Here is a 55546-nt window from a genome sequence, read left to right as displayed (position 1 = left end):
GCCGGCCCCTCGGACAGGGCCTCCTCCACCAGCGCGGTGCCCTCCGCGATCGAATCCTGGTCCCAGCGGGCGCGGTCCTGCTCGTCGAGCGGAATCAGCTCGCCGTGCGGGCCGGTGCGCGCCGCGCTGCGGGCGTCGGTGAGCAGCATCAGCGCCAGCAGCCCGGCCACCGCACCCTCCTTCGGCAGCAGCCGGCGTACGGCCCGGGTCAGCCGGATCGCTTCGCCGGCGAGGTCGGCACGGTGCAGATCGCTGCCGGAAGTGGCCGTATAGCCCTCGTTGAAGATCAGGTAGAGCACCTGGAGCACCACGGCGAGCCGCCGATCGCGGTCCGCGGGCCCCGGCTGGCGAAAAGGCACGCCCTTGATCTTCTGCTTGGCCCTGCTGATCCGCTGCGCCATCGTCGCCTCGGGCACCAGATGCGCGCGGGCGATCTCGGCGGTGGTGAGACCGCCGACGGCCCGCAGGGTGAGCGCGACCTGCGCGGCCGGGGTGAGTTCGGGGTGGCAGCACAGAAAGAGCAGGGTGAGGGTGTCGTCCTCGGAGGGGGCGCGGCTCTCACCGGGCGCAGGCGCCGTGAACGCGTCCCGGGGGGTCAGCGCCGCGACCGTCTCCTCGCGTCTGCGCCGGGCCTCCTCGCTGCGCAGCTGCTCCGTGAGACGACGGGACGCGACCTTGATCAGCCAGCCGCGGGGATTGTCGGGCAGACCCTGCTCAGGCCACTGCTGCGCGGCGGCGAGCAGCGCCTCCTGTACGGAGTCCTCGGCCGCGCCGAAGTGCCCGTACCGCCGTACCAGCGCACCGAGGACCTGCGGCGCGTGCAGGCGCAGCAGGTCCTCGACCTCTGTCGTACGTCTAACAGCCATCGCCTCCGCCGTCCAGGATGGGCCGGATGACCACGGGGTAGTCGGGGGCCCCCTCGGGAATCGGGCACTGCGCGACGCGGGCGGCGATCTCGGTGACCCGCTCCAGGCTCTCGCAGTCGAGCACCCAGTACCCGGCGAGCAGCTCCTTGGTCTCTCCGTACGGACCGTCGGTGATCACGGGCCGTCCGTCCTTGTCCACGGTGACGTAACGCGTCAGGGCCGGCTCGGCCAGCCCCTGCCCGTCCACGAGCTCGCCGGACTCGGAGAGGTCGTTGTTGACCTCTCCCATGAAGGCGAACATCGCCTGCAGGTCCTTCTCGCTCCAGGCCGGGCTCTGGGCGGACGCCGTGCCGCGCATCGCTTCGTAGTCGGCCTGAGAGCCCTGGACCATCACCAGATACTTCATGACGTCGCTCCTTCGGATGCGTAGCCACCCCTTGTGGGCAACTCTCACAGGGGACGTCGCAGCCGATGACGGATTCTCGACAGTGCGCGGAGAATTTTTTGAACCACTCGTCGGAACCACGGAGAGCGGGGAGCGGGGAGGGGGGAGCGGCAGGGGCAGGCTCCGGCCCACGCGGCGCCCCCGACCGGTGAAGTCCCGTCGGGACGCCGCGTATCAGCTCCGCGGGCGTCACCTCAGCCCTGCTCTTCCTCAGCCCTGCTGCTCCTCCTCAGCCTCCATGAGCCGGATTCCTTGATGTGTCAGCGTGACCATCGAGGGCGTATTGCCCGTCGCCCAGTCGACCGCGATCAGCCCCTCGCCCACCAGATACGTGCAGGCCGCGGCCAGGTCCTCCTCATGGACACCGAGGTCGTCGCGCAACCGCGCCCCGGTGACACCCAGAAGGCGGTTGCCCTCGGTGGCTTCGTACAGGGCCTTCATGACCTGGTTCCGGTAAGTCTTCCGCTCGCGCAGTGTTGCCATGACTGCCTGCCGTCCTCTCGTGCTCGGCATGGGTGCAGGAGTCCTGCTGCGTCAGGCGTCGTCCGTCTGCGCAGGGTCGTCGCCCGCTGACCGGCTGGCCGCAAGCCACGACCGCGCGGGCTCGGCGGCATGCGTGGTGTCCACGGTGAGGTGGAGTCTGGTTCCACCCTCACGGCCGGCGGGGTAACTGCGCTGTTCGGTGGCTGCGAAGCAGCGCCGGAGAACCTCTGCGACCTGACGGGCCGCCCCGGGGGACGCGGCGAGGATACGGACTTCGGCGCGCCCGTCGGCAGGCACTCGTTCCGCGGAGGTCATCCGCGGCCTCCGTCGTGCTGGTCGCGGTGGGTGCCGGCCTCGGGCGTTCCGGCGGGCCCGGTGGCCCGTCGGCGGCGCCTCGGCCTCCGGCGGCCCAGCCCCGGGATGGCTTCGCCAAAACGGAACGAGGCGATCCGTTCCTCGTGCTGGGCATTCAACTGGTGGATCAGCAAGGCTCCCATGGCGATCATTGCGAGAATCACTGCCACGGTGATGACGGTCTCCACAGTTCTCACATCCCTTGGGCGCAGCACTGGAGGCCGCTCGGGATCCCGAGCTGTGAGACCCCGGCCCCGCCGTCGGTCTCCCATTCCTCTTCCCGGCTGCGGGAATCAGTCGCGCTGCGAGCAGTGGCCTCGTCGGCCATCAGACGGCCGGCGGTGCACAGACTTCCAGGGGTGGCCGCGGCGGCCATGAGCCGCGCTGCGGAAGCCGCGTCGGTTTCCGGCGGAATCACCAACAGGTCCCAGCGGCCGACGGTGTAGGAAAGCAGGATCACTTTGTGCGGGTCCTGCTCGTCCCTGAACCACCCCACGTGCAGCATGCGCCCGGCGACCGGCACCTTGCGCGGGACCACGGGCCAATGGGTCGGATTCACCGTGACACGCGTGATCCTGCCCCAGAGTCCGTCCAGCGCGTCCGTCAGTGCGGGGAGTTCGCGGGAGAGGTCGCGGGAGCGAGGCCACCAGGCGCCGTCCAGCAGACCCGGAACCGAGCCCGCCGACGTCAGGGACAAGCGGGCCCCTGGCGAGGGAACCCGCCCGGGGGTTGTCGTACGGTCGATGGTCACGGTCATGGTGCGGACCCGCCCCCGGGCCGTCAATCAGACGGCCCGGTGTTGCTGCTCGCCGAGAACGGCACCCGCAGGGGAGCAGGTACACGAAATGCCCCCGGTCTCTTCACTGTACTCCGGTCCAGGGGCCACAAACATGCGCGCGACCAGGCATTTTCTCCTGATCCCGAGCACCGCGCCGACTCCGGGCTCGGGCTCCGGGCTTGGCTCGGGCTCGGGCTCGGGCTCGGGTCAGAGGTTGCCGCCGGCCCAGGGGTACGGTTGAGCCAAGGAGACTTCCCTGGCACGCAGCCACGCCGACACCGCCATCCCGCATCTGACGACCGGCGGACGAGTCTCAGAACGGCGGAGACGCCATGGCCGACTCCGACATCCCCCGCCTCGCCAAGCTCCTGCCGGACGCCATTTACCATGCCGTGAAACCCGGCACAGCTCTCTTGCGGCTGGAAACGACCCAGGCCCGGGAGGGGACGCTGGACGGCGCGTGGTGGCCGCATTCCCGCAGGATCGACGCCGAGCTGCCCAGTCTTGTCTCCGCGTTGACGGAACACCTCGGCCCCATCACCCGCGTCGGACTGGATGCGAGCGCCTGGGAGGGACTCCCGACGCGTCTGACGATCGACGGCCGGATCGTACACATCGACTCGTTCCCCGAGGGTGACGACACCGTCCTCATCACCCGAGGCGACCGGGATCACTTCTCATTGCTGGTGGTGCCGCCGCAGGCAACACGCGATGCGGCGCGCGCCGCGATGGCCAGAGCCGTGCAGGCACACAACACCGCCGAGGCCGAACAGATCCTGATCGACACCGGCGCCGGCGCGGCCCACTCGCGTCCCGGGCCGTCCGCTCGCGCATGAGGCCCGCGCATCGAACTCGTATGCCCCACCCGTCCGCGATTCGCACGAATGCTCGGCCTTTGGCAGGGAAGATGACCGATAACGGCGCGATCACCGGGACTACGTGTGGTCAGCCGTCCATTGGCAGGAGAAGTCAGATGCTGGCATTCGCGGCGGCCGCGCTCTTCGTCATCGCCTTCATCATTCACGTAACCGAGACGTCGACCGAGGCGATCTTCAGCCCGACGAGCCTCATGCTTGTGGGGCTTGCCCTTCTCGCCCTTCACTTGGGGGGCGCGGGGTCCGGATTGTCCGCCAGGGGCCGCGGCCGCCGGCGCTGAGCGAGGCGACGACTTCGGGGCTCGATATCGCTCCAGCACCGGAATCACGTTCCCGCGGATGTGTGCGGCGATGCCGGTGATGCTCCGTCATGGGAAGCCGCCCCCACGGGCGTTCCGCTGTCTCATGCCGGGTCGGCCGCCTGCGGCCGCTTTCGCACGACCCCAAGTACCGTACGGCGCACGGGATATGTGCTCTCGCGTGTTGTGGTCAACGGCCGTCGACGGTCAGCCATAGTCCGGACTCGGGCGTCCCACCCACGCACCGCCCCCTGCACCGCTCAGGCACGCGCCGCTCCGCCGTGACCACCACGGGACCCACGCGCTACCGAGGCCGGGAGGGAAAGGGGGGATGGCTGCGCGGGGCGCACCTGCCTGATAGCCGGAATCGGGCGGGCAATGTGATTATGGGGATAGTTCGGCATGGCTACGGAAGGGCACTTTCGTGATCGACGGGAATAGCGGCACCGGCTACGAGCGCATACGGCTGGACCGCAGGGGCCAGGCCGAGGCCTTCGACGCCATTGGCGACCGCTACGACGAGGCCTTCCCGCACAAGGAGGGTCAGATTTCCGCAGGTGAATGGCTGACCGCGTCCCTGCCTGCCGGATCCCGGGTGCTGGACCTGGGCTGCGGCACCGGGTTGCCGACCGCGCGCCAGATGACGGACGCCGGGTACGAGGTTGTCGGCGTCGACCTGTCCGACGGGATGGTGAAACTCGCCCGGGAGTACGTCCCCGGCGCGACCTTCCACCAGCTGGACATCGCCGATCTGCGGCCCGGTGGCCCCGTGGACCTGGGCCGCTTCGACGCGGTCGCGGCCTTCTTCTCACTGCTGATGCTCCCGCGCGCCGAGATCCCACTCGCGCTGCGGACCGTCCACCACCTGCTGGTTCCAGGCGGCCTGTTCATCCTGTCGATGGTGGAGGCCGACGTGGACGACTTCTCCATCCCGTTCCTCGGAAACACCATCCGAGTGTCCGGCTACCTGCGTGAGGACCTGCAGAAGGTCATCGAGGAGGGGGACTTCGAAATCATCAAGGAGTCCTCCTACACCTATGCCCCGGCGATCACCGACGTGCCGCCAGAGGAACAGCTCTTCCTCTGCTGCAGGCGACGCGGCTGAGAACGCGCCATCCGTCTGCCGCGGACCGCGGCGCCAACCCCCGAACGGGACGAAACGCGTGACGGAGCACCGTACCCCCGAAGAAAGCCCCGCCGGGCCGCCCGCCGAGGTCGCCCGGCCCGGCGTTCCCGTGGGGCAGGTGGGAGGTACCGCGCCCGTGGACCCCCGGGTCACCCGGTCACCCCGGCCGCCCCCGCCGCGCCGACGCCTTGCCGACAACGCGTCCGGACCGCCGCGGAAGGGCCCGGTCGCCCCGGTCGGCGACACGGGGCGAACCGCGTCGGGCACCGTAAGTCCCGACATGGAACATTCCCGGGTCGAGGCGGCCCGCGACGCCGGGCCGCAGACCGCCGCCGGACCCCAGACCGCCGCCGGACCGGAGACCGCCGCCGGACCGCAGACGGACCGGCTTCGATACCTCGACGTGGCTACCCGGCAGATCGCCCGCGGGATGGACCTGGACGAGACGCTCCGGGAGCTGCGCCGGGCAGCCGTCCCCGCGTTCGCCGACGCGATAGTCATCCATCTCCACAATCCACTGCCGGTCGGGGACGAGAAGTCGGCCACGCCCTTTGTCCTGCAGCTGCACAGCATCGACATCGCGCCGGAGGCTCAGAACGCCGACTGGTCCCGGATGCCCGTGCTGGGCAGCCTTCTCACCTGCCCGGATGTGACCGAGCTCGCGGAGCTGCTGTGGGCCGGGCGGCCGACGTTCGGCGACGAGCCCGGAATCGCGCCCGCGGTGGCCGAGTTGCTGGGGCCGACAGCGAGTGTGCCGGGGACGCTGCCGCCGGGCCGAAGGTTGATCATCGCCCCGTTGCAGGGCCGCCACCGCGTCCTGGGCACCGTCGTCCTCCTGCGCCGGCCCGACCGGCCCGCCTTCACCGGTGACGACCTGCTCGTCGCCTCCCAGCTCGCGACGCACACCGCTCTCGGCGTCCAGAAGGCGGTGATGTACGGACACGAGGCCTCCGTCACGGACACACTGCAACGCACCATGCTCCCGTCGTCGCTGCCCGAGCCCACCGGCGTCCGGCTGGCCAGCCGGTACCTGCCCGCCTCGAAGACCGCCCAGGTCGGCGGCGACTGGTACGACGCGATCCCCCTCCCCGGCAGCCGCGTCGCACTGATCGTCGGCGATGTCATGGGCCATTCCATGACCTCCGCCGCGATCATGGGTCAGCTGCGCACCATCGTGCAGACCCTCGCCGGGCTCGACCTGCCCCCGGACGAGGTCCTGCACCACCTCGACGAGCAGGCCCAGCGCCTCGGCAGCGAGCACATAGCCACCTGCCTCTACGCGATCTACGACCCGATATCGCACCGGCTGCTGGTGGCGAACGCCGGCCATCCGCCCGCGGTTCTCCTGCACCCGGACGGTCACGGGGAGGTGCTGCGCGTCCCGCCGGGCGCGCCGATCGGTGTCGGCGGCGTCGCCTTCGAATCGGTGGAGATGCCCGCGCCCAGAGGAGCGACCCTGCTGCTGTACACGGACGGCCTCGTCGAGTCCCGCGGCACAGACGTGTGGACAGGGATCGAGTCGCTGCGCGCCGGCCTCCAGGCCTCGGCCCATGGGCTCGTCTCCGCGCCGCTGGAAGTGTTGTGCGACCGGGTGTTGGACACCTTGGGCCCGGGCGACCGGGACGACGACATCGCGCTGCTCACCGCCCGGTTCGACGGCTTCCCTCCGGACAGCGTCGCGTACTGGTTCCTGGAACCCCATCCGCTGACGGCGGGCCGGGCCCGCCGGCTGACCCGCAGAGCACTGCGCCGCTGGGGCCTGGACTCCGTGCTCGATTCGACGGAACTCCTGGTCAGCGAGGTCGTGACGAACGCCGTACGCTTCGCCTCGCGGCCCGTCGCGCTGCGGCTGCTCCGCACCGACGTGCTCCGCTGCGAGGTGGCCGACGACTCGCCGCAGGTGCCCAGGATGCGGCACGCCGCGCCGGGCGACGAGGGCGGCCGCGGTCTGTTCCTGGTCGACCAGATCGCGCGGCGCTGGGGCGCGAGGAGGCTGAGCACCGGCAAGGTCGTCTGGTTCGAGCAGCAGATCCCCGAGGAACTTCGCGGGGGCCGCCCGGAAGCGCCGTAACACCAGCCAGGAGTCGGTCCCGCCCGCCCTGAGGCGAACCTCGGAATTCCCAGTCCGTACAAGGCAGTTGCCGGGCGCATTGGTGCGTCCAAGGTCAGTCCAGTGGCGTCGACAGATGCGCTGCGGCGACGCGTCGATGCGCGCGCCAAGGTCGAAATCGGCGGCTGTGAGCTTGTGGCCCGCGTCGTGCGTCGTGACGAACCCGCTGAGAAGGCGCGCGGCCGACTACGTACACCCCACTGAGCCTCGCCCCGACCGGACGACTCCGGCCAGGAAACCCCGGCCGGGGCGGACTGCAAGGACAGAACACATCCACGAGAGAGGACACCACTCATGGGCACACTCAGCAATGGTCGCGGGACGGTCTCGTTCGAGAACTCGCACGCCCCCGGGCTGGACTGGCGCAAGGCAGGGCGGACCGACCTCGACCCGATCGTGAAGGACTGCGTGATTCTGGCCGCGGCGCCGGACGCCAAGGACCACCCGCACGACCGCATCCCGGACGGCACTCGCATGGTGGCGATCTCCGACGACAAGGACACGGACAGCCCGGTTCTGTTCATGAGCCGGGTGGAGATCAGCAAGTTCTTCGACGGGGTGCTCGCGGGGGAATTCGACCACCTCCGGGCGAGCGAGGAGGAGTTGAAGGCTGCTCTGGAGCTCGCCTCGACTGTCTGATCACGGACGCGAGCCAGGTTGTTCAGGCACACCCCGAAGGGCCGTCTCTCAGATAGCGTGCCTGCCACCGCCTAGCCTTCAATGCCCCGGTCTGTCTGCGTCCCCCGTCGCGGACAGGCCGGGGCCCTTTCGTATCTTGATCGTTTGCCGATCGGGCCGGCAATCGACCCGGGCGCCCCGCAAACAAGATCAGCCCCAAGCCAAAGAGTCTCTGACGGCCAGCCGCTCAACGACGCCCTGCGCGCCGTCGGCCTGTTGAAGCAGGGCAAGGGCGACGAGGAAGGCCCCAAGGTCACCTGCATCATGGGGCCGCTCCGAGAAGGCAACGGCTGGGCCGTCGTGTTCGACCTGTCCCGCGGCGGCAAGACCGCAGCGGACGTCCTCGCCAAGCGCACAGCCATCGCGGCCGAGCTCGGCGTCGACGAAATCCAGGTGATTATGTCCCGCGTCCGCGCCCACGGCGGCGGACACGCAGGACGCGTCTCCATGTGGGTGGCCGACGACGACCCCTACCTCGCTCCGCCCGTCCCGTCGCCCCTCGAAGGGATGGACACGTTCTCCATCTGGGACGCCGTCCCCTTCGGCCAGGACGCCCGCGGCAACCGCGTCTCGGTACCCGTCGTCTGGCAGTCCATGTTCTTCGGCGGACTCCCCCGGCGCGGCAAGACATTCACCCAGCGGCTCCTCACCGCAGCCGGCCTCCCTACGCCGCCCACGCGGCCACCGGCATCAAGCCGGGCACGATCCGCCAGTGGCTCCGCCGCGGCCGCCTCACCCACCACGGCCGTGACCACGCTGACCGAGCCCTCATCGACCTGCACGAACTCCAGCCTCATGTAACCGCTGCACTCAGGGCCTGTTCAGCGTGCCCGCATACCGCTGACCAGGAACCATGAAGGCCCCGACCAATCCCCTCAAGTCGGGGCCTTCGCCGTGGCTGCTAGCTACGTTCCCGCCTGGCGGGTGCCCTCGGTGTCAGCCCCCTCGCGCTCCGCCGCGCCCTGGCTTTGATACTGCCGAACCTGTGCACGAAAACGACGCTGGTTCTGGCTCCAGGGCAGCAACACTCGAAGACCAGGCGACATCGCAATCAGCAGGCGTACCAATGGCGAAACGGCCACCCACGTGAAACCCACCGCGAGGGCTCGACTACACCACAATGCGGTCTCGGGCTCCGGCCCTGGGTTCTCTGCGGCAAGCCACAGGATTGACTTACTCTCCGCGGCGAAGAGAGCAAGGCACGCAATGGCAGCTGACAAGACGTACAGCAGGACCAGGATCTGCCTCCAAACACCACGCCGCTCGTACCTGATCGAGCGCCTCACTTCATCAACCTCGGCGCGAGTTGGTTCAGAGCCGTCCCGATACAGCGCCGCAATCATCTCGCTGTGGCGACGCAAGCCTCATACACTTCGCGGACGCTGGCTCTTGAGTTCGTGATCTCGACAGCGGCCACCAAGAGAACCACTGGGGCAACCGCCGCGACGGTTGCCGCATACGTCTCGCTCATCCATCGCGCCAGTGTGAAGGCGAGGGCGAGACTCCACTGGCGAACCAGCAAAGGGCCCACTCTCAAATCGCGGATGCCCGATGATGTCCCCCTCATCACGCAACGTCCTGGGGGGACCATGCGCACCACAACCACCGCGGCACTCGCTGCCGCACTGCTCCTGGGCCTCACCGCCTGCGGCAGCGACCCCGAGCCCCCGCACGTAGCCGCGTGCAAGACCGCCATGGAGAAGCAATTCGCCGACGCCCCGGAGGCTGGCGTGGACCCACGCGAAGCCGACCCGCCGGCAGCCTGTGCTGGCGTCGCCAACGAGACCCTCGCCCGTCTGACCGAAGAACTCATCGACGCCGAGAGGTGAACGCCCGTGGCCGGCACGACGCGGTTCGGCCGCACCTCCGTGTGAACGTCGCGCATAGTTCAGGCGCTGATCTCTCGCAATCCGGGTGATGTCCCCCTCATCACGCAACGTCCTTGGGGGGACAATGCGCACTCGCACCGCGGCCGCCATCGCCGCCATGCTCCTGATCGCGCTCACCGGCTGTAGCGGGAGCGACGCCAAGCCGAAAGCCGAGCCGAGCGCCAAGGCTCCGAGCGCCACCACAGCCAAACCCGCCCCCACCCTCACGCAGGTCGGCCCCCTGGCCTTCGGCAAGTCGCTCAACGTCCCTGACAGCGAAGACGGAACGCTCGGTACGGCCACCGTCCTGGGCTACGAGCAGGGCGCCATGAAGGCAGCCACCACAGCCGACGAGGAGTTCGGCACCACCGGCTACGTCTGGGCCGTCCTCGAGCTGAAGGTCTGCAGCATCAAGGGCAGCGTCGGGATCACGCGCTACCCGTGGGTGCTCGCCTACGCCGACGGGTCGCGCATCGAACCCAGCGGCACGACCTACGGCGACTTTCCCAAGCCTGAGTATCCGCACGAGGCGAGGATCAAAGAGGGCGACTGTGTACGCGGGAAGACGGTGTACGCCGTACCCGGCAAGCAGCGGCCCGAGCGCGTGCTCTACACCACCGAGCTGTTCACCACGCCGCCGGAGTGGGCCGTCCCCAAGGCGTAGCCCGGAAGGTGAGCGCCCGTGGCCAGCAACCCGCGCAACGGGCGCCCCTACCGCCGCCTCGTCGCCGCGGTGAAAGCACTGGGCGAGCCGTGCGCCCGCTGCGGCCACAACATCGACCCCAACTCGACCCGCGGCACCCGATGTCGTTCACCCTCGACCACGCGGTCCCGCTGTCCAAGGGCGGGAGCCTCCTCGACCCGGCCAACGCCCGCAGCATGCACAGGCGATGCAACAGCGCCCGGAGTCTTCGGTCGAGCTCTGCTTCAACGGCCACTCGACTCTGCCCTGCCCGCTGTGCCATGGCGTCATAGCCAAGGACGGCGTCGTGCACCTGGTGGGCAACGGGCGTGCGAACCATGCAGGCCTGGGCGACGACGACGTACTGCGCCGCGGTCGTCGAGGACGACCGGGAGAAGGAAGCCGACCGCCGCGCGAACGACCGCCGCCTCATCTTCACCGCCCTGATCGCCCCGGTCATCATGCTCGCCGTCACCATCTACCTGGCGTCACAGGGGGTGCAGTCGTAGTGAGTCCCACTGCACGCCGTCGGCGGAGCAATCTCGTGTTCGTCGTCGCCGCGGCCGTCGGCGTCGCCGGGTTCCTGTGGATCGTCCTCACCTTGCAGTCCCTGGCGTCAGACCTGCGCACGGCGAATCAGGCGCGCGACGCGCTGGCCCGGCAGGTGCAGCAGCTGGGCGGCCCGCCTGTCGCCGGAGAGCCCGGCAGCCGCGGTGAGCCTGGCCTCGCTGGGGAGCCTGGCGAGAAGGGCGACAGGGGCGAGCCGGGGCCGATCGGCCCGACTGGTCCTGTCGGCCCGTCCGGTGCGCCTGGCGATAACGGCCTCAGTGTGACCGGTTCACCAGGTGCGCCAGGCACGGATGGTGACACCGTGGTCGGCCCGCAGGAGCCAGCCGGTGAACCCGGGCCGGCTGGTCCTCGGGGCGAGCAGGGCCCGCCTGGTGCCGACGGCCGCGACGGCGCCGACGGTACGGAGGTCAGTCGTGCCCCGAGGGCTACTCCTGGCAGACGCCGAACTACGACCCCGACGCGAAGGTCTGCCGCAAGGACGGGGCTCCCCCGCCCGACGACCCAGGCCTGCTGTCCTCGGCCGCCCTGGATCCGAGCCGCCGCCAGTACCCGTAACGGAATGCGTGACGAAATACGTGACGCAACGCGCCCTCTCTCACCTTCGGGTGGGAGGGGGCGCATTCGTGCGTCTGAACTCAGGCGTCGGAGTGCTCGATGCCGATCTCATAGGCGATCTCCCACCGGACGTCGGCGACCGTGATGTCCGCCGTCTCAACCGGCCGTCCTTCGACGTCGTAGTACGTCCGCTCAATCTCCGTGATCAGGTCGCCGACCGAGATGCCGAGAAGGTTCGCCTGCTCCTGCGTGGCGCGGGCTGGCCGTGGCACCTCGACGGCCGTCTCGATGACGACACCGATCGACCGCATCCGCTCCACCACACCAGCGCCGGCGTGCGGGCCCATCTCCGGCAGCACGACCGGCGTGCCGTCCGTGACGGCCATCGGCTCCCACGACTCGGACAGCTGGACGGGCTGCCCGTCGGCGAGGAACTCGTACCGGGTGACGACGCACAGGTCCCCGGGCTCGATGGCCAGGCGCTCGGCGATGTGGTCGGGTGCTGGGGCGCGAGCCTCGCTGCGGGACTCCCACGTACCAGCGCGGCCCTGCTCCTTCATGTCCGCGCGAAACGGGCTGCCGCCGCGGCGCTCCCGGTGCCGGGAGCGGACCATTCGCAGGCGCTCGCGCGGCCGGCGGACGTAGGTGCCGGACCCTGCCCGGCCTTCGAGGAGGCCCTCGATGATGAGCCGTTCCATGGCGCGTTGGGCGACGCTCTGGCCGACTCCGTACTCCTCTGCGAACCGGGCCCGGGACGGCAGCTTTTCGCCCACTGCCCACTCGCCAGATTTGATGCGGGCGCGCAGAGCGTCGGCCACCTGCAAGTACGGGGTTTCACGAGGCATTTGGGCGGCTCCGGGGTCTTACGTCGACATTGACAAAGCTAACCCATCAGGTCGAAGCTGAATACTCAGCATCACACCGAGTGATCGCCCGCTGACAGGGGAGAGCTGTGCGCGCTGTGCAGAATCAGGCTGCCGCACTCGCCGGCATGCTCGCCGCCGCGACCGGCAGCGAGCCGCGCACCGAGGAAACCGACCGCGGCATCCGCGTCGAGGCCGACCTCCCCGAACCCCTCAGCTCCACGGCCCGGACTGCGGTCCTCACTGCCCTCGCCTCTGCTGACCGCTACGGGCACGCCAGGACTGACGAAAGCGCCACGGTGTGGGCCGAGATCGATAGAGAGGCAGAGCAGTGACCCAGGCTGGGGAACGCATCCGCGCGTTCGTCTACGACCGGCACGCCACTATGTCCACCTTCATACTCGACATCCGCCTCGACCGGTGCCGCGCCTACGCCGAGTCTCGCGACTGGGAGATTGCGGGTATCTGGCTCGACGTCGGCGACGACGCGCTCGGCGGCCATCGCCCCCAGTTCGATGCACTGTGCGTGGCCATGGACCGAGCTCACGGACCCATCGTCTGCCTGGTCGACGACTGGGACCGGCTCACCCGCGACGCCTCGCAGAGCTCGGCCATGCGCCACCGCATCGGCCAGACCGGCGGCCACACCGTCACAGCCGAAGGCGACAGCGACGCGCCCGCGGAGAAAGCACGCGGTCGCCTGTGCACACCCCACTGAGCCCCCGTCCCGACCGGAGCACCTCGCCAGGAAACCCGGCCGGGACGGGTCCATTACCCACCCACCTACACGTAGAGGGGAGGCATCATGCAGTGTTCCAAATGCGGCCAGCAGATGACAAAGAACCAAGACGGTTGGTACATCTGCTACGCCTGCGGCAACAGCCAGCCGGGCTAGCGGGGAGGGTCCATGGAATGCCCGCAGTGCGCAACGCGCCTGGCCCCGGCCGGCAACGACTGGTACCAGTGCTACGCCTGCGGCTACGAGATAAGCGGCGACGCGCACCAGCTGTACGCAGAGCTGGTCGAGCAGTTCGAGTCCGATCCCGGCAAGTTCTTCGCTGGTGTCGAGCAACGACTGTCCGAACTCCGGGCTCTTGAGCCTGCGTGGCAGCGCACCCCATGAACACCGTCGGCGGCCGATGCTGGGCCGCCGCCGACGGGCCCCCGGCCCCGGTCTGTCCGCGTCCCCCGTCGGGCAGGCCGGGGCTCTCTGGCCGAAAACTTCGGCCTCGTCGCGACGGACGAGCCGTCCTCCCCCGTAGAGCAGGTGTCGGGGAAATCCCGGCGTCCGAAGCCGCCCCGGCCTGTCTGCGTCCCCCCGTCGCGGACAGGCCGGGGCTCTTTCGTGTATTCGGCGGCCGCCTGCAGCTATTTGCGTTCGCCCGGGCGGAGATCCACTCTGCGCCGCATGAAACTCCACATCATGAGCGGCCCGCACCAGGGGCAGACCATCGACTCGACGGAACACTCCACGGAGTACCGGTGGCCGCACCCCGACCGCCCCGGCGTCGACTGCCGCTACTCGATCAACGACTGGGACGGGCCGATCAACGGTCTTCCTGGTGCGGTGCAGCTGCACTACGTCGGGACATCAGCGCGAAGGTGACTTGATCGCTTGCACTTCGGCCGAGCGTCGGCCGAGCTAATGATCTTCAAGGCCCCTGAAACGCGGCCAGCCCCAGATCAGATGCACTCTGACGTGGGGCTGAGTGGTAGGCCGTGTGGGACTCGAACCCACAACCAACGGATTAAAAGTCCGCTGCTCTGCCAATTGAGCTAACGGCCCTCGGCACAACACCCCCGAGCATAGCCGGACGGAGCCGGTGAGCCGATCGGGTATCGGATCACCGGCCCGTCGCCGGTCACAAGATGGGGCAGGCCAGGCACAGTGCCCTGTTCTTTTTCCGGGAGGCTAGGACAGCGCCTTGTACGTCTGCCAGCCGGGCCCGATCTTCACCCGGGCGACGAAGGTGCCCGTACCCGTGCCGTTGTAGCGCCACAGCACGCCGGCCGTGTCCCGGGCCACCAGATCCGCCTTGCCGTCGCCGGTGATGTCGCCGACACCGGCAACCGAGTTGTAGATCTGCCAGCCGGGGCCCGACTTCACTCGCGCGCTCAGCGTGCCCTTGCCGGTGCCGTAGTACCGCCACAGAACACCCGCGGTGTCCCGGGCCAGCAGGTCACCGAACGTGTCTCCGTTCAGATCTCCGGCACCCACGACCGAGTTGTAGATCTGCCAGCCGGAGCCGATCTTCACCCTGGCCTTCAGCTTGCCCGCGCCACCGTCCGCGTACAGGTACAGCTCACCGGCCGGTGTACGCGCGAGCAGATCGGCCCTCCCGTCGCCCGTCAGATCGCCGGGCGAGGTCAGCGTGTTGTAGATGTTCCAGCCGGTGCCGAGCGCCAGCTTGGGGCCGCTCGGCGAGAACGCCTTGCCGCAGCCGCCGTCGTACCGCGTCAGCGCGCCCGACGAGTTCCGTACGAGGAGGTCGTTGCACTTGTCCCCGGACAGATCCCCGAACGGGACGACGAGCGACGACGACGGCCAGCCGGTCGCCGACACGCCGGTCCCGAGGCCGCCGGTGCCCGTCCCGGTGCGCACGGCCAGCGTGCCGCCCGACGTGAGGGCGAGCAGGTCGCCCTTGCCGTCGCCGCTGAAGTCGCGCCACTTGGGCAAGGGCTTGGGGGCGACGGCTGCGGTGGTGGCGGCGCGGACCTGGGTGGTGAAGTCTCCGGTGGACTGCTGCCAGACCGCGACGGGGCGGTTGTTGGCGTCGACGGTGATCTGCCCCAGGGCATACCCGTCGGTGTTGGTGCTCAGCGGCGTCGGCGTGGACCAGGTGCCGTTCACCCGGGAGGCCGTCATCAGCTTCCGCCAGTCATCGCCCTGGGTCCAGATCGCGTGCGCGCTGCCGTCGGGGCCTATGGAGAGGTCGAACTGGTCGTCGGGCACATAGCCCGTGGACAGGGTCTTCACCGCGGACCAGGTGCCGGTGGCCGGGGACCGGGTGGCGGTACGGGCGCCGAATCCGGTGTCCGCGGCGAAGTCGACCCAGAGCACGGTGACATCGCCCTCGGGACCGACGGCCACTTCGGCGCCCCTGGAAACGCCGCCTTCGCTGCCGCTGATCGGCTCCGGAGCTCCCCACGCCTGGCCGCCGGCCGGCCGCTGCGCGGACACCCAGCCAAAGCCGCCCCCGTTGAAGTCATGCCACGCCCACACCAACGTGGCGCGGCCGTCCTCGCCGAGCGCCAAGGTGGCGGCTCCGGAGCTGACCTTCGGGTCGGAGACCGGGACAGGCGCGGTCCAGCCCTCGGCGTCGGCGGCACGGTCGACGACCTTGAGGACACCGCCGTCGGGTCCGTACTGCGAGAAGGCCACCGTCGCCGTGCCCGCGCTCGAGTACACGAGCTGCGGTTCGGATACGAGCGTCTCCAGCACGCCGTCGTCCAGCCGGGTCGGTTCCGACCATGCTGCGCCGGGCGCCGAGCGGACGGAGGAGTAGATCTCGGACGACCGTCCCGAGCTGTGCGACCAGACCGCGACGAGCGTCCCGGACGGGGAGCCGGCCAGCTTCCCTCCGTTGAGGTTGTCCGTGGCGGTCGCGATGTCGGCCGGGGCGGACCATGTCGCAGCGCCAGCCGCAAGGACGGACATCCGGAACGCGGCGCCGGGCTTCTCGCCGAACGGGGCGATGTCGTTCGGGTATTCCACCCAGGCCGCGGTGACGGCCCCGTCGGGGGCGGTGACGAGCTGGGCGTTACCGCGCTCGTTGGGGGTGGTGGCCAGGACGTGCGGCGCACCCCAGGTGGAGCTGCCTGCCGGGCGCACCGCCACGACGAGTTCACGCTTGCTGTGATCGGCGGGCTTCCGGTTCCACAGGGCGACGACGGCTCCGTTCTTGGCCGTCTTGACGTCGAGAACACTCTGGATCGCCGTGCCGTCCGTCAGCGGAACGGAGGCCGACCAGGGGTCGGCGGCCGCGGCGTCGACGGCGACGGAGGCCGGGGCCGGGGCCGCGAAGGCGGACGCGGCACCCGTCGCTGCGATGCCGAACCCGAGGACAGGCACGAGTGCGGTGCCGAGTATCCGGCGGACAGTTGCCCGACGGGGCTGAACGTGCTGAGACACGGATCTCTCCATATGGCGATTGGGCGCATGGAGAGGACGCGGCACGATGTGCCGCGGTCGACCTCGTGAAGTGTTGGGCCCCCCCGGGCACTACCCCCATGCAAGTGACCGGAGCGTAACAGCTGCACCGTCAGGCGCAGAAGACGCTTTTCGCATCTCCTGCCACATCGATCCCGCAGGTGAGAGGGCCCTGCGACCGGCCGTACGGGTCCGGCCGCCAGAGCCTCTCGCCCGGGTCAGTAGAGCCTGTAGACCCTGTCGGGCACCGCAACAGCCGCCTCACAGAGGCAAACAGGGCCCGTACGACACCGAGGTGTCGTACGGGCCCTGTCAGTCAGACCGTCGGATCAGACCGTCAGGTCGGACCAGATCGGATCAGATCGGATCAGCCGTTGCGCTTCCAGCGCGGCTTGTCGTCACGGCGCCCGAAGGAACCCGTGTTCGTGCCGGTACCGGTGGTGCCTCCGCGGTGGTCGTCGCGGCGGCCGTACGGGCGGTCGCTGCCAGCGGAGCGCGTGCCGCCCGCGGGGCGGTCGTCGCGGCGGTCGCGGTTGAACGGACGGTCGCTGCCACGGTGGCCGCCGGTCGGGCGGTCGTCACGGCGGAAGCCGCCCGAGGGACGGTCGTCACGGCGCTCGAAGGAACGGCCGCCACGGTCGTCACGGTCACGGTTGAAGCCACCCGTGGGGCGGTCGTCGCGGCGGAAGCCGCCGGACGACGGACGGTCGTTGTCACGGCGGAAGCCGCCCGAGGGACGGTCGTCACGACGCTCGAACGAACGGCCACCACGGTCGCCGTCACGACGGTCATTGTCACGACGGAAACCGCCGGACGACGGACGGTCGTTGTCACGACGGAAACCGCCGCGGTCGTCACGACGCTCGAACGAACGGCCACCACGGTCGCCGTCACGACGGTCATTGTCACGACGGAAACCGCCGGACGACGGACGGTCGTTGTCACGACGGAAGCCACCGCGGTCACCGCGGTCGCCACCCCGGCGCTCGAAGCTGCCCCGGTCGTCACGACGCTCCGCCGCCTGCTCCGGCACGGACGCCGCGGCAGCCGCGGCCTCCACCTCTGCCTCGGCGACAGCCGTCGCCTCGGCAACCGCGGTCTCCGGGTCGTCGCCCCGCTCGCGCGCCGCGCGCGCCACCAGGCGGTCGGCCTCCTCGCGGAGTTCGGCCGCACGGCGCTGCACGCGCTCCAGCTGCTTGGTCAGGTCGACGACCTCGCGCTCCGCCTGCTTGGCGGCGTTGTTCGCGGAGTCGGCCTGGACCTCGGTCAGCGAACGAGCACCGGTGATCTCGGCGACCTCCGGGTCGAACGCGCCCGCTCCGGCCACGATGTGGCGCGAGGCGTCGACGCCCGCGTCCTCCATCAGACGGAAGATCTGGCGGCGCTGGTGCGGCAGCGAGAGGGAGACGACGACACCGGACCGGCCGGCGCGAGCCGTACGGCCCGAGCGGTGCAGGTAGTCCTTGTGGTCGCCGGCCGGGTCCACGTTCAGGACCAGGTCGATGCCGTCGACGTGGATGCCGCGGGCGGCGACGTCGGTCGCGACGAGCGCGTTGACGTAGCCCTTCTTGAAGTCCTCGAGAACGCGGGTACGGGCGCCCTGCGTCATACCGCCGTGCAGCGCGTCGGCCTTCACGCCCGAATCGCTCAGCTGCTCCGCGATGCGGTCCGCGCCCAGCTGGGTGCGTACGAAGATGATGGTGCGGCCCTTGCGGGCGGCGATCGCCGCGGTGACCGGCGCCTTGTCCTTCGGCTTCACGACGAGCACGTGGTGCGTCATGGTCGTGACGTTGCCCTGGGCGCTGTCGACCTCGTGGCTGACCGGGTCGACCAGGTAGCGGCGGACGAGCGTGCCGATCTCGTTCTCCATGGTGGCGGAGAAGAGCATCCGCTGGCCGCCGGCCGGGATCTGGTCGAACAGCTCGGTGACCTCGGGCAGGAAGCCCAGGTCGGACATCTGGTCGGCCTCGTCGAGGACGGCGACCTGGACGTTCGCGAGCGAGCAGGCGCCGCGGTTGATGATGTCGCGCAGGCGGCCCGGGGTGGCGACGAGTACATCGACGCCGCGCTCGAGCGCGTAGATCTGGTTGCCCATGGACGTACCGCCACAGACGACCTTCATCTTCAGGCCGAGCACATCGCCGTACGGCTGGAGAGCGTCCGCGACCTGCATCGCGAGCTCACGGGTCGGGGTGAGGATGATGCCGCGGGGCTTCTTCTTGTCGGTGTGGCCGCCGGTCAGCGTGGCCAGCAGCGGAAGGCCGAAGGAGAGCGTCTTGCCGGAGCCGGTGCGGCCGCGGCCCAGGATGTCCTTGCCGGCCAGGGCGTCCGGGATGGTCGCGGCCTGGATCGGGAAGGGCGTGGTGACGCCGTTCTGCGAGAGCTTGCGGACTACGCCCTCGGGCAGGCCCAGGTCGGCGAAGGTGACGGTCGGCTCAGCGGCCTCGGTGTCGGCGGCCTCGGTGTCAGCGACCTCGTCGGACTCGACAGCGTCGACGGCGTCGACAGCCTCGACGGCGTTGACGGCCTCGGCAGCGGAAGCCGCCACGGCCTCGTCGTTCTCGGGCATGACGGCGTGATCAGTACTGAAAGTGGACATGCGAAATGCGAAACCTTCCGGAGTCTCGGCACGCGCCCAAACTCCGTGATTCGCAATTCGACCGCCTCAATGCGGTCAGCCACGGCTAGGGAGAGTACGCGCCACGCGGCGCTTCTTTGTCGGCGCCGGGCAATGGGATCAAACGATCTACCACCATACGCACCCTCCCCCACCAAAGGCAAACCCGGCTCAAGTGGCCCCCGTTACATGGGCCCCACCTGCGGTGACGCCGACGGTTCCGGATACATCCCCTGCCCGTCATACATCCCCAGCCCGTCGGCCCCTTGTATGGCCCCCGCGTGCACCTGAGGAGCGGACGACGCCGACGGCGGATCGGTCGGCTCGCTCGGCTGTGGCGTTGGACTCACTTCTGGCGGCTGGGGCGGCTCGCTCGGCTGCGGCGGTTGTTCGGACGGGGACGCTCCGCCTCCGGTCGGCTGCGGATCCTGTGGAGGCTTCGGCTTCTGCCCGCCCCGCGTGGGCTTCGCCGCGGGCTTCGCGGAACCGCTCGGGCTCGGCGACGCGCCCTCGCCGTCCGCGCCCTCGTTGCCGGCCTTGTCCGGCTCGCTCTTCCCGCCGCCCGCCTGCCGCCCGCCCGCCGCCGCAGGCCCGCCGTCCGGTTCGGCCACCGCCCCAGGCCGGTCCGTCGTCCTACGGGGCGCCGGTTTCCCGCCCTCGTCGTCGCTCACGCTCATACAGCCTGCCGAGGCCGCGATCGCCAGCGAGGCGGCGATCGCGACAGCCAAACGGCCGGGGGCGGACAACTGGCGCACGGGCGGCACCTCCGGGGCACAGGACGCGGGTTTCACTGCCCAACTCCCAGTGCCCCACAAGGGACACGCCCCCGCGCCCCACAAGGAACGCGCCCTCGTACGCCCCCTAGACCACGAGACCGCGCGCCAACTCCGCGCCGAGGAACACCGATCCGAGCCCCACCAGCAGCGACGCGCCCACATTCGCCGCCGCCAGGAATATCCACCCGCGCTCGGCCAGCCGCAAGGTCTCGTACGAAAAAGTCGAGTACGTCGTGAGCGCCCCGCACAGACCCGTACCGAGGAGGGCGTACGTCCCCGAGGTCACCGCCGCCCCCGAGAGCGCGCCCAGCACCAGGCTGCCGGCCGCGTTGACGACGAAGGTCCCCCACGGGAACACCGAGTCGTGGCGCGCCTGCACCGCACGGTCCGTCAGATACCGCAGGGGCGCGCCCACCGCCGCGCCCACCACCACCAGCAGCCAGTTCACCGCGCGGCCCCTCCGGTCAGAGCCCCTCTGGCCAGGGCCGCCCTGGTCGCCGAGGCCGCCAGCCACACCGCGGCCATCGCGCCCGCGACGGTCCCGGCCGCATAGACCATCGCGATGTCCGCCTCCTCACGCTCGAGGAGCTCGGAGAAGTCGAGCGCGTACGTCGAGAAGGTCGTGAACCCGCCGAGCACGCCGACTCCGAGGAACGGCCGCACCAGCGGATGCGCGCTCCGGCCGCCCTCGCTGACCAGCGCCATCAGCACCCCGATCAGCGCGCAGCCCAGCACGTTGACCCCGAAGGTCGCCCACGGGAACGCGCCCGGCGCCGCGGGCCAGAGCACGGACGCGGCGTACCGCGCCGTCGCCCCCGCCGCGCCGCCCGTCGAGATCGCCGCGAGCACCGGCCACTTGTGGCTGCCCTCGGTCTCGGCGCGCTGCGCGGGCACATGCAGATCGACGTCCGGATCGATCGCCTCCGGCGGCGGGCCCGGACTCGTCACCCATACCCCAGCGCGTGCAACCGCTCGTCGTCGATCCCGAAGTGATGGGCGATCTCGTGCACCACGGTGATCTCGGTCTCCGCGACCACGTCCTCGCGGGTCTCGCACATCCGCAGCGTCGGTCCGCGGTAGATGGTGATCCGGTCCGGCAGCACGCCCGCGTACCACTCGCCCCGATCGGTGAGCGGAGTCCCCTCGTAGAGCCCGAGCAGCTCGGGGTCCTCTGCGGTGGGCTCGTCCTCGACGAACACCGCGACGTTGTCCATCAGCCGCGTCAGCTCCGGCGGGATCCTGTCCAGCGCCTCGGCGACCAGTTCCTCGAACTCCTCGCGCGTCATCTCCAGCACCCGGCCATTGTCACGTACGCCGTGCGGCCGGTCGCCCCGGCATGGCCGCCCGCCGGGCTGGGCATACGGGACCAATGGCCCGCGAAGCCCCGGAACGGATCAGAGCCGCCCTCACCCGGCTCCAGCGCCACTACCGCTCACGCAACACCGGCCCCACCAACACCCTCGTCCACCCTCCGCACCCCTGGGCCCGCGCGCTGGGCCTCGCCGCCGTGGTCCTTCTCGGCGCCTGGCTCGGCCTGCTGATCGTCGGCAGCGTCCGTACGCCGGTCGGCCCGATGGACACGAGCATGACGCTGCGCCCGTCCCTGTCCGGCGGCACGAAGATCAACGTCTCGCCGCTGGGAGCCCTCGAGCTCGACTCCCATGTCGCTCCCATCCGACTCGACGTCGACGTCGACCAGCTGGACCCGGCCCGCTCCCAGGCCCTGGTCGAGCACCCCGAACGCCTCTCCGGCCTCCAGGACGAGGTCGCCCACGACGTGACGGACGGGACCACCGAGCTGGCCGTACGCTCCTGCGTCGCCGTCGTGGCCGGCGCGACCGCCCTCGGCCTCGCCGTCTACCGCCGCCCGCGCCGCGCCCTCGCGGCGGGCGGCCTCGCGCTCGCCCTCCTGACCGCTTCCGGCATCTCCGCGTACGCGACGTGGAACCCGAAGTCCGTCCTGGAGCCGAAGTTCTCCGGGCTGCTCTCCAGCGCCCCCTCGGTCGTCGGCAACGCGCGCTCCATCGTCACCGAATTCGATGTCTACCAGCAGGAGTTGGCGCGCCTGGTCACCAATGTCACCAAGCTGTACGAGGCAACCTCGACCCTCCCCGCCTACCAGCCGGACCCCCGCACGATGCGGGTGCTGCACGTCTCCGACATCCACCTCAACCCGGCGTCGTGGCACATCATCGGCTCGCTCGTCGAGCAGTACGGAATCGACGTGATCATCGACTCCGGCGACACGATGGACCACGGCACCGCCGCCGAGAACGGCTTCCTCGACCCGATCCCCGACCTGGGCGCGCCCTACGTCTGGGTTCGCGGCAACCACGACTCCGGCACCACCCAGGCGTATCTCTCCCGCCTCAAGAACGTGCACGTCCTCGACGACGGCCGGGCCGTCACCGTCGCCGGCCTGCGCATCGCGGGCATCGGCGACCCCCAGTTCACCCCCGACCGCTCGGTCGTCGCCCAGGGCGACCCGGCCGAACGCATGGCGGGCATCCGCCTCGCCTCCGCCCTGCGCGACCAGACCCGCGCGGGCACGCCCGTCGACATCGCGATCGCCCACAACCCGGTCGCGGCCCGCGAGACGGACGGCGAGGTCCCGCTGGTCCTGGCCGGCCATGTCCACCACCGCCAGACGGAGGTACTCAAACAGGGCACGCGCCTGAAGGTCGAGGGCTCGACGGGCGGCGGGGGCCTGAGGGCGCTGCAGAACAAGAAGCCGGAGAAGGTGCGGACGTCGGTCCTCTATCTGGACCGTACGACCAGACGGCTACAGGCGTGGGACGAGATCACGCTGGGCGGCCTGGGCCTGACGACGGCCGAGGTCAGCCGCCACCTCCCGGACGAGAACGCCCCCGGGGCGACCCCGTCCCCGAGCACTCCCTCCCCGACCCTCTCCCGCCGCCGGTAAACCGTTTTGGCGATAGCTCCCCGCATCCCATATGCTTCTCACGTCCCCGACGCGCTGCGAAGCGCCCAGGTGGGCCCTTAGCCCTCATCGTCTAGTGGCCCAGGACGCCGCCCTTTCAAGGCGGTAGCACGGGTTCGAATCCCGTTGGGGGCACGCATCACCATGTGCGAGACTTGTGCTCGCACATTGCTTGGTCCTGTGGAGCAGCTTGGAGTGCTCGCCACCCTGTCAAGGTGGAGGCCGCGGGTTCAAATCCCGTCAGGACCGCTGCGGCTGTCGAGGCCGCGTGGCTGGGTAGCTCAGTTGGTACGAGCGATCGCCTGAAAAGCGATAGGTCGCCGGTTCGACCCCGGCCCCAGCCACAACCCGAAAGCCCCGGCCCTCCACGGACCGGGGCTTTCGCCATACCCACCACCGACCGACCAGCGAGCCACCCCGCCAAGACGGAGGCCGCGCCCGCGGCGAAGCCGCAATCGGGCACAGCAAATCCCGCCAGGACCGCTGCGGCCGCCGAAGCCCGCGCCGCCGGCCGGCCCACTCGGTACCAGCGATCGCGCTCTCACTTTCCGCGGAACCGGACGGATCTGCTCCGTACCGCACCCACTCGTGGTGGAAATGTGTTCGCCAGTGCTTTCCCGGGGGTGCGATCCTGGGGGCCGTATGTCTACTTCCTTCGCCGATCTTCAGACCCTGCTGGCCGGGGCGTCCCTGCGCGACGCCCACCGGCTCGGCCGCCGTCTCGAAGGCGCCCGCCGTATCCGTAAGCCCGAGGCGCAGCAGGCCGTGCTGGAGGAGATCGCCGCCGAGGCCGAGCAGTCCGCCGCGCGCACGGCCCGGCGGGCCGGCCGGGTGCCCGGGGTCACGTACCCCGAGCAGCTGCCGGTCAGCCAGCGGAGGGACGAGATCCTCGAGGCGATACGGGACCACCAGGTCGTGATCGTCGCGGGCGAGACCGGCTCGGGCAAGACCACCCAGATCCCGAAGATCTGCCTGGAGCTGGGCCGCGGCGTACGCGGCATGATCGGCCATACGCAGCCGCGAAGGATCGCCGCCCGCACCGTCGCCGAACGTGTCGCCGAGGAGCTCCGCACGCCGCTGGGCGAGGCGGTCGGCTGGAAGGTCCGGTTCACGGACCAAGTCGGCGGCGACACCTTCGTCAAGCTGATGACGGACGGCATCCTCCTCGCCGAGATCCAGACGGACCGCGAGCTGCACGCGTACGACACGATCATCATCGACGAGGCCCACGAGCGGTCCCTCAACATCGACTTCCTGCTCGGCTATCTCGCCCAGCTGCTGCCCAGACGCCCCGACCTCAAGGTGATCATCACCTCCGCCACGATCGACCCGGAACGCTTCTCCCGCCACTTCGGCGAAGCCCCGATCGTCGAGGTCAGCGGCCGTACGTACCCCGTAGAGGTCCGCTACCGCCCCCTCCTCGAGGACGACAGCGAGGACAGCGACCGCGACCAGATCACCGCCATCTGCGACGCCGTCGAGGAGCTCCAGGGCGAGGGCAAGGGCGACATCCTCGTCTTCCTCTCCGGCGAGCGCGAGATCCGCGACACCGCGGACGCGCTCAACAAGAAGCAGTACCGCTTCACAGAGGTGCTCCCCCTCTACGCACGGCTCTCGCACGCCGAGCAGCACCGCGTCTTCCAGCCGCACACCGGCCGCCGCATCGTGCTCGCCACGAACGTCGCCGAGACCTCGCTGACCGTCCCCGGCATCAAGTACGTGATCGACCCGGGCAACGCCCGTATCTCCCGCTACAGCCACCGCACCAAGGTCCAGCGCCTCCCCATCGAGCGGATCAGCCAGGCCAGCGCCAACCAGCGCAAGGGCCGCTGCGGCCGTACGTCCGACGGCATCTGCATCCGCCTGTACTCCGAGGACGACTTCGACTCCCGTCCCGAGTTCACGGACGCCGAGATCCTGCGGACGAACCTCGCCTCCGTCATCCTCCAGATGACCGCCGCCGGCCTCGGCGACATCGAGAAGTTCCCCTTCATCGACCCGCCGGACCACCGCAATATCCGCGACGGCGTCCAACTCCTCCAGGAACTGGGCGCGTTCGACCCGGCCCAGAAGGACCCCAAGAAGAAGCTGACCCAGCTGGGCCGCAAGCTGTCCCAGCTCCCGGTCGACCCGCGCCTGGCCCGTATGGTCATCGAGGCCGACAAGAACGGCTGCGTACGCGAGGTCATGGTGATCGCTGCCGCGCTCTCCATCCAGGACCCGCGCGAGCGGCCCGCCGACAAGCAGGCGCAGGCCGATCAGCAGCACGCCCGCTTCAAGGACGAGACCTCCGACTTCCTCGCCTACCTCAATCTCTGGCGCTACATCCGCGAGCAGCAGAAGGAGCGCGGCTCCTCCAGCTTCCGCCGGATGTGCAAGCAGGAGTATCTGAACTTCCTGCGCATCCGCGAATGGCAGGACATCTACGCGCAGCTGCGTACGGTCGCCAAGCAGATGGGTCTGCACCTCGAGGAGCCCTCGGCGGACACAGTCGCGCCGGAGCAGTCCGTCCACACCTCTCTGTTGGCCGGTCTGCTGTCGCACATCGGCCTCAAGGACACCGACAAGAACGAGTATCTGGGCGCCCGCAGCGCCAAGTTCGCCGTCTTCCCCGGCTCGGCGCTCTTCAAGAAGCCCCCGCGCTTCATCATGTCCGCGGAGCTCGTCGAGACGTCACGGCTGTGGGCCCGCGTCAACGCCAAGGTCGAGCCCGAGTGGATCGAGCCCCTCGCCCAGCATCTGATCAAGCGCACCTACAACGAGCCGCACTGGGAGAAGGACGCGGCCGCGGTGATGGCGTACGAGCGGGTCACGCTGTACGGCGTGCCGATCGTCGCCCAGCGCAAGGTGAACTACGGGCGCATCGACCCCGAGACCTCCCGCGATCTCTTCATCCGTAACGCGCTGGTCGAGGGCGACTGGCGTACGCACCACAAGTTCTTCGCCGACAACCGCAAACTCCTCACCGAGGTCGAGGAGTTGGAGCACCGGGCGCGGCGCCGCGACATCCTGGTGGACGACGAGACGCTCTTCGACTTCTACGACCAGCGAGTGCCCGAACATGTCGTGTCCGGCGCGCACTTCGACTCCTGGTGGAAGCACAAGCGCCGGGACGAGCCCGAACTCCTCGATTTCGAGCGCGAGATGCTCATCAACGAGAAGGCCGGGCAGGTCACCAAGGACGACTATCCGGACTCCTGGCGGCAGGGCGCGCTGAAGTTCCGGGTGACGTACCAGTTCGAGCCCGGCGCGGACGCGGACGGTGTGACCGTCCACATCCCGCTCCAGGTGCTGAACCAGGTCACCGGCGAGGGCTTCGACTGGCAGATCCCGGGGCTGCGCGAGGAGGTGGTGATGGAGCTGATCCGCTCCCTCCCCAAGCCGATCCGCCGGCACTACGTCCCCGCCCCGAACTATGCGAAGGCGTTCCTGGACAGGGCTGTGCCGCTCCAGGAGCCCCTGCCCTTCACCCTCGCGCGCGAGCTGCAGGGCATGGTCGGCGTCCCGGTCACGGCGGAGGACTTCGATCTGTCCCGGGTCCCCGACCACCTCAAGATCACGTTCCGGATCGTCGACGAGCGCCGCCGGAAGCTCGCGGAGGCCAAGGACCTGGAGTCGCTGAAGCTCCAGCTCAAGCCGGCGGCGCGGCAGGCCCTCTCGAAGGCCGTCGCGGCCGCCACGTCCGGTCCTGCCGGCCAGTCCCTGGAGCGCACCGGCCTCACGGACTGGACGATCGGCACGCTGTCCCGCGTCTTCGAGACGCGCAGGGCCGGCCAGCCGGTCAAGGCGTATCCGGCGCTCGTAGACGCCGGTGAGAGCGTGTCCGTACGCCTCTTCGACACCGAGGCCGAGCAGCAGCAGGCGATGTGGCAGGGCGCGCGCAAGCTGATCCTGCTCAACATCCCGGTGAACCCTGCCAAGTTCGCCTCGGACAAGCTCACCAACCAGCAGAAGCTGGCCCTGTCCCGCAATCCGCACGGCTCGATCCAGGCGCTCTTCGACGACTGCGCCACTGCCGCGACGGACAAGCTGATCGCCGACCACGGCGGACCTGCCTGGGACGAGGAGTCGTTCCGCAAGCTGTACGACAAGGTCCGCGCGGACCTCGTCGACGTGACGGTGCGGACGGTGGACCAGGTCCAGCAGATCCTGGCCGCGTGGCAGGCCTGCGAGCGCCGTCTGAAGGCGACGAACAGCCTGGCCCTGGTCGCCAACGTCCAGGACGTACGCGAGCAGCTGGCGGCCCTCATGCCGCCCGGGTTCGTCACCAGGACCGGCCTGCGGCGGCTGCCGGACCTCATGCGCTATCTGGTCGCGGTGGACCGTCGGCTCCAGCAGATGCCGACGAACGTCCAGCGCGACACGACGCGCATGGAGAAGGTCCACGAGATGCAGGACGAGTACGCCTGGCTGCTGGAGCAGCTGCCGCAGGGCCGCCCGGTCCCCCGGGAGGTGCTGGACATCCGCTGGATGATCGAGGAGCTGCGGGTGAGCTACTTCGCGCACGCGCTGGGGACGGCGTACGCGGTGTCGGACAAGCGCATCGTGAAGGCGATCGACGCGGCGGCGCCGTAGCGCCACGGTCGCCTTGCGTGAGTTCGACCGGACCCTCTGGCCTGCTGTACAGTCTTGCTTCGCAGCGCACGGCAAGAAGCGCCGCGAAATCTGGTCCTGTGGAGCAGTTTGGAGTGCTCGCCACCCTGTCAAGGTGGAGGCCGCGGGTTCAAATCCCGTCAGGACCGCAGTGATACGAAGGCCCGCATCCGTCAAGGACGCGGGCCTTCGCCGTGCGTGGACACCAGCCGCCGCAGGCCGCGCCCGCGGCGGAGCCGCAATCAGACACAGCAAAACCCGTCAGGACCCCAGCCACGCCAGGCCCGCATTCGTCAAGAACGCGGGCCTTCGCCCCTGCCCGCGCCCCTTCGCGCCGGAGGCCTTCCCCACCCGGCCGTCTTGACGGCGTCACCTGCCGCCGGTACCCAATCACTAGGGGACGGCACACACCGGAGGTGACGTGCATGGCGGCGTCCGCAGCGAGGCAGCACGAGACCAGGGCGCTGCTGCGCGCCCATCTGAAAGCCGCAGTGTCCGGCTACCGGCATCTCACCCGTCACTGCCCGATATGCCATCGCCTCCAACAGCTCGCCGTGGAACCCTCCGCACCCGGCTCCACCCCGGCCCCGCCCGAGGACGAAGGCCCCACCACCGAGTGACAGACTCGGCTTTGGCAAGGGTTGTGCAATGTGACGGGAGTCACCGAACGGGTTTTCCGAACCGGTGAACTTACCCCCTCCCTACAACCGGCCAATTTAATATGTGCAATTGCACCACCCTCTGAGCACCCCCGCTTACCTCAGCCCACCTCCCGGACCGGCCCGCGCCCCAGTACTCCCAGCACCTCCCAGGACTCCCCAGGACTCCCCAGCCCCCCAGGCACAAAAAAGATCGCGCTGGACCCGGCGGAGTCCAGCGCGATCGATGACGAAGTCCGTTGGGGCAGACGCCCGTCATGTGGAGCTATAGGGGGGCTTACCGGGATGGGGGTCCCGGAAACGCCCGATCAATGGGGTGTTCAGGCCTCGCTACGCTGCTGCGGAATACCCGCAAGCAGTGCGCGGACCTCTGCCTCGCGATACCGACGATGCCCACCGAGCGTGCGGATGGACGTGAGCTTGCCTGCCTTGGCCCAGCGGGTGACCGTCTTCGGGTCCACGCGGAACATCGTGGCAACCTCAGCCGGGGTCAGCAGCGGCTCGGCATCAGGGGTGCGAGCGGTCATGAGCGGCCTCCTCGGGAGAACCGAACCATCTCGGTTCTTTCCTCTAAATTCTGCACCTTGACCCGCGTTGCCCGAAATGGCGGACGCGGGTCGAGTCGGTTATAGGACGAACGGCTTGTCCTCGGCACTACAACTACACCATCCGTCCAGCCACGTCGGCCAAACCGACGGAATTGCCCTCTGAGGTGTTCATCAGTGGCGGAAGCCCGATGGACCATGCCATAACGGACAGTCACGCCCCAGTGACGATCAGTCACAGAGCTATCAGGAGTCGCCAGACCCCCCATAGAGTGCAATACCGAGATTTCCGCCCTTAGTTGGACGGAAGGAGCCCTCACCGGACTCCTTGTCCTATTTTGACACGAGGGTAGGCGATAGGCGCAAGGCCCCAGTAAGTGCCGTCCGTCACGCTTGAGACAAAGGCCCGGATCGGGACCTACGTCCTGGACCGATGGCTTCGATGATCCTCAATGCCCATCAGAAACGCTCAGTTCGCGAACTGAAGGTCCCTCACAGCCCGCCAGCGCTCCACCAGACGGGCGTACGCCTCGCCCGCGCCCTCGCCGTCCCCGGCCCGCAGCGCCTCGATCCCCGCGGCCAGGTCCGCCGCCGAGCGGTCCTCGGCGAGCTGAGGTCCCGTAAGAGCGTGCACCAGGCCGCCGTAGTCGAGCTCGACCAGGGAGCGCGGATGGAACTCCTCCAGCCACCGCCCCACGTCCACCAGGCCCTCGGCCAGCTGTCCGTCGTCGATCGTCTCTCTCAGCGTCTTCAGCGCGCGGGCCACCCGCCGCCTCGCCTGCACCATCGGCGTCCGGTAGCGCAGCACTGGCGCGGCGGGCCCCGCCGGCTCGTAGGCGCGCTCGTCGTCCGAGAAGAGCGCGAACCAGCGCACCGGCACCTGCCAGACCGCCGTACGGATCCAGGGCCGCGCGTCCGGGTTGCGCTCACGCCACTGCTCGTAGTCCGCCGTCGCCTGCCCGCGCACCACAGGCGGCAGCACCGCGTCAAGGAGGGCGGCGGGCAACAGCTCCGTCAGCTCCTCCAGCGCCAGCCAGCCGCGCAGCCTGGTACGCCACGGGCAGACGCACACCACGCCGTCCACCTCGGTGACAAAGGCGTCGCCGCTCTCGTGGACCGGCACCGGGACCGGCGGGGTGGGCAGCAAGTCGGCCAGCGAGCGGCGCAGTTCGTCCTGTGCGGTGGGCGTGTGCTCCAGGCGGGCGTATCGGGCCCAGTGGCCCCGCTCCGGCTCGGGAAAAGCCGCCAGCGGCTCGTACACCCGCAGGTAGGCCGCGTACGGGACGAGGACCGAGGACAGCGCTGGCATGCCGCGATCCTTCCACGCCAGTACTCCGCCAGGGGGTGATCCTCGGCACTGGGTCGGATCTACGCACGCGTAGGACTTACTCTCGTGCCGAAACTTAAGGCTTCCCCGCTCTTCCCCTGCCACAAGCGACGGGGAGACCCCGAGGAAGCCACTACCTCCGCCGCTTCGTACTTGGGAGTCACCACCGTGACCGATGTGACCGACGGCGTCCTGCACACCCTGTTCCGATCGGACCAGGGAGGCCACGAGCAAGTCGTGCTGTGCCAGGACCGCGCCTCTGGCCTGAGGGCCGTCATCGCCATCCACTCGACCGCCCTGGGCCCGGCCCTGGGCGGCACCCGCTTCTACCCGTACGCCACCGAGGAAGAGGCCGTCGCGGACGCGCTTAACCTGTCCCGGGGGATGTCGTACAAGAACGCCATGGCTGGCCTCGACCACGGCGGCGGCAAGGCCGTGATCATCGGTGACCCGGAGAAGATCAAGACAGACGAGCTGCTGCTCGCCTACGGCAGGTTCGTGGACTCCCTCGGTGGCCGGTATGTGACGGCCTGCGACGTCGGCACGTATGTCGCGGACATGGACGTGGTGGCCCGCGAGACGCGCTGGGCCACCGGCCGCTCCCCCGAGAACGGCGGCGCCGGCGACTCGTCGGTCCTCACGGCCTACGGCGTCTTCCAGGGCATGCGCGCCTCCGCCCAGCACCTGTGGGGCGACCCGACGCTGCGCGGCCGCAAGGTGGGCATCGCGGGCGTCGGCAAGGTCGGCCACCACCTGGTCGAGCACCTCCTGCAGGACTCCGCCGAGGTAGTGATCACGGATGTGCGCGACGAGTCCGTACGCCGGATTCTCGACAAGCACCCGCAGGTCACAGCGGTCGCGGACACGGACGCCCTGATCCGTACGGAGGGCCTGGACGTGTACGCCCCGTGCGCGCTCGGCGGCGCGCTGAACGACGACTCCGTGACCGTGCTCACCGCGAAGGTGGTGTGCGGCGCCGCCAACAACCAGCTCGCGCACCCGGGCGTCGAGAAGGACATCGCGGACCGCGGGATCCTTTACGCCCCCGACTATGTGGTGAACGCCGGCGGAGTCATCCAGGTCGCCGACGAGCTGCACGGCTTCGACTTCGACCGCTGCAAGGCGAAGGCAGCGAAGATCTTCGACACCACGCTGGCAATATTCGCACGTGCGAAGGAAGACGGGATTCCGCCGGCCGCGGCGGCGGACCGGATCGCTGAGCAGCGGATGGCAGAGGCCCGCGGCCTCTGACTCGGCACGCTCTGGCCCGCCGACTGGGAGACAAGACTCACCCCGGTCGGCGGGTCGGCGGCCGAGAAGAGGTTAAAATCGCAGTTGACCAGCGAGGACAGGACTCCTCGCTGGTCCTGTGAAGTGGCGCGTCATGCGGGCGGCGTACCGTATGGCCGCGGAAGCAGGTACCGTTGAAGTCCTACGGACCGGTCTCTCCACCGAGAGCCCGTTCCGAATCATGAACGCGTGTCAAGACTCTGGGGCCGTCGAGCCCCGTCACCGAGGGGGTCGAGCCATGGGGCGCGGCCGGGCCAAGGCCAAGCAGACGAAGGTCGCCCGCCAGCTGAAGTACAACAGCGGCGGGACTGACCTGTCGCGTCTGGCCAATGAGCTGGGCGCATCGCCTTCGAGTCAACCACCGAACGCTGAGCCGTTCGAGGATGACGACGAGGAAGATGACCCGTACGCACAGTACGCGGATCTGTACAACGACGACGATGACGAGGACGACGAGTCCGGTCCGTCGTCACAGCGCCGCGGCGCTTGACGTACGCACACCTCAAAAAGCATTGCTACGTGACCCGGTCAGGGGCGTTCGCCCCGGACCGGGTTTCGCGCTGCCCCTGTGGGCTCAGTTCGCGTAGTCCCCGGTCAGGGTCGCACCGGCGGTGTGCTCGCCGCGCTCGTTGATCTCACCGGCGACCCAGGCGTCGACGCCGCGGTCCGCGAGCGTGGTCAGCGCCGCGTCCACCGACTCCTCGGGAACGACGGCGATCATGCCCACGCCCATGTTGAGGGTCTTCTCCAGCTCGAGACGCTCGACCTGGCCGGCCTTGCCGACGAGGTCGAAGACCGCGCCGGGGGTCCAGGTCGAGCGGTCGACCACCGCGTGCAGATTGTCCGGAATGACCCTGGCGAGGTTGTTGGCAAGACCGCCGCCGGTGATGTGGCTGAAAGCGTGCACCTCCGTGGTCCGGGTGAGCGCCAGGCAGTCCAGCGAGTAGATCTTGGTGGGCTCGAGCAGTTCCTCGCCGAGGGTGCGACCGAACTCCGCCACCTGCTGGTCCAGCGCCATGTTCGCGCGGTCGAAGAGCACGTGCCGTACGAGCGAGTACCCGTTGGAGTGAAGGCCGGAGGACGCCATGGCGATGACCGCGTCACCCGTACGGATACGATCCGCGCCCAGCAGCCGGTCGGCCTCGACCACACCCGTACCGGCGCCGGCGACGTCGAAGTCGTCCTCACCGAGGAGCCCGGGGTGCTCGGCGGTCTCGCCGCCGACCAGCGCGCAGCCGGCCAGCACACAGCCCTCGGCGATGCCCTTGACGATGGCGGCGACGCGCTCCGGGTGGACCTTGCCGACACAGATGTAGTCGGTCATGAAGAGCGGCTCGGCGCCGCAGACGACGAGGTCGTCGACGACCATGCCGACGAGGTCGTGGCCGATCGTGTCGTACACGCCCATCCGGCGGGCCAGGTCGACCTTCGTGCCGACGCCGTCCGTGGCCGAGGCGAGCAGCGGGCGCTCGTAACGCTTGAGGGCGGAGGCGTCGAAGAGACCGGCGAAGCCGCCGAGGCCGCCGAGGACCTCGGGGCGCTGCGTCTTCTTCACCCACTCCTTCATCAGCTCGACGGCGCGGTCGCCCGCCTCGATGTCGACACCTGCGGACGCGTAGCTGGCACCGGTGGACTCAGCAGACATAGCCAAGAACTTTCGTGTCGTAAGACGGGGGCGTTACGGGCGACGGAGCGCGTCGGCGGCATCGGCGCCGCCCGCCAGCTCGGTCTCCAGGAGCTGCTTGCCGAGCAGCTCGGGATCGGGCAGATCCATCGGGTACTCGCCGTCGAAGCAGGCCCGGCAGAGATTCGGCTTGGCGATGGTCGTCGCCTCGATCATGGCGTCGAGGGAGATGTACGAGAGGGAGTCGGCGCCCAGCGAGGCGCCGATCTCCTCGATCGTCATGCCGTTGGCGATCAGCTCGGCGCGGGTCGCGAAGTCGATGCCGAAGAAGCAGGGCCACTTCACCGGCGGGGACGAGATCCGGATGTGGACCTCGGCGGCGCCGGCCTCGCGGAGCATCTTGACCAGGGCGCGCTGGGTGTTGCCGCGGACGATCGAGTCGTCGACGACGACCAGGCGCTTGCCCCGGATGACTTCCTTGAGGGGGTTCAGCTTGAGCCGGATGCCGAGCTGGCGGATGGTCTGGGACGGCTGGATGAAGGTGCGGCCGACGTAGGCGTTCTTCACCAGACCGGAGCCGTAGGGGATTCCGCTGGCTTCGGCGTAGCCGATGGCGGCGGGCGTGCCCGACTCCGGGGTCGCTATCACCAGATCCGCGTCGACCGGGGCTTCCTTGGCGAGCCTGCGGCCCATCTCCACACGGGAGAGATAGACGTTCCGGCCGGCGATGTCGGTGTCGGGGCGGGCGAGGTAGACGTACTCGAAGACACAGCCCTTGGGCTTCGCTTCCGCGAAGCGGGAGGTGCGGAGGCCGTGCTCGTCGATGGCGATGAGCTCGCCGGGTTCGATCTCGCGGACGAAGCTGGCGCCGCAGATGTCGAGCGCGGCGGACTCGCTCGCGACGACCCAGCCGCGCTCGAGGCGGCCGAGGACGAGGGGGCGGATGCCCTGCGGGTCGCGGGCGGCGTACAGGGTGCCCTCGTCCATGAAGACGAGGGAGAACGCGCCCCTGACGTCCGGGAGCACCTTGGCCGCGGCCGTCTCTACGGTGAGCGGCTTGCCGTCGTCGTCGACTTGGCCCGCGAGGAGCGCTGTGACCAGATCGGTGTCGTTGGTGGCGGCGACCTGGGTGGCCCGGCCGTCCTCCTTGGGGAGGGCGGCGACCATCTCGGCGAGCTCGGCGGTGTTGACCAGGTTTCCGTTGTGGCCGAGCGCGATGGAGCCGTGGGCGGTGGCCCGGAAGGTCGGCTGCGCGTTCTCCCACACGGAGGCGCCCGTGGTCGAGTAGCGGGCGTGACCGACCGCGATGTGACCCCGGAGCGAGCCGAGAGAGGTCTCGTCGAAGACCTGGGAAACCAGGCCCATGTCCTTGAATACGAGGATCTGGGAGCCGTTGCTCACCGCGATTCCCGCGGATTCCTGGCCTCGATGTTGGAGGGCGTATAGCCCGAAGTAAGTGAGCTTCGCGACCTCTTCGCCCGGGGCCCAGACACCGAAGACGCCGCAAGCGTCCTGGGGGCCTTTCTCACCGGGGAGCAGGTCGTGGTTGAGTCGTCCGTCACCACGTGGCACGGTCCCGAGTGTAGGCGAGATCGACCACTGGTCCGAATTGGGGATGCGGGGGCGGGCTCTGCGGGGGTGTGTGCGAGGGCTCGATCGGGCGCTGGGCCTGCGGGTCAGCGCCCGGAGGGGCCTCGGGACGGGCGTCCACACTGCGGGATGAAGTTGGCAGGTACGCGCCCGTCAGGACGGGCTCGCCCCGTCTGATCACTTCGCAGGCGCCGCCGTCGCGGCCAGTCCCTTGCCGTCCGCCGCGGTGAGGGTCAGGCCGCGGTGCTGCAGTTTGTACGTCACCTTGCCGTCGAGAACCCCCCGCAGGTGGTTCTCCAGCGTCATCGCCGTGCCCGCGCACATCCGCCGGGTGGTGGCGAGGCGGTCGAAGGTGATCGTGGAGCCGGAGATCTTCGCGGTGCTGGTGAAGGTGTTGCAGCCGAGGCTGCCGCGTACCGAACCGTCCTTGCCGAAGGTCAGATACGCGTTCTTCTCCGTGCCGGGGGGCAGCGAGGAGGCGGTCTCGCCGGAGAGGAGGGAGTTCACGGTCCACTTGGTGCCGACCAGCGGCGCCGGGCGCTCGGAGGTGAGGGCGATGGAGTCGCCCTTCTCGGTGGTCAGAGTGAGCTTCTCGTCGGCGATCTTCGCCTTGAGCTTGCCGGAGAAGGCCGTCCGCAGCGCGTTCTCGAAGCCCTGGATGTCCTTGGCGCAGCCCATCTCGGTCATCTCGCCCGGACTCACGGTGATCGTGTCGCCGTCGACCTTGACGTCGGCGCCGAAGTGGTTGCAGCCGTAGTTGCCCTGGGCGCGGCCCTTGCTGGTGATCTCGACGTGCGCGCCGTCCGGGGCCGCGGACTTCTTGCCGTCGACGGTCACGCTGTCGACGGACCAGTGGACGCCGGTGAGGGGCAGATCGGTCGTGACCGATCCGTCTCCGTCGCCGCCGGCACCGGATCCGGAACCCGATTCCGTGCCGCAGGCTGCGAGGGCGAGGATGGCCAGGGCGGTGACAGGAATGCTCAGCTGGTTACGCATACCGATGGGACGGGGGCGGCGGAGCTCCGGTTCCCGCGGTTACGCCGGTTGGCCCCGTTGCGCCGGTTGGGCCGGTCGCCCCGATTCCCCCGGTTCTCCCGGCTCTCCCGGCTCTCCCGACCCGATCGCCGCCGTCATCCCAGGATCGGGAGCAGCCCAGAAAGGTCGGCGCGCTCGCCGCTCGCGCTGACCTTCGCCGCGCCGACGGCCTCGGCCCATCCCGTACGACCGGTGGCGAGGCGGATCCAGGTCAGCGGGTCGGTCTCGACGACATTGGGCGGGGTGCCGCGGGTGTGCCGCGGCCCCTCGACGCACTGCACGACGGCGAACGGCGGAATCCTCACCTCCGTGGACGCCCCCGGCGCCTTGACCGCGAGCGCGTCCGCGAGCAGGCGCGTGCAGGCCGCGAGCGCATTGCGGTCGTACGGGATGTCCAGCCCGGTCGCCGCGTTCAGATCGTCGGTGTGGACGATCAGCTCGACGGTCCGGGTGACCAGGAAGTCCCCGAGCCGCATCCCGCCGAATCGCATCGCCACCAGCCGGTTCTCGGAAGCGGCCGGCAGCAGCTCTTCGAGCCGGGCCGCCGTACGCGCGAACAACTCGCCGGGCTCGGAGGCCGCCGCGAAGGCCCTGGTGTCCTCGTCGACCTGCCCGGCGGCCGTGACCGTCGCGAACGGCCAGTCCAGCAGGCCGACGTCCGCCTTCTCCGGCTCGGGCAGGGTGAGGTAGCGGGCTACGAGGCCGGCCACCAGGGCGATGTGCGCGGTCAGTTCGCGCACGGTCCAGTCCCCGAGCCGGGTGGGCAGCGCGAACTGCTCGGGCGTGAGGGTGTCCACCGCCTGCCGTACATGCCCGAACTGGGCGAGAACGGCGGTACGGATCTTGGCGGGGTCGTAGGCGCGGGTGCGCTTCTTGGCCGGTGGCATGGGACCGACATTAAGGGTTGGGTACGACAGCGGCGGGGTCACTTCTCAGGCGGGCAGCGCCGGCTCCCCGGCGGTGAACGGCTCTCTGTTCCTCGGAACTCCGATGCCCCGCCACCGGAACGGGATGCCCCGCGCCGTGTCCAGGTCCGGGCCGTCCATCAGCTGGAAGTGGACATGCGGCTCGGTGGAGTTGCCGGAGTTCCCGCAGCGGGCGAGCTGCTGTCCGGCCCGTACCCGGTCGCCTTCGCGGACGGCGAGCGAGCCTCGCTGAAGGTGCGCGTACATCGCGTACGTACCGTCCCCGAGGTCCAGCACGATGTGATTGCCCGTGATGCGCGTGGCGCCGGCCATCTCCCGTACGGCTGCCTCGACGAGCATCAGATAGACCAGCGCCGGAAGGGAGTTGCGGCTCAGATGGTCGCGCTGGCCGTCGGTCGCGCGGACGACGGTGGCGTCGGCCACCGCGAGCAGCGGGGCGCCGAAGGCCGGGAAGTCGCGGCTGCTGCGGACGACGGGCCACAGCCAGCGGAAGGCGGGACGGGAGGCGGGACGGGAGCCGGGACGAGAGGCGTCCTTCGTCTCCGGGAGCCCTTCCGGTTCGGCCACGATGTCGATCGCGTACGTCTGTCCGTAGCCGTGCGTGCCATGGCTCGGGACCTTGTCCGCGGGGCTGTTCAGCGCCGACCAGCGACCCGCCACCGGCGCGTCCACCTCGACGGCGGGCGGCCGCCCAGCCTGTTCCGCGCGGGCCTTGCGGCTCATCCCGAGGGCGATGGCGACCGCCAGTGCCGCCGGCAGCCAGACCCATGCCAGGGGCAGACCGGTGAGAGTCGCCACGACGACCAGGGCGATGAAGGCCACAATGCAGCAGCGGTAGATGATCATGAGCAGCTTACGGACGGACATACTCGTTCCCCCTTGGCGATTACGTCTTCACGGGCGCGCGGCGACCAGTGCCACCAGCAGCGGCACCACCCGGGTGCCCGGCACCTCGTAGCGGCCGCGGCTCGGCGTGTGCAGCCAGCCCGCACCGGTCAGCTGGCGCAGATGGTGGTAGATCTGGCCCGTCGTGCCGAGCCCTTCGAGCTCGGTCAGTTCGGCAGCCGTACGCCGGCCGCCGAGGATCTCGCGCAGCAGCCGCAGTCGTACGGCATTGCCGAGCGCCGCGAAGGACTCCGCGGTCTGCTCCCAGTCGGCGGCGAGCAGGCCGTCCGTGAGCGCACCGTACTGCCACTCGTACCGCTCCTGCGTGGGCAGTCGCACCGACCCCGTGAACAGCACACCGCCGTCCGGCGCCTCGGCCACGGCGAGCTGCTGCTTGAGGCCTTCCAGTGCCCAGAAGTCGCCTCCGGTCAGCTTCGGCGCCTCAGCCGGTCCCGCGCTCTCCAGCGCCGACAACCGGCGCTCCAGCTCGGCGACGCGCTCCTCCAGATCCATATTGCAAATATACGTAGTTACGTAATCTCACGCAAGGGGGAAACGACTGAGCCCCCACCCCGAGAGGGGCAGGGGCTCAGCAGACGTCGGAGCAGCAGACGTCAGACAAGAAGGCCAGGAATGGTCTCCTCGTGCGCCGTACGCAGCTCACTCAGCGCGATGCCGAACTCGCCCTGGATCTCGACCTCTTCCCCGTCCACGACGCCGATCCGCGTCACCGGCAGACCCCGCGCCCCGCACATGTCGTTGAAGCGGAGCTCCTCGCTGCGCGGCACCGAGACGACCGCGCGCCCCGCCGACTCGCTGAACAGGAAGGTGAACGCGTCCAGAGCGTCGGGCACGATCAGCCGCGCGCCATTCCCGCCGCGCAGGCAGGACTCGACCACGGCCTGGATCAGACCGCCGTCCGACAGGTCGTGCGCCGCGTCGATCATGCCGTCGCGGGAGGCGGAGATCAGGATCTCGCCGAGCAGCTTCTCGCGGTCCAGGTCCACGGCCGGCGGCAGTCCGCCGAGGTGGTCGTGGATCACCTGGGACCAGGCCGAGCCGCCGAACTCCTCACGCGTGTCGCCCAGCAGGTAGAGGAGCTGGCCCTCTTCCTTGAAGGCGATCGGCGTGCGGCGGTTGACGTCGTCGATCACACCGAGGACCGCCACGACCGGCGTCGGGTGGATCGCGACCTCTCCGGTCTGGTTGTAGAGCGAGACGTTGCCGCCCGTGACCGGGGTGCCCAGCTGGAGGCAGCCGTCCGCGAGACCGCGCGTGGCCTCCGCGAACTGCCACATGACGGCCGGGTCCTCGGGCGAGCCGAAGTTCAGGCAGTCCGAGATCGCGAGGGGCCTCGCGCCGGATGCGGCGACATTGCGGTACGCCTCCGCCAGCGCGAGCTGCGCGCCCGTGTACGGGTCGAGCTTCGCGTACCGGCCATTGCCGTCGGTCGCCATGGCCACGCCCAGGTTCGACTCCTCGTCGATCCGGATCATGCCCGCGTCCTCGGGCTGGGCCAGCACGGTGTTGCCCTGCACGAAACGGTCGTACTGGTCGGTGATCCAGGACTTCGACGCCTGGTTCGGCGAGGAGACCAGGGCGAGGACCTGCTCACGCAGCTCGGCGGAGCCGGCCGGCCGGGGAAGCTTGTTCGCGTCGTCGGCCTGGAGCGCGTCCTGCCACTCGGGACGGGCGTAGGGACGCTCGTACACCGGGCCCTCGTGAGCCACGGTCCGCGGCGGGACGTCGACGATCTGCTCACCGTGCCAGAAGATCTCCAGACGCTCGCCCTCGGTCACCTCACCGATGACGGTGGCGATGACGTCCCACTTCTCGCAGATCTCCATGAAGCGCTCGACCTTGTCGGGCTCGACGATCGCGCACATGCGCTCCTGCGACTCGCTCATGAGGATCTCCTCGGGCGAGAGGCTCGCGTCACGCAGCGGGACGGTGTCGAGCTCGACGCGCATACCGCCGGAGCCGGCGCTCGCCAGCTCGCTCGTCGCGCAGGACAGGCCCGCGCCGCCGAGGTCCTGGATGCCCGCGACCAGCTTCTCCTTGAAGATCTCGAGCGTGCACTCGATGAGGAGCTTCTCCTGGAAGGGGTCGCCGACCTGGACGGCGGGGCGCTTGGCGGGACCGGTCGAATCGAACGTCTCGCTCGCCAGGACCGAGACGCCGCCGATGCCGTCGCCGCCCGTGCGGGCGCCGTACAGGATGACCTTGTTGCCGGGGCCCGAGGCCTGCGCGAGGTGGATGTCCTCGTGCTTCATCACGCCGATGCAGCCCGCGTTGACCAGGGGGTTGCCCTGGTAACAGGAGTCGAAGACGACCTCGCCGCCGATGTTCGGCAGGCCGAGGCAGTTGCCGTAGCCGCCGATGCCCGCGACGACGCCCGGCAGGACGCGCTTGGTGTCGGGGTGGTCGGCAGCGCCGAAGCGCAGCGGGTCGACGACGGCGACCGGGCGGGCGCCCATGGCAAGGATGTCGCGGACGATGCCGCCGACGCCGGTGGCCGCGCCCTGGTAGGGCTCGATGTACGACGGGTGGTTGTGCGACTCGACCTTGAAGGTGACCGCGTATCCCTGGCCGACGTCCACGACGCCGGCGTTCTCGCCGATGCCGACGAGCATCGCGTCGTTCTCCGGGATCTTCTCGCCGAACTGCCTGAGGTGGACCTTGCTGCTCTTGTACGAGCAGTGCTCGGACCACATCACGGAGTACATGGCGAGCTCGGCACCGGTGGGACGCCGGCCCAGGATCTCCCGGATGCGCGCGTACTCGTCCTGCTTGAGACCGAGCTCGGCCCAGGGCTGCTCGACGTCCGGGGTCCCGGCCGCGTGCTTGACGGTGTCAAGAGTCATGCGTTGACCAGCTTCTTGAGGATCGAGGTGAAGAAACCGAGGCCGTCGGTGCCACCCATGCCGATCAGCGGCTCGACGGCGTGCTCCGGGTGCGGCATCAGGCCGACGACATTGCCCGCGGCGTTGGTGATGCCGGCGATGTCGCGCAGCGAACCGTTCGGGTTGAAGTCCACGTAGCGGAAGGCGACCCGGCCCTCGGCCTCCAGCTCGTCGAGCGTGCGCTCGTCGGCGACGTACCGCCCGTCCATGTTCTTCAGCGGGACCGAGATCTCCTGGCCGGCGGTGTAGTCCGCGGTCCAGGCCGTCTCGCTCGTCTCCACCCGCAGCTTCTGCTCACGGCAGATGAAGTGCAGATGGTCATTCTGAAGCATCGCGCCCGGCAGCAGATGCGACTCGGTGAGGATCTGGAAGCCGTTGCAGATGCCGAGAACCGGCATCCCGGCCTTCGCCTGGTCGATGATCGTCTCCATCACCGGCGAGAACCGGGAGATAGCTCCGGCCCGCAGATAGTCGCCGTAGGAGAAACCTCCGGCGAGAACCACGGCGTCGACCTGCTTCAGGTCCTTGTCGCGGTGCCAGAGCGAGACCGGCTCGGCGCCCGCGAGACGTACGGCGCGCAGGCTGTCCCGGTCATCGAGCGTGCCGGGGAATGTGACGACTCCGATACGAGAGGTCACGACTCCACCTTCACGACGAAGTCCTCGATGACGGTGTTGGCGAGGAACGTTTCGGCCATCTCATGGATGCGGGCGAGGGCGGCGTCGTCGACCGGCCCCTCCACCTCCAGCTCGAAGCGCTTTCCCTGACGAACGTCCGCGATCCCGTCGAATCCGAGGCGCGGCAGTGCACGCTGCACCGCTTGTCCCTGGGGGTCGAGGATCTCGGGCTTGAGCATGACGTCGACTACGACGCGTGCCACGGGCACTCCCGGTGGTGTGTTGCGAGGGCGGTTCCCTCAGCGTACCCGGCCGAAAAATCTACGCGGGTAGATATCCGGAGAACGCGCGACAAAAATCCGGGGAAAATATCGAGTCACCCATTGCCCCGGACACGCGCATGTAATTGGCTGGGCTTCACAATGCGCCGCCTGCCGCTGTACAAAGGAATACAGAGGAAAGCAGCATTGCCCCTCAGCATCCGCAAAGTCGGTATCGCCGCATGTTCACAACAGCATGCAGAACCGGTGATACCGCAGGAAAGGACCGATATCCGTGGCTCAGCGAGTAGTGGTCACGCTCTCCGACGACATCGACGGCGGAGATGCGGCGGAAACGGTCGCGTTCGCCCTGGACGGGAAGTCGTACGAGATCGACCTCAATCCCTCCAATGCAAAGAAACTGCGCAAGGCCCTGGCCCCGTACATGGCGGCCGGCCGGAAGCAGACAAACGCCGGGAAGCGTGACAAGACCCGCGTCACCTACCGGCACACCTCGCTCGAGCCCGCCCCGGCGGCCGTTCGGGCCTGGGCACAGTCGAACAAGATGGACGTGCCGGCCCGCGGCCGCATTCCCAAGCGGGTCTACGAGGCCTTCCGCCAAGCCAGTTGAGGGGCACCGAGCGGATCCGAGTTGCGCTGCACCCCTGCGCTTCGGCTAGAGTCTGGAGCACGCCGGAGGGCGAGGCCGCAAGGCCCCGTCTCACGTAGCGTGCGGGTGTAGTTCAGTAGTAGAACATCCCCCTTCCAGGGGGAAGGCGCAGTGTGCAATTCCTGTCACCCGCTCTGCATCGCTTTACCGGCCACTGATGTGGATCAGGTAGAGTGGTGGACGCACCGCCCAGTGAGAGCTGAGCGGCAGCAATGCGGACGTGGCTCAGTTGGTAGAGCATCACCTTGCCAAGGTGAGGGTCGCGAGTTCGAATCTCGTCGTCCGCTCAGAGATGAAGGCCCTGGTCGATTCGACCGGGGCCTTCGTCGTATGCGCTCGACGGGTGTGGCCCCCCGATGACATTTGTCATCGGAGCCGGTGACAGCGCGCACTGCCCGCCGCTCCTGGCCGGCGGAAGCCTTGAGTCATGACCAGCGACGAGTACGTGATCGAGGCGGAAGGGCTGCGGCGGATCTACGCCGGTGGCTTCGAAGCAGTGAGCGGGATCTCCTTCTCTGTGGCGCGCGGCGAGATCTTCACGCTGCTCGGAACCAATGGCGCGGGCAAGACCTCCACGGTCGAGCTGCTGGAGGGCCTTGCCGCCCCCGACGACGGGCGGGTGCGGGTACTCGGCCACGATCCCCGCCGCGAGCGCGCCGCCCTGCGGCCCCGGATCGGCGTGATGCTCCAGGAGGGCGGCTTCCCCTCCGACCTGACGGTCGCAGAGACCACCCGGATGTGGGCGGGGTGCACCAGCGGGGCACGCCCCACCGGGGAGGCGCTGAAGCTGGTGGGGCTCGCGGAGCGCTCCGGCGTACGGGTCAAGCAGCTGTCGGGCGGAGAGCGGCGGCGGCTGGATCTGGCGCTGGCGCTGCTCGGGCGGCCCGAGGTGCTCTTCCTCGACGAGCCGACGGCCGGTCTTGACGCGGAGGGGCGACGCGACACCTGGGAGTTGGTGCGTGCGCTGCGGGAGGGCGGCACGACCGTGCTGCTGACCACGCACTATCTGGAGGAGGCCGAGTCGCTGGCCGACCGGCTGGCGATCATGCACCGGGGGCGGATCGTGACCACGGGAACGCCTGCCGAGGTGACGGCGGCCCGGCCCGCCCGCATCCGTTTCGTACTGCCCGAGGGGGTGGCGGCGGGGCGGCTGCCGCTCTCGCTGCGGGCCGCGGCGGCCGACCGGCGGATCGAGATCCGTACGCACCACCTGCAGAACTCGCTCGGTGAACTGCTGCTGTGGGCAAAGGAGTCGGACGTACGGCTGGAAGAGCTCGACGCCCGCTCGGCCTCGCTGGAAGAGGCCTTCCTCGACATCGCGCAGACTCAGACGGCGGGGGTGTGACATGACTGCGACGGCCGGACGACTGAGCGCCCTCGGGCGGGCTGAACTGACTCTCCTCCTGCGGAACCGAACCGCTCTCAGCGTGGCACTGCTGATCCCCGGGGCGATGGCGGCGGCGGTGAAGTCGTCGCTGGACCAGATCGATCCCGTCAAGGCCGGGATGAGCGCCGCAGAGGCGGCGATGACCGGCGCGATCGGCATGGTGCTGATCCTCGTCGTCCATCTCAACCTCGTCTCTGCCTATGTGACGCGGCGCGAGGAGCTGGTGCTCAAGCGGCTGCGTACGGGGGAAGTGCCGGACCGCGAGATCCTCGTCGGGACGGCGCTGCCCGCCGCCGGTCTCGCGCTCGCGCAGTGCGTACTGCTGGTGGTGGCGGGAGTCGCGTTCCTGAACCTGGGAGTGCCGGAGCGGCCCGAACTGCTGGTGCTGGGTGTGGCGCTGGGGACGGTGCTGCTGACCGCACTCGCGGCTGTGACATCCGCGGTGACCCAGACCGTGGAGAGCGCGCAGATCACCACCATGCCGATGTTCGTCATCTCGATGGTGGGCTCCGGCCTCTTCGTACCCCTGGAGGTGCTGCCGGAGAAGGTCGCGTCGGTCTGCCAACTGCTGCCCCTGACCGGGGTGATGACGCTCGTACGGGCCGGATGGCTGGGCGGGGCCGAGCCCGGGGACCTGCTGGGCGCCGCCCTGACGACGCTGGCCTGGACCGCGATCTCGGTGTTTGCTGTCCAGCGGTGGTTTCGCTGGGAGCCGCGCCGCTGACTGAGGGGGTGCTTGTGCGGGTGAAGGGCTGGAGCGGTCGCAGCGGGCTTGCCAAGGTGGACCTCTACACGCGCGGCACGGTCCATCTGATCGTGTGGGTGGGCGTCCTCGGGCTGACGCTGCTGCTGCTGGGCCGGCCCCTCCACGAGGACTGGCAGCTGGTCCTGGTCGGGACCGCCTCGGTGCTGGCCATCGCGGAGGGGGTGCTCTGCGGACAGCTCGCCCGGCACGCGATGGACGCCTATCTGGGGCAGGGGCAGGTGCCCCGGAGGCTGGTCTCAAGGGCGGCAGCGGTGACGGCCGGGACGACGGCCGCCGTGGTGGCGCTGGGGGCGACGGTCGATCTGACCGGGCTGCTGCCGACGATGCTGGCGGCGGCGCTGGCGCCCTTCCTGGCCGTCCACAGCCTGCTCACGAGCAACCGGACCACGGCCGTGATCCAGCTCGCGGTGCTGGCCGTGGTGTGCGGGATGGTTTCGCTGACCGGGCGCACGGCCGATGAGGTGGTGTTCGCCGTCGTGACCACCGGCTTCATGAACGGGTGGATGGCCTTCACGGCCCGCTGGTCCATGTGGGTGCTGGCAGTGATGTGGAAGCTGCGGGAGGCGCGTGACGTACAGGCGCGGCTTGCGGTCGCGGAGGAGCGGCTGCGCTTCGGCCGCGATCTGCACGACGTGATGGGCCGGAATCTCGCCGTGATCGCGCTGAAGAGCGAGCTGGCGGTGCAGCTGGCACGACGCGGGCGGCCGGAGGCAGTCGACCAGATGACCGAGGTCCAGCGCATCGCCCAGGAGTCGCAGCGAGAGGTACGGGACGTGGTGCGCGGCTACCGGGAGGCGGATCTGAGCGTCGAACTGGAAGGCGCGTGGGGCGTCTTGGCGGCGGCCGGGATCAGCTGCACGGTCCGGTCCGGGGACGCGGAGCTGCCCGTGGGCGTCCAGTCGGCGCTGGGCTGGGTGGTCCGTGAGGCCACGACGAACGTGCTGCGGCACGGGGACGCACGGCGCTGCACGATATCGCTGCGCACCGCGGACGACGCGGTGGTGCTGGTCGTCGAGAACGACGGGGCGGCCGAGGCGGCAGCCGGCACCCCGGGCTCCGGCCTGGCAGGCCTGCGCGAGCGGCTGTCCGCCGTGGACGGCACGCTGGAGGCGGGGCCGGCGGGGGGCGGGCGGTTCCGTCTGACGGCCCGCGTTCCACTGGGACAGCGGACTGGACAGGACATGGAGGAGGCGGTGTGACCGTACGGGTACTGCTCGCCGATGACGAGCATCTGATCCGCGGCGCACTGGCCGCGCTGCTCGCGCTCGAGGACGATCTCGTGGTGGTCGCCGAGGCGGCCTCGGGCACCGAGGCCCTCGCCATGGCGCGGGCCCACCGGCCCGATGTCGCAGTCCTCGATCTTCAGATGCCCGCCCCGGACGGTGTGAGCGTGGCCACATCCCTCCGTGCCGAACTGCCCGAATGCAGGACGATGATCGTGACCGGTCACGGACGGCCCGGGCACCTGAAGAGAGCGCTGGCTGCGGGCGTTCGGGGCTTTGTCCCGAAGACGGTCAGCGCCCAGCGGCTGGCGGAGATCATCCGTACCGTGCACGCCGGAAACCGTTATGTGGACCCGGAGTTGGCGGCGGACGCGATCTCCGCGGGGGACTCGCCGCTGACCGCCCGCGAGGCGGAAGTGCTGGAACTGGCTGCGGAAGGGGCACCGGTCGCGGAGATCGCGGAGCGGGCCTCGCTGTCCCAGGGGACCGTTCGGAACTACCTCTCTTCGGCCGCCTCCAAGCTGGGGGCCGAAAATCGGTACACGGCGGTACGTCTCGCACGGGAGCGAGGTTGGGTATAGTGGTCTCCGCGCACGGCGCATGCGGACGTAGCTCAGTTGGTAGAGCGCAACCTTGCCAAGGTTGAGGTCGCCAGTTCGAACCTGGTCGTCCGCTCAGATTGAAGGCCCCGGTCACCACGACCGGGGCCTTCTTCATGTCTACGACCAGCCTTCGTTGCTACGACCAGCCTTCGTGGCTACGACCAGCTCGTGCCGGTCAGCAGCTCGTACGCCTCGATGTACTTGGCGCGGGTCGCGTCGACGATCTCCTGCGGAAGGGCCGGCGGCGGCTGCTCGCTCCTGCGGGCCCAGCCGGAGGCGGGCGAGGTCAGCCAGTCGCGGACGTACTGCTTGTCGTACGAGGGCTGGGAGCGGCCCGGCTGCCAGGTCGCGGCGGGCCAGAAACGCGAGGAGTCCGGGGTCAGCACCTCGTCCGCGATCACCAGCCGGTCGCCTTCTTCACCTGCGGCGGTGTGGCCGAACTCGAACTTGGTGTCCGCCAGGATGATGCCGCGGTCGCGGGCGATGTCGCGGGCCCGGCTGTAGACGGCGAGGGTGGTCTGGCGCAGCTGGGCGGCGGTCTCGGCGCCGACCTGGCGAGCCACTTCCTCGTAACTGACGTTCTCGTCGTGGTCGCCGACGGCCGCCTTGGTGGCGGGCGTGAAGATCGGGGCGGGGAGCTCGGAGCCGTCGGAGAGTCCCTCGGGCAGCGCGAGCCCGCAGACGGTACGGGTCTCGTTGTACTCGGCGAGGCCCGAGCCGGTGAGGTAACCGCGGGCGACGCACTCGACCGGGACCATGCGCAGGGACTTGCAGACGAGGGTGCGGCCGGCCCAGTCGGCGGGGGCGCCTTCGGGGAGGTCGGTGCGCAGGACGTGGTTCGGGACGATGTCCTCGAGACGCTCGAACCACCACAGCGACAGCTGGGTGAGGACTCGGCCCTTGTCGGGGATCTCGGTGGGCAGCACCCAGTCGTAGGCGGAGATGCGGTCGCTGGCGACCATCACGAGGTCGCCCGCCTCGTTCTGGTACAGGTCGCGCACCTTGCCGGTGTGCAGATGTACCAGACCCGGAACCTGAAGCGGCTCGGGCTTTTCGACGAATCCGGACACGGTTCCTCCCCGTGGTTCTGTCTGATCGCCTCGATTCTCCCGTATGCGGGGAGGGCGGGCCCGGTCAGGGGGTCCAGGTCGGTCCTGGCCGTACCGATCGCGTTGGCAGATGGGGCGCTAGTCCCGTTTGCAGATGCGGTCGATGAGGTTGGCGGTCGCCCGCTGGACGCGGGTCTCGACATGGCCCGGCCGGTCCAGCGCCGGTGACCAGGCGAAAGTGCCGGACGCGAAAACCAGGGCGCCGGAGGGCGCGCGGTACAGCGATGTCTCCTGGTGGCGCACGGCGCCTTCGCTGTCCTGATACGGGGAGTGGGCCAGCAGGATCCGTCCCCGGTGCTCGGGGAGAGCGGTGCGCGGGAAGTAGCGGTCGGCCTCGCCGGCGACCAGGCCGGGCAGTTCGTCGCCCTCGGTGGCGCCCGTCGCATCCCACAGCCAGTGGTCCGCGTTCCGTACGACAAGAGGGTGCGGCTCGGGGACCCTCCCCGCGTACTGAATACCGAGGAGCTGCTGCTCGGCCCGGTCGATGTCGCGCCACAGAGCGGACTTTCCGGGGCTGCGGCGCTTGCGGCAGGTGAGCAGGCGGTCGTCGACCCCGGAGGGGGACGGGCAGAGCTCGACCTGCCAGTACATGGTGTTGGCGGAGAGGAAGACGAGCGAGGTGCCGTGGTCGCGGGCGAGTTCGACGGTGCGGCGCATGGGGGCCGACCAGTACTCGTCGTGGCCGGGGAAGACCAGGCCGCGGTAGCGGGTGGGGTCGACGCGGCCGGCGTGGAGATCGCGGGTGTCGGCGTAGGCGAGGTCGTAGCCGTACCGCTCGGCCCAGCGGATGAAGTCGTAGGCGTGGCCGACATGGAGGGGCAGGCCCGCGCCGGCGTACGGACGGTCGAAGGAGACCGTGATCGCGGCGTCCTCCTCGCCGAGCAGGCGGCCCGTCTCGTCCCAGGCGTGGTAGAGGCTGGCGCCGGTGTGGCCGTCCTCGGGGTAGAGGTTGTACGCCTGCCAGGTGATGTCCGGCAGGAGCAGCAGGAGGTCGGCGGGGTGGTCGTCGCGGACGGTGAAGGGGATGTGGGAGCGGTAGCCGTCGGCGGTGGTGAGCACGGCGACGTAGGCGCCGATGGACCAGTAGGAAGGAATCTGCAGCCGCCAGGAGAGCCACCAGTGGTGGCAGGAGACCGTGCGCTGGGCAGTGAGCGGGGCCGGCTGGACGATGCCGGAGAGGCGGGGGCTGGTAGTGATCTTGGCGGCGCCGTCACCCGCGTAGTGCCCGATGCGGTAGATGTCGACGGAGAACTGCTGGGGCGGGTCCACAGTGATGTGGAAGTCGATCGCCTCGCCGGGAGCGGCGGCGCCGGTGGACGTGAAGCCCTTGATCTGACGGCGTACGTCATCGGCGGTGCGTGGCCCGCCGGAGCGGCCGCCGGCCAGGGAGGGGTCGACGTACCAGGGGACGACCTGGCCGGTGTCGTCGAAATAGTGCTCGCTGCCGCGGAGCCAGGGCAGGGGGCCCTGACCGAAAGGGTCGGTCACGGCGTGGGCGAGGGCGCCCGATTCCCATCGCCGGATCTGGTCTGCCCCCATGCCGCGCCCTCCCTCGATCCCCTGGGACAACTGTGATGCGCCGACTGTTCAGCGTCGGTCTCCAGCACATCACATAACGCACGCAGTCCGTCACCGTTCGTCGCGAATTGACGTGAACGGAGCGCAGGGTTCCGGTGTGCGAGGTGGCCGTGGGCCCGCCGGGGGTGATGGGGGTGGCGGGGGTGGCGGGGGTGGCGGGGTCACACCAGGCGCACCGGCTTTTCCGGGCGGACTCCGAGGGCGGAGAGCCAGGTGCGGAGCGGGGCCGCGTCGCCGTCCTCGGTCAGGCTCAGGACCCGCGCGGCAAGATCCGCGCGGCGTTCGCCGTTGATCAGCAGAGCCGGGCCGTCGAGCCAGTCGAGGCCGGGGGTCGCGCCCGCCGTGTCCACGGCGGCGCAGCAGACCATCGCGGTGACATGGTCGGCGAGCAGCTCGCGGCCGGTACGGGGCGGCTGCAACGGGAAGAGGGGAAGCGGGTCCGCGCCCCAGCCGTTCATGGCGTCGCCCGGGCTCTTGGGGGCCGGCGAAGCCGCTGCCTCCTCGCGGGCGGCCTCCTCGCGCGCGACCTCCGCGCTGATCCCGGCCGCCAGGGTGTCGCCGGCCTCGGTGCTGTCGGCGGTGCCGTCTGTGTCTGCGGCGTCTGCGGCATCAGCGGTGTCAGCGGTGTCAGCGGTGTCAGCGGTGTCAGCGGTGACGGTGGCGTCTGAGGTGACGGTGGCCTCGCCACTGCGGGCGGTCGGGGCGGTCTTGGCGGCCTCACCGCTGTGGATGGTCGAGGCGCCCCGGCCGGACAGATGGTCCATCACCCGGGCGAGCGTCGGGCCGTCCGGGCCGGCCGACGGCGGCACGCCCAGGTCGTCGAGCACCCGGTGGAGGCGGGCCGCTTCCGTACGCCACTTCCGGTCGACGACCTCTTCCGGGTACTGCTGCCAGTCAACCGGGGACCAGTCGGGGCCCGCCTCGGCCGGGCCCCCGTGGAAGAGTCGCGCGGCCAGCAGGGACGCGGCCTCGTCGACCGCGCCGGGCTCTTCCAGCAGGTCACAGGCGGGCCGCTCGCCGAGCCGGGAGGTGAAGCCCTCGGCCAGGCGGTCGCGGCGGGAGAGCTCGGTCAGCGCGGAGACGACGCCGGCGTCGAGCCGGGAGGGCCAGCGGCCCATCCGCCAGGCGGGCAGCGCGACCCGGGTCAGCAGCCGGTCCCAGCCGGCGTAGGCGAGGCCGACCTGCTCCTGGGCGACGATCCGCAGACCGTAATCCACAGCCTGTGCACGCTCGGACGCTGCGGTCGCGACACCCCGCTCCATCTCCGCTGCATGCACCTGGCAGCTGCGCAGCAGCAGTCGGGTTATCCCTCCGACGAGGCCGAGCGCCACCTTGCCTGTCGGCCCGCGGCCGGGGTCGGCGGCGACGGCGACCGCCGCGTCCAGGCCCCGTACGAAACGGCGGGCCGCGGCTATGTCGGGGTGCGCGGAGGGAGAGGTCCCGGCGACGACCGGCGCCAGCACCGCCCGCAGCTCGGCGACCCGCATCCACCACAGGAACGGCGAGCCGATCACCAGCACGGGCGCCTCGGCGGTGCGACGTCGGCGCCCGCTTCGTATCGCATGGGCCGGGTGCGAACGGTCCTCGAGCCAGCTGTCGCAGTCCGGGGTGAGCGCCAACGCGGACGGCGCGGGCACCTCCAGGCGCTCGGCCAGATCCCGCACCAGCCGGTACAGATCGGGGGCCGCCCGCTCCGAGAGTTCGACGGTCGGGCTGAGGGCCGGGCTCGCTCGTACGACCACGGCCGCGACCGCCGCGGCGAGCAGCAGCACGACCACCGCGAAGACCGACACGGCCCAGCGCGCGGCGTCCCAACTCTGGCCGCTCATACGCCCCGTGGCGCCGCCGACGAGGAGCACGACGGCCACGGCCGCGGGCAGCAGCGCCACGGCCACCGCCCTGCTGCGGGTGCGCAGCACGGCGAGAGCTCGGGAGCGCGCGGCCTGCGCGCCCATCGACTCACCGATACTGGTACCGGACACGGCCGGACCTCACCCCCTCTGCCCTGCGACGGTGTTGCTCACTCCCCCACTGTGGCACCCGCCAGTGACATCGCAATGCCGGTGGGCCAAGTGCCGGAACGCCTGCGCCGCACCCTAGTTGGGGCTCCGACGGGCGTCATCCGGATGGCCTAGCCGTCACTCGATGGAATGGCTTTGGTCAAAGGTGATGACGGCTCTCAGGCGCTACGGGTTCACTCCCCGGCGGCCTTGCGCGCGATGTCCGTACGGTGCTGGGAACCGTCCAGCCGGATCCGGGCCACGGCCTTGTACGCGCGCTCACGCGCCTGCGTCAGGTCTTTTCCGGTCGCGGTGACCGAGAGCACCCGGCCGCCGGCGCTCACGATCGCGTCGCCGTCCCGCCTGGTCCCGGCATGCAGGACATAGGCATGGGGCGCATCCTTGGCCGCGACCTCGTCCAGGCCTTCGATCGGGTCGCCGGTGCGCGGGGTGTCCGGGTAGTTGTGCGAGGCGATGACCACGGTCACGGCGGCGTCATCACGCCACCGCAGCGGCGGCTCGAGGTCGAGGGTGCCCTGGGCGGCGTGAAGCAGCAGGCCCGCGAGCGGGGTCTGCAGACGCGCCAGGACCACCTGGGTCTCCGGGTCGCCGAAACGGGCGTTGAACTCGATGACCCGTACGCCGCGACTCGTGATCGCGAGGCCCGCGTACAGCAGCCCGGAGAAGGGCGTACCGCGGCGGTGCAGTTCGTCGACGGTGGGCTGGAGGACGGTCGCCATGACCTCGTCGACCATCTTGGGGTCGGCCCATGGGAGGGGGGAGTACGCGCCCATGCCGCCGGTGTTCGGGCCCGCGTCGCCGTCGAGTGCGCGCTTGAAGTCCTGGGCGGGCGTCAGGGGGATGACGGTCTGGCCGTCTGTGATGGCGAAGAGGGAGACCTCGGGGCCGTCGAGGAACTCCTCGATGACCACGCGTTCGCAGGCCAGCGCGTGCTCGCGGGCGGCGGCGAGGTCGTCGGTGACGACGACGCCCTTGCCGGCGGCGAGGCCGTCGTCCTTGACGACGTACGGAGCGCCGAAGGCGTCGAGGGCCTCGTCGATCTCCTCGGGCGTCGTACAGACATAGCTGCGTCCCGTGGGCACTCCGGCCGCTGCCATCACGTCCTTGGCGAAGGCCTTGGAGCCCTCCAGCTCGGCCGCCTCGCGTGAGGGGCCGAAGCAGGGGATGCCCGCGGCGCGTACGGCGTCGGCGACCCCGGCGACGAGCGGCGCCTCGGGGCCGACGACGACGAGCTCGGCCGCCAGCTCGGTGGCGAGCAGCGCCACGGCCGCGCCGTCCAGGGCGTCGACCGGGTGCAGCTGGGCGACCTCGCCGATGCCGGCGTTTCCGGGCGCGCAGTGCAGAGCGGTGACGTCGGGATCGAGGGAGAGAGAGCGGCACAGGGCGTGTTCGCGGGCGCCGCCGCCGATGACGAGGACCTTCACGGCAGCCAGCCTATCCGCCCGGGGGTGGCTGACCTGTACGGGCCTCCGAGGCGGCCTCCCCTACTCGTTCGTATATTCCTCCACGACCGTGGCGCCGAGCTCACGCACGATCAGGTCGTGGCCGGAGAGTGCGGAGTCGACGAGGTCGGGGTCGTCCTCTTCCGGCACGTCGTCCTCGGGGGCGACCGGGGGCGGGGTGTGCGGAGCGTGCTGGGTGCGCGCGGGGGCGTGCGAGGGCTCGGGGGCGGAGGCATGCGAGGCCGGAGCGGACTGGGATGCCGAGGTTGCCGGGGAAGTCGCGGAGGTCTGTGAGCCTTGAGGTGCCTGGGGGGCTGCCGGGGCGGGGCGGGGCGTTTGGGCTGCGGAGGCCTGCGGGGGCTGGGCCGACGAGGTCCGGCCGCCGCCGTAACCGCCGCCACTGCCACCGCCGTGACCGCCGCCGCCACCACCGCCGTAGCCACCACCACCGCCGCCGGACGGGGGCTGCGTACCGCTGCCGGGGCCGCCCACTCCGCCCGAGGGATCGATGATCGCCTCGACCTTCCACTGCACGTTGAACTGCTCGGCGAGCGCCTGCTTCAGTACTTCCTCGCTGCCGCTGGTCGTGAAGTTGTCACGGGCACCGGCATTGATGAAGCCGAGCTGGAGGGTGGTGCCGTCGAAGCCGGCGACCTGTGCGTTCTGACTGAGCAGGATCCAGGTGAAGCGGCGGCGGTTCTTCACTGCCTCCAGAATGTCCGGCCACATGTTCCGTACCTGTACGGCACCCTGAGCCTGGCCGGCACTGGGCGCGGCCGGGGCGGGGGCGGGTGCTTCTGCGGTCGGGGCGGGTGCAGCGGCAGGCTGGGGCGCGGGGGGGCGGCCGCCGCCCTGACCAGGGCTCGACGCCGTGGGCCAGCCGCCGGTCCGCCGCCCGCCCCCAGACCCGGTTGAGGCCGCGGCGGGCCAGGCGCCGGGGCGCTGACCGGCGGGCGGCTGCTCTGCCGGGGGAGCGACGGGGTCGGAAGCGGGAGCCGGCGTGGGTGTGGACGCGGGCGTAGCCGGTGAGGCGGGCGCGGGTGCCTGGGCGGCTGGACGTGCGACGGCCGGCCCGCCGCCCTGCGGTGCGGTAGGTGCGGACGACGCGGTTGGTACGGACGGTGCGTGCGGCACGGACGGTGCATGCGGCACCGGCGCGTGGGCCTGGGCCTCGGGCCCAGGGACGTACCCCATCGCCGGCCCCGGCCCCCCGGTCGAGAACGTCGCCCCCCGCTCCAGCCGGTCCAGCCTCGCCTGCACCGACCGCTCGTCGTCGAAGGCGGCGGGCAGCAGCACCCGCGCGCAGATCAGCTCCAGCTGCAGCCGCGGCGAGGTGGCGCCACGCATTTCCGTCAGTCCGGTATTGACCAGATCCGCGGCCCTGCTCAGCTCGGCAGCCCCGAAGACGGACGCCTGCGCCTGCATCCGCTCGACCACGTCGGCCGGGGCGTCGATGAGCCCCTTGTCCCCCGCGCCCGGCACGGCGGCCAGGATCACCAGGTCCCGCAGTCGCTCCAGCAGGTCGGCGACAAAGCGTCGTGGGTCGTTGCCGCCCTCGATCACCCGGTCCACGACCTCGAAGGCAGCGGCCCCGTCGCCCGCCGCGAAGGCGTCCACGACCGAGTCGAGCAACGACCCGTCCGTGTACCCGAGGAGGGCGGTGGCCATGGCGTACGTCACACCTTCCTCGGTCGCGCCCGACAGCAGCTGGTCCATGACGGACATGGAGTCACGTACGGACCCCCCGCCCGCCCGCACGACGAGCGGCAACACGCCGTCCGCGACCGGGATGTTCTCCTTGCCGCACACCTCGCCCAGGTACTCGCGCAACGTCCCCGGGGGCACCAGCCGGAACGGATAGTGGTGCGTACGCGACCGGATCGTGCCGATGACCTTCTCCGGCTCGGTCGTCGCGAAGATGAACTTGAGATGCTCCGGCGGCTCCTCGACCACCTTCAACAGAGCGTTGAAGCCCTGCGGGGTGACCATGTGCGCCTCATCGATGATGTAGATCTTGTACCGGCTGCTCGCCGGCCCGAAGAAGGCCTTCTCCCGGAGATCACGAGCATCGTCCACACCACCGTGCGAAGCGGCGTCGATCTCGATGACGTCGATCGACCCCGGCCCGTTCCTCGCGAGGTCACGGCAGGACTGGCACTCACCGCACGGCGTCGGCGTGGGCCCCTGCTCGCAGTTCAGACAGCGGGCGAGGATGCGCGCACTGGTCGTCTTGCCGCAACCGCGCGGCCCGCTGAACAGGTACGCGTGATTGACCCGGTTGTTCCGCAGGGCCTGCTGCAGCGGGTCAGTGACATGCTCCTGCCCGATGACCTCGGCGAACGACTCGGGGCGATAGCGGCGGTACAGCGCAAGGGACGACACGCCTACGAGGTTATCGGGGCCTACTGACAAGCGACGCCGCCCGCCGGTGTCTGCCGATGCCGGGCGGATCCCGGGCCAGTGTCCGCCGGGGCCCGCCAGCGGCCGCCGGCACCGCCGTCACCTCCGGCGTCCGCAAACGCAAGCGCCCCTCACGCACCCGCCAGAGCCGACCTACCCTTGCTGCCTTCCGGCCCTGGGGGAGTTCAGTCAGATAGCGCCACGTGAGGGGCTCCGCACAGGGTACCTGATGGCAGGGGGCGGGAACGAGTTCGCGAGCACTCCTCAGCGTCTTGTATTGTTTGCCGCGGAGGATTCGCCTAGTGGCCTAGGGCGCACGCTTGGAAAGCGTGTTGGGGGCAACCCCTCACGAGTTCGAATCTCGTATCCTCCGCCAGTGCCTCACCGGGCACGATGTCGAAGGGCCCCACCGTTCGCGGTGGGGCCCTTCGTCGTTGTTCTCAGCCCTCGTTGTCCTGGTTTTTGTCCACAAGGGGTGCCGCGGACCCCCAGATGGCATCGGCGATCTTCCGGGCGACGTCCTTGAGCATGGCGTCCGGTACATGGAGGTACCGCGCCCGCATACGTGCGGAGGTGCCCGGTTCCCATCCCATGATCTGGTCGATGACGCGGGCCGGCACACCGAGCAGCATGAGCACGGTGGCGGCGGTGTGCCGGGCGTCGTGAAGCCGGCCGTCCCGAACCCGCGCGTCCGCCAGGAGCCGCTTCCAGTCGTGATAGTCCGTGTTCGGGCTCAGCGGGCCACCCAACGCCCTGGTGAACACGTAGTCCGACTCGATCCACAGGTCCCCGGCGGTCTTGCGCTCGCGCGCCTGCACCTCGGCATGCGAGCGGAGCATGGCGACCAGCGGACCCGGCAGGGGCACCGCGCGGCGGCCTGCTCTGGACTTGGTGTTCTTGGTCTCGCGCCGGACCTGTTCCCGGTTCGGGCAGTACCCGGCCTTTCGACCGCACGGCGAGGCTTCCGCGCACCCATGCTTGTACCTGGGGCGCAGACGGTTGCGGCGCAGCTTGAAGTACTCGTTGTCCAGGTCAACGTCAGACCAGCGCAGTCCGAG

The 55546-nt window shown here is 69.9% G+C and carries 54 protein-coding genes, 9 tRNA genes, 1 other RNA gene and 1 pseudogene (2 of these 65 running past the window's edge); 33 read left to right on the top strand and 32 right to left on the bottom strand.

What is annotated here, in order from left to right; translation table 11 throughout:
• From ACFYWY_RS06540 to ACFYWY_RS06515, 6 genes are all read right to left on the bottom strand, one after another.
• A protein-coding gene (locus ACFYWY_RS06540; RefSeq protein ID WP_389180605.1) for an RNA polymerase sigma factor crosses the window boundary here: on the bottom strand, window positions 1-866 show its 5' portion. 373 nt of this gene lie to the left of the window's left edge; the window shows 866 of its 1239 coding nt (coding positions 1-866); its start codon is at window positions 864-866; the stop codon falls past the left edge of the window.
• Window positions 856-1272: a YciI family protein gene (locus ACFYWY_RS06535; protein ID WP_389180602.1), complete on the bottom strand. Its 417-nt coding sequence runs from the start codon at window positions 1270-1272 to the stop codon at window positions 856-858. Before ACFYWY_RS06535 ends, ACFYWY_RS06540 begins: the two co-directional genes overlap by 11 nt.
• 249 nt (window positions 1273-1521) lie before the next feature.
• Complete coding sequence (locus ACFYWY_RS06530) at window positions 1522-1794, bottom strand: hypothetical protein (protein ID WP_389180599.1); 273 nt, start codon at window positions 1792-1794, stop codon at window positions 1522-1524.
• A gap of 51 nt (window positions 1795-1845) precedes the next feature.
• Entirely contained in the window at window positions 1846-2109 is a 264-nt protein-coding gene (locus tag ACFYWY_RS06525; protein ID WP_389180596.1) for a hypothetical protein, read from the bottom strand.
• Complete coding sequence (locus ACFYWY_RS06520; protein ID WP_389180593.1) at window positions 2106-2318, bottom strand: hypothetical protein; 213 nt, start codon at window positions 2316-2318, stop codon at window positions 2106-2108. Before ACFYWY_RS06520 ends, ACFYWY_RS06525 begins: the two co-directional genes overlap by 4 nt.
• Before the next feature lie 23 nt (window positions 2319-2341).
• Window positions 2342-2905, bottom strand: a complete 564-nt coding sequence (locus ACFYWY_RS06515; RefSeq protein ID WP_389180590.1) for a DUF5994 family protein — start codon at window positions 2903-2905, stop codon at window positions 2342-2344.
• A 353-nt stretch (window positions 2906-3258) separates the two neighbouring features.
• Here ACFYWY_RS06515 and ACFYWY_RS06510 point away from each other — a divergent pair, with 353 nt between their 5' ends.
• From ACFYWY_RS06510 to ACFYWY_RS06460, 11 genes and pseudogenes are all read left to right on the top strand, one after another.
• Window positions 3259-3762 carry a DUF5994 family protein gene (locus ACFYWY_RS06510; RefSeq protein ID WP_389180587.1) on the top strand — a complete coding sequence of 168 codons (504 nt, stop codon included), beginning with the start codon at window positions 3259-3261 and terminating at the stop codon, window positions 3760-3762.
• A gap of 137 nt (window positions 3763-3899) precedes the next feature.
• Window positions 3900-4082, top strand: coding sequence for a hypothetical protein (locus ACFYWY_RS06505; RefSeq protein ID WP_389180584.1), 183 nt, complete (start codon window positions 3900-3902; stop codon window positions 4080-4082).
• A gap of 442 nt (window positions 4083-4524) precedes the next feature.
• Window positions 4525-5205, top strand: a complete 681-nt coding sequence (locus ACFYWY_RS06500) for a class I SAM-dependent DNA methyltransferase (protein ID WP_389180581.1) — start codon at window positions 4525-4527, stop codon at window positions 5203-5205.
• Window positions 5206-5506: 301 nt separating this feature from the next.
• Window positions 5507-7297 carry a SpoIIE family protein phosphatase gene (locus ACFYWY_RS06495; protein ID WP_389180578.1) on the top strand — a complete coding sequence of 597 codons (1791 nt, stop codon included), beginning with the start codon at window positions 5507-5509 and terminating at the stop codon, window positions 7295-7297.
• A 333-nt stretch (window positions 7298-7630) separates the two neighbouring features.
• Window positions 7631-7975 carry a DUF397 domain-containing protein gene (locus ACFYWY_RS06490; RefSeq protein ID WP_389180575.1) on the top strand — a complete coding sequence of 115 codons (345 nt, stop codon included), beginning with the start codon at window positions 7631-7633 and terminating at the stop codon, window positions 7973-7975.
• Window positions 7976-8230: 255 nt separating this feature from the next.
• A complete protein-coding gene (locus tag ACFYWY_RS06485; protein WP_389180572.1) occupies window positions 8231-8815 on the top strand; it encodes a hypothetical protein in 585 nt (194 codons plus the stop codon).
• A gap of 788 nt (window positions 8816-9603) precedes the next feature.
• Complete coding sequence (locus tag ACFYWY_RS06480; protein ID WP_389180569.1) at window positions 9604-9843, top strand: hypothetical protein; 240 nt, start codon at window positions 9604-9606, stop codon at window positions 9841-9843.
• Between the two features lie 124 nt (window positions 9844-9967).
• Window positions 9968-10546: a hypothetical protein gene (locus ACFYWY_RS06475; RefSeq protein ID WP_389180566.1), complete on the top strand. Its 579-nt coding sequence runs from the start codon at window positions 9968-9970 to the stop codon at window positions 10544-10546.
• A gap of 140 nt (window positions 10547-10686) precedes the next feature.
• Entirely contained in the window at window positions 10687-10857 is a 171-nt protein-coding gene (locus ACFYWY_RS06470; protein WP_389180563.1) for an HNH endonuclease, read from the top strand.
• A pseudogene (locus ACFYWY_RS06465) lies at window positions 10791-10934 on the top strand (N-acetylmuramoyl-L-alanine amidase); the annotation flags it as partial. The gene ACFYWY_RS06470 and the pseudogene ACFYWY_RS06465, both read left to right, overlap by 67 nt.
• Window positions 10894-11073, top strand: coding sequence for a hypothetical protein (locus ACFYWY_RS06460; RefSeq protein WP_389180713.1), 180 nt, complete (start codon window positions 10894-10896; stop codon window positions 11071-11073). The pseudogene ACFYWY_RS06465 and the gene ACFYWY_RS06460, both read left to right, overlap by 41 nt.
• Before the next feature lie 696 nt (window positions 11074-11769).
• On the opposite strand, the gene ACFYWY_RS06455 is transcribed toward ACFYWY_RS06460, so the two are convergent.
• Window positions 11770-12534: a GntR family transcriptional regulator gene (locus ACFYWY_RS06455; protein WP_389180560.1), complete on the bottom strand. Its 765-nt coding sequence runs from the start codon at window positions 12532-12534 to the stop codon at window positions 11770-11772.
• Window positions 12535-12641: 107 nt separating this feature from the next.
• Between ACFYWY_RS06455 and ACFYWY_RS06450 the strand changes: the two genes are divergently transcribed.
• The 4 genes from ACFYWY_RS06450 to ACFYWY_RS06435 all read left to right on the top strand — a co-directional run bounded on the left by ACFYWY_RS06450 (window position 12642) and on the right by ACFYWY_RS06435 (window position 14158).
• Complete coding sequence (locus ACFYWY_RS06450; RefSeq protein ID WP_389180557.1) at window positions 12642-12887, top strand: hypothetical protein; 246 nt, start codon at window positions 12642-12644, stop codon at window positions 12885-12887.
• Window positions 12884-13270, top strand: coding sequence for a recombinase family protein (locus ACFYWY_RS06445; protein WP_389180554.1), 387 nt, complete (start codon window positions 12884-12886; stop codon window positions 13268-13270). The genes ACFYWY_RS06450 and ACFYWY_RS06445 overlap by 4 nt, the downstream gene beginning before the upstream one ends.
• A gap of 189 nt (window positions 13271-13459) precedes the next feature.
• Window positions 13460-13675 carry a hypothetical protein gene (locus tag ACFYWY_RS06440; protein WP_389180551.1) on the top strand — a complete coding sequence of 72 codons (216 nt, stop codon included), beginning with the start codon at window positions 13460-13462 and terminating at the stop codon, window positions 13673-13675.
• Between the two features lie 285 nt (window positions 13676-13960).
• The gene (locus tag ACFYWY_RS06435) at window positions 13961-14158 is read left to right on the top strand and encodes a hypothetical protein (protein WP_389180548.1); all 198 of its coding nucleotides are present in this window, start codon (window positions 13961-13963) and stop codon (window positions 14156-14158) included.
• A 104-nt stretch (window positions 14159-14262) separates the two neighbouring features.
• Here the strand turns inward: ACFYWY_RS06435 and ACFYWY_RS06430 are convergent.
• The 7 genes from ACFYWY_RS06430 to ACFYWY_RS06400 form a co-directional block, all read right to left on the bottom strand.
• Window positions 14263-14338 (bottom strand) — tRNA-Lys (locus ACFYWY_RS06430).
• 126 nt (window positions 14339-14464) lie between these two features.
• A complete protein-coding gene (locus tag ACFYWY_RS06425; protein ID WP_389180545.1) occupies window positions 14465-16684 on the bottom strand; it encodes an FG-GAP-like repeat-containing protein in 2220 nt (739 codons plus the stop codon).
• A gap of 385 nt (window positions 16685-17069) precedes the next feature.
• A complete protein-coding gene (locus ACFYWY_RS06420; RefSeq protein ID WP_389180542.1) occupies window positions 17070-19301 on the bottom strand; it encodes a DEAD/DEAH box helicase in 2232 nt (743 codons plus the stop codon).
• Window positions 19302-19504: 203 nt separating this feature from the next.
• Window positions 19505-20074 carry a hypothetical protein gene (locus tag ACFYWY_RS06415; protein WP_389180539.1) on the bottom strand — a complete coding sequence of 190 codons (570 nt, stop codon included), beginning with the start codon at window positions 20072-20074 and terminating at the stop codon, window positions 19505-19507.
• Between the two features lie 106 nt (window positions 20075-20180).
• Window positions 20181-20543 carry a fluoride efflux transporter FluC gene (locus ACFYWY_RS06410; protein ID WP_389180536.1) on the bottom strand — a complete coding sequence of 121 codons (363 nt, stop codon included), beginning with the start codon at window positions 20541-20543 and terminating at the stop codon, window positions 20181-20183.
• A complete protein-coding gene (crcB, locus tag ACFYWY_RS06405; protein WP_389180533.1) occupies window positions 20540-21043 on the bottom strand; it encodes a fluoride efflux transporter CrcB in 504 nt (167 codons plus the stop codon). The genes ACFYWY_RS06410 and crcB overlap by 4 nt, the downstream gene beginning before the upstream one ends.
• On the bottom strand, window positions 21040-21390 hold the full coding sequence (locus ACFYWY_RS06400; protein WP_389180530.1) for a metallopeptidase family protein: 351 nt from the start codon (window positions 21388-21390) through the stop codon (window positions 21040-21042). Before ACFYWY_RS06400 ends, crcB begins: the two co-directional genes overlap by 4 nt.
• Window positions 21391-21464: 74 nt before the next feature.
• On the opposite strand from ACFYWY_RS06400, the gene ACFYWY_RS06395 reads away from it, so the two are divergent.
• The 7 genes from ACFYWY_RS06395 (at window position 21465) to ACFYWY_RS06365 (ending at window position 28249) form a co-directional block, all read left to right on the top strand.
• Window positions 21465-23018 (top strand): metallophosphoesterase, encoded by a 1554-nt coding sequence (locus ACFYWY_RS06395; RefSeq protein WP_389180527.1) that lies wholly within the window; start codon window positions 21465-21467, stop codon window positions 23016-23018.
• Window positions 23019-23098: 80 nt separating this feature from the next.
• A tRNA-Glu gene (locus ACFYWY_RS06390) sits at window positions 23099-23171 on the top strand.
• A 39-nt stretch (window positions 23172-23210) separates the two neighbouring features.
• Window positions 23211-23285, top strand: a tRNA-Asp gene (locus tag ACFYWY_RS06385).
• 21 nt (window positions 23286-23306) lie between these two features.
• A tRNA-Phe gene (locus ACFYWY_RS06380) sits at window positions 23307-23380 on the top strand.
• Window positions 23381-23678: 298 nt separating this feature from the next.
• The gene (hrpA, locus tag ACFYWY_RS06375; RefSeq protein WP_389180524.1) at window positions 23679-27611 is read left to right on the top strand and encodes an ATP-dependent RNA helicase HrpA; all 3933 of its coding nucleotides are present in this window, start codon (window positions 23679-23681) and stop codon (window positions 27609-27611) included.
• A 92-nt stretch (window positions 27612-27703) separates the two neighbouring features.
• Window positions 27704-27778, top strand: a tRNA-Asp gene (locus ACFYWY_RS06370).
• 276 nt (window positions 27779-28054) lie between these two features.
• Entirely contained in the window at window positions 28055-28249 is a 195-nt protein-coding gene (locus ACFYWY_RS06365) for a DUF6274 family protein (protein ID WP_389180521.1), read from the top strand.
• Between the two features lie 359 nt (window positions 28250-28608).
• On the opposite strand, the gene bldC is transcribed toward ACFYWY_RS06365, so the two are convergent.
• Complete coding sequence (gene bldC / locus ACFYWY_RS06360) at window positions 28609-28815, bottom strand: developmental transcriptional regulator BldC (protein WP_003949541.1); 207 nt, start codon at window positions 28813-28815, stop codon at window positions 28609-28611.
• A 487-nt stretch (window positions 28816-29302) separates the two neighbouring features.
• Complete coding sequence (locus ACFYWY_RS06355) at window positions 29303-30142, bottom strand: hypothetical protein (RefSeq protein WP_389180517.1); 840 nt, start codon at window positions 30140-30142, stop codon at window positions 29303-29305.
• A gap of 186 nt (window positions 30143-30328) precedes the next feature.
• Here ACFYWY_RS06355 and ACFYWY_RS06350 point away from each other — a divergent pair, with 186 nt between their 5' ends.
• A complete protein-coding gene (locus tag ACFYWY_RS06350) occupies window positions 30329-31411 on the top strand; it encodes a Leu/Phe/Val dehydrogenase (protein WP_389180514.1) in 1083 nt (360 codons plus the stop codon).
• Between the two features lie 277 nt (window positions 31412-31688).
• Complete coding sequence (locus tag ACFYWY_RS06345) at window positions 31689-31940, top strand: DUF3073 domain-containing protein (protein WP_307662491.1); 252 nt, start codon at window positions 31689-31691, stop codon at window positions 31938-31940.
• Window positions 31941-32024: 84 nt separating this feature from the next.
• Here the strand turns inward: ACFYWY_RS06345 and purM are convergent, their stop codons facing one another.
• The 9 genes from purM to purS all read right to left on the bottom strand — a co-directional run bounded on the left by purM (window position 32025) and on the right by purS (window position 41293).
• Window positions 32025-33095 (bottom strand): phosphoribosylformylglycinamidine cyclo-ligase, encoded by a 1071-nt coding sequence (gene purM, locus ACFYWY_RS06340; RefSeq protein WP_389180511.1) that lies wholly within the window; start codon window positions 33093-33095, stop codon window positions 32025-32027.
• Window positions 33096-33128: 33 nt separating this feature from the next.
• Window positions 33129-34646 carry an amidophosphoribosyltransferase gene (gene purF, locus ACFYWY_RS06335; RefSeq protein WP_389180508.1) on the bottom strand — a complete coding sequence of 506 codons (1518 nt, stop codon included), beginning with the start codon at window positions 34644-34646 and terminating at the stop codon, window positions 33129-33131.
• Between the two features lie 195 nt (window positions 34647-34841).
• The gene (locus ACFYWY_RS06330; protein ID WP_389180504.1) at window positions 34842-35660 is read right to left on the bottom strand and encodes an META domain-containing protein; all 819 of its coding nucleotides are present in this window, start codon (window positions 35658-35660) and stop codon (window positions 34842-34844) included.
• A gap of 134 nt (window positions 35661-35794) precedes the next feature.
• The gene (locus tag ACFYWY_RS06325) at window positions 35795-36586 is read right to left on the bottom strand and encodes a sterol carrier family protein (RefSeq protein WP_389180501.1); all 792 of its coding nucleotides are present in this window, start codon (window positions 36584-36586) and stop codon (window positions 35795-35797) included.
• A gap of 45 nt (window positions 36587-36631) precedes the next feature.
• Window positions 36632-37492: a M23 family metallopeptidase gene (locus ACFYWY_RS06320; RefSeq protein WP_389180498.1), complete on the bottom strand. Its 861-nt coding sequence runs from the start codon at window positions 37490-37492 to the stop codon at window positions 36632-36634.
• 27 nt (window positions 37493-37519) lie between these two features.
• Window positions 37520-38023, bottom strand: coding sequence for an ArsR/SmtB family transcription factor (locus tag ACFYWY_RS06315; RefSeq protein ID WP_389180495.1), 504 nt, complete (start codon window positions 38021-38023; stop codon window positions 37520-37522).
• A gap of 101 nt (window positions 38024-38124) precedes the next feature.
• Window positions 38125-40374 carry a phosphoribosylformylglycinamidine synthase subunit PurL gene (gene purL, locus ACFYWY_RS06310; RefSeq protein ID WP_389180492.1) on the bottom strand — a complete coding sequence of 750 codons (2250 nt, stop codon included), beginning with the start codon at window positions 40372-40374 and terminating at the stop codon, window positions 38125-38127.
• Window positions 40371-41051: a phosphoribosylformylglycinamidine synthase subunit PurQ gene (purQ, locus tag ACFYWY_RS06305; protein WP_389180489.1), complete on the bottom strand. Its 681-nt coding sequence runs from the start codon at window positions 41049-41051 to the stop codon at window positions 40371-40373. Before purQ ends, purL begins: the two co-directional genes overlap by 4 nt.
• Entirely contained in the window at window positions 41048-41293 is a 246-nt protein-coding gene (gene purS / locus ACFYWY_RS06300; RefSeq protein WP_215092426.1) for a phosphoribosylformylglycinamidine synthase subunit PurS, read from the bottom strand. Before purS ends, purQ begins: the two co-directional genes overlap by 4 nt.
• Window positions 41294-41585: 292 nt before the next feature.
• Here purS and ACFYWY_RS06295 point away from each other — a divergent pair, with 292 nt between their 5' ends.
• The 8 genes from ACFYWY_RS06295 to ACFYWY_RS06260 all read left to right on the top strand — a co-directional run bounded on the left by ACFYWY_RS06295 (window position 41586) and on the right by ACFYWY_RS06260 (window position 46011).
• Window positions 41586-41921, top strand: a complete 336-nt coding sequence (locus ACFYWY_RS06295) for an Lsr2 family protein (RefSeq protein ID WP_389180484.1) — start codon at window positions 41586-41588, stop codon at window positions 41919-41921.
• A gap of 101 nt (window positions 41922-42022) precedes the next feature.
• Window positions 42023-42094, top strand: a tRNA-Gly gene (locus tag ACFYWY_RS06290).
• Window positions 42095-42174: 80 nt separating this feature from the next.
• Window positions 42175-42247: transfer RNA gene (locus tag ACFYWY_RS06285), tRNA-Gly, on the top strand.
• A gap of 140 nt (window positions 42248-42387) precedes the next feature.
• A complete protein-coding gene (locus ACFYWY_RS06280) occupies window positions 42388-43305 on the top strand; it encodes an ABC transporter ATP-binding protein (RefSeq protein WP_389180481.1) in 918 nt (305 codons plus the stop codon).
• Between the two features lies 1 nt (window position 43306).
• Entirely contained in the window at window positions 43307-44071 is a 765-nt protein-coding gene (locus ACFYWY_RS06275) for an ABC transporter permease (RefSeq protein ID WP_389180478.1), read from the top strand.
• On the top strand, window positions 44044-45312 hold the full coding sequence (locus ACFYWY_RS06270) for a sensor histidine kinase (protein WP_389180475.1): 1269 nt from the start codon (window positions 44044-44046) through the stop codon (window positions 45310-45312). Before ACFYWY_RS06275 ends, ACFYWY_RS06270 begins: the two co-directional genes overlap by 28 nt.
• On the top strand, window positions 45309-45917 hold the full coding sequence (locus tag ACFYWY_RS06265; RefSeq protein WP_389180472.1) for a DNA-binding response regulator: 609 nt from the start codon (window positions 45309-45311) through the stop codon (window positions 45915-45917). Before ACFYWY_RS06270 ends, ACFYWY_RS06265 begins: the two co-directional genes overlap by 4 nt.
• 21 nt (window positions 45918-45938) lie before the next feature.
• Window positions 45939-46011, top strand: a tRNA-Gly gene (locus ACFYWY_RS06260).
• Between the two features lie 82 nt (window positions 46012-46093).
• On the opposite strand, the gene ACFYWY_RS06255 is transcribed toward ACFYWY_RS06260, so the two are convergent.
• From ACFYWY_RS06255 to ffs, 6 genes are all read right to left on the bottom strand, one after another.
• Entirely contained in the window at window positions 46094-47008 is a 915-nt protein-coding gene (locus ACFYWY_RS06255) for a phosphoribosylaminoimidazolesuccinocarboxamide synthase (RefSeq protein ID WP_389180469.1), read from the bottom strand.
• 117 nt (window positions 47009-47125) lie between these two features.
• Window positions 47126-48586 (bottom strand): N,N-dimethylformamidase beta subunit family domain-containing protein, encoded by a 1461-nt coding sequence (locus ACFYWY_RS06250; RefSeq protein ID WP_389180466.1) that lies wholly within the window; start codon window positions 48584-48586, stop codon window positions 47126-47128.
• A 200-nt stretch (window positions 48587-48786) separates the two neighbouring features.
• Complete coding sequence (locus ACFYWY_RS06245; protein WP_389180463.1) at window positions 48787-50607, bottom strand: hypothetical protein; 1821 nt, start codon at window positions 50605-50607, stop codon at window positions 48787-48789.
• A 212-nt stretch (window positions 50608-50819) separates the two neighbouring features.
• Window positions 50820-52070, bottom strand: coding sequence for a phosphoribosylamine--glycine ligase (purD, locus tag ACFYWY_RS06240; RefSeq protein ID WP_389180460.1), 1251 nt, complete (start codon window positions 52068-52070; stop codon window positions 50820-50822).
• A 60-nt stretch (window positions 52071-52130) separates the two neighbouring features.
• Window positions 52131-54470 carry a DNA polymerase III subunit gamma and tau gene (locus ACFYWY_RS06235; protein WP_389180458.1) on the bottom strand — a complete coding sequence of 780 codons (2340 nt, stop codon included), beginning with the start codon at window positions 54468-54470 and terminating at the stop codon, window positions 52131-52133.
• 135 nt (window positions 54471-54605) lie between these two features.
• Window positions 54606-54704: signal recognition particle sRNA small type (ffs, locus tag ACFYWY_RS06230), an RNA gene on the bottom strand.
• Window positions 54705-54776: 72 nt separating this feature from the next.
• Here ffs and ACFYWY_RS06225 point away from each other — a divergent pair.
• Window positions 54777-54864 (top strand) — tRNA-Ser (locus ACFYWY_RS06225).
• A gap of 64 nt (window positions 54865-54928) precedes the next feature.
• Here the strand turns inward: ACFYWY_RS06225 and ACFYWY_RS06220 are convergent.
• Window positions 54929-55546, bottom strand: partial view of a tyrosine-type recombinase/integrase gene (locus ACFYWY_RS06220; protein ID WP_389180450.1) — the 3' end only. It continues 660 nt past the right edge of the window; 618 of the gene's 1278 nt are visible here — the last part of the coding sequence; its start codon lies off the right edge, out of view — the gene reads right to left on this strand; its stop codon occupies window positions 54929-54931.

Origin of the sequence: Streptomyces sp. NPDC002870 (assembly GCF_042888505.1) — a bacterium.
GTDB lineage: Bacteria > Actinomycetota > Actinomycetes > Streptomycetales > Streptomycetaceae > Streptomyces.
This window is presented reverse-complemented; position numbering and strand designations above follow the sequence as displayed.

What these genes read in the sequence shown, in the direction of transcription:
- ACFYWY_RS06535 (WP_389180602.1), bottom strand. Translation starts at nt 1,272, where the DNA reads ATGAAGTATCTGGTGATGGTCCAGGGCTCTCAGGCCGACTACGAAGCG.
- ACFYWY_RS06530 (WP_389180599.1), bottom strand. Translation starts at nt 1,794, where the DNA reads ATGGCAACACTGCGCGAGCGGAAGACTTACCGGAACCAGGTCATGAAG.
- ACFYWY_RS06525 (WP_389180596.1), bottom strand. Translation starts at nt 2,109, where the DNA reads ATGACCTCCGCGGAACGAGTGCCTGCCGACGGGCGCGCCGAAGTCCGT.
- ACFYWY_RS06515 (WP_389180590.1), bottom strand. Translation starts at nt 2,905, where the DNA reads ATGACCGTGACCATCGACCGTACGACAACCCCCGGGCGGGTTCCCTCG.
- ACFYWY_RS06510 (WP_389180587.1), top strand. Translation starts at nt 3,259, where the DNA reads ATGGCCGACTCCGACATCCCCCGCCTCGCCAAGCTCCTGCCGGACGCC.
- ACFYWY_RS06505 (WP_389180584.1), top strand. Translation starts at nt 3,900, where the DNA reads ATGCTGGCATTCGCGGCGGCCGCGCTCTTCGTCATCGCCTTCATCATT.
- ACFYWY_RS06495 (WP_389180578.1), top strand. Translation starts at nt 5,507, where the DNA reads ATGGAACATTCCCGGGTCGAGGCGGCCCGCGACGCCGGGCCGCAGACC.
- ACFYWY_RS06490 (WP_389180575.1), top strand. Translation starts at nt 7,631, where the DNA reads ATGGGCACACTCAGCAATGGTCGCGGGACGGTCTCGTTCGAGAACTCG.
- ACFYWY_RS06480 (WP_389180569.1), top strand. Translation starts at nt 9,604, where the DNA reads ATGCGCACCACAACCACCGCGGCACTCGCTGCCGCACTGCTCCTGGGC.
- ACFYWY_RS06475 (WP_389180566.1), top strand. Translation starts at nt 9,968, where the DNA reads ATGCGCACTCGCACCGCGGCCGCCATCGCCGCCATGCTCCTGATCGCG.
- ACFYWY_RS06470 (WP_389180563.1), top strand. Translation starts at nt 10,687, where the DNA reads ATGTCGTTCACCCTCGACCACGCGGTCCCGCTGTCCAAGGGCGGGAGC.
- ACFYWY_RS06455 (WP_389180560.1), bottom strand. Translation starts at nt 12,534, where the DNA reads ATGCCTCGTGAAACCCCGTACTTGCAGGTGGCCGACGCTCTGCGCGCC.
- ACFYWY_RS06440 (WP_389180551.1), top strand. Translation starts at nt 13,460, where the DNA reads ATGGAATGCCCGCAGTGCGCAACGCGCCTGGCCCCGGCCGGCAACGAC.
- ACFYWY_RS06435 (WP_389180548.1), top strand. Translation starts at nt 13,961, where the DNA reads ATGAAACTCCACATCATGAGCGGCCCGCACCAGGGGCAGACCATCGAC.
- ACFYWY_RS06420 (WP_389180542.1), bottom strand. Translation starts at nt 19,301, where the DNA reads ATGTCCACTTTCAGTACTGATCACGCCGTCATGCCCGAGAACGACGAG.
- ACFYWY_RS06395 (WP_389180527.1), top strand. Translation starts at nt 21,465, where the DNA reads ATGGCCCGCGAAGCCCCGGAACGGATCAGAGCCGCCCTCACCCGGCTC.
- hrpA (WP_389180524.1), top strand. Translation starts at nt 23,679, where the DNA reads ATGTCTACTTCCTTCGCCGATCTTCAGACCCTGCTGGCCGGGGCGTCC.
- ACFYWY_RS06365 (WP_389180521.1), top strand. Translation starts at nt 28,055, where the DNA reads ATGGCGGCGTCCGCAGCGAGGCAGCACGAGACCAGGGCGCTGCTGCGC.
- bldC (WP_003949541.1), bottom strand. Translation starts at nt 28,815, where the DNA reads ATGACCGCTCGCACCCCTGATGCCGAGCCGCTGCTGACCCCGGCTGAG.
- ACFYWY_RS06355 (WP_389180517.1), bottom strand. Translation starts at nt 30,142, where the DNA reads ATGCCAGCGCTGTCCTCGGTCCTCGTCCCGTACGCGGCCTACCTGCGG.
- ACFYWY_RS06345 (WP_307662491.1), top strand. Translation starts at nt 31,689, where the DNA reads ATGGGGCGCGGCCGGGCCAAGGCCAAGCAGACGAAGGTCGCCCGCCAG.
- purM (WP_389180511.1), bottom strand. Translation starts at nt 33,095, where the DNA reads ATGTCTGCTGAGTCCACCGGTGCCAGCTACGCGTCCGCAGGTGTCGAC.
- ACFYWY_RS06330 (WP_389180504.1), bottom strand. Translation starts at nt 35,660, where the DNA reads ATGCGTAACCAGCTGAGCATTCCTGTCACCGCCCTGGCCATCCTCGCC.
- ACFYWY_RS06325 (WP_389180501.1), bottom strand. Translation starts at nt 36,586, where the DNA reads ATGCCACCGGCCAAGAAGCGCACCCGCGCCTACGACCCCGCCAAGATC.
- ACFYWY_RS06320 (WP_389180498.1), bottom strand. Translation starts at nt 37,492, where the DNA reads ATGTCCGTCCGTAAGCTGCTCATGATCATCTACCGCTGCTGCATTGTG.
- ACFYWY_RS06315 (WP_389180495.1), bottom strand. Translation starts at nt 38,023, where the DNA reads ATGGATCTGGAGGAGCGCGTCGCCGAGCTGGAGCGCCGGTTGTCGGCG.
- purL (WP_389180492.1), bottom strand. Translation starts at nt 40,374, where the DNA reads ATGACTCTTGACACCGTCAAGCACGCGGCCGGGACCCCGGACGTCGAG.
- ACFYWY_RS06280 (WP_389180481.1), top strand. Translation starts at nt 42,388, where the DNA reads ATGACCAGCGACGAGTACGTGATCGAGGCGGAAGGGCTGCGGCGGATC.
- ACFYWY_RS06275 (WP_389180478.1), top strand. Translation starts at nt 43,307, where the DNA reads ATGACTGCGACGGCCGGACGACTGAGCGCCCTCGGGCGGGCTGAACTG.
- ACFYWY_RS06250 (WP_389180466.1), bottom strand. Translation starts at nt 48,586, where the DNA reads ATGGGGGCAGACCAGATCCGGCGATGGGAATCGGGCGCCCTCGCCCAC.